This window comes from Streptomyces roseoverticillatus, from assembly GCF_000719265.1.
Classification (GTDB): Bacteria; Actinomycetota; Actinomycetes; order Streptomycetales; family Streptomycetaceae; genus Streptomyces; species Streptomyces roseoverticillatus.
Genome location: NZ_JOFL01000014.1, coordinates 54,882 through 112,552, shown reverse-complemented (window position 1 = coordinate 112,552; position 57,671 = coordinate 54,882). Strand labels below are relative to the sequence as shown.

General features: G+C 71.6%; 46 protein-coding genes (2 of these 46 cut by a window edge). 17 read left to right on the top strand and 29 right to left on the bottom strand.

Going from position 1 to position 57,671, the window contains the following annotated elements:
- Both IF61_RS0118455 and IF61_RS0118450 read left to right on the top strand, forming a co-directional pair.
- A protein-coding gene (locus tag IF61_RS0118455; protein WP_052392800.1) for a SpoIIE family protein phosphatase crosses the window boundary here: on the top strand, nt 1-1,065 show its final stretch. Its footprint begins 1,182 nt before the window's first position; only the last 1,065 of its 2,247 coding nucleotides appear in the window; its start codon lies off the left edge, out of view; its stop codon occupies nt 1,063-1,065.
- 184 nt (nt 1,066-1,249) lie between these two features.
- The gene (locus tag IF61_RS0118450) at nt 1,250-2,713 is read left to right on the top strand and encodes a catalase (protein ID WP_030367528.1); all 1,464 of its coding nucleotides are present in this window, start codon (nt 1,250-1,252) and stop codon (nt 2,711-2,713) included.
- Nucleotides 2,714-2,729: 16 nt separating this feature from the next.
- Here the strand turns inward: IF61_RS0118450 and IF61_RS0118445 are convergent, their stop codons facing one another.
- The 3 genes from IF61_RS0118445 to IF61_RS0118435 all read right to left on the bottom strand — a co-directional run bounded on the left by IF61_RS0118445 (nt 2,730) and on the right by IF61_RS0118435 (nt 10,094).
- Nucleotides 2,730-5,048 (bottom strand): protein kinase domain-containing protein, encoded by a 2,319-nt coding sequence (locus tag IF61_RS0118445; protein WP_030367527.1) that lies wholly within the window; start codon nt 5,046-5,048, stop codon nt 2,730-2,732.
- A gap of 9 nt (nt 5,049-5,057) precedes the next feature.
- Nucleotides 5,058-7,718: a protein kinase domain-containing protein gene (locus tag IF61_RS0118440; RefSeq protein WP_030367526.1), complete on the bottom strand. Its 2,661-nt coding sequence runs from the start codon at nt 7,716-7,718 to the stop codon at nt 5,058-5,060.
- A gap of 102 nt (nt 7,719-7,820) precedes the next feature.
- On the bottom strand, nt 7,821-10,094 hold the full coding sequence (locus tag IF61_RS0118435) for a transglycosylase domain-containing protein (RefSeq protein WP_030367525.1): 2,274 nt from the start codon (nt 10,092-10,094) through the stop codon (nt 7,821-7,823).
- A 238-nt stretch (nt 10,095-10,332) separates the two neighbouring features.
- On the opposite strand from IF61_RS0118435, the gene IF61_RS0118430 reads away from it, so the two are divergent.
- Genes IF61_RS0118430 through IF61_RS0118420 form a run of 3 tightly spaced genes read left to right on the top strand, consistent with a single transcriptional unit; the run spans nt 10,333 to nt 13,981 of the window.
- Nucleotides 10,333-10,857: a PadR family transcriptional regulator gene (locus IF61_RS0118430; RefSeq protein WP_030367524.1), complete on the top strand. Its 525-nt coding sequence runs from the start codon at nt 10,333-10,335 to the stop codon at nt 10,855-10,857.
- Nucleotides 10,854-11,561: an ABC transporter ATP-binding protein gene (locus IF61_RS0118425; protein ID WP_030367523.1), complete on the top strand. Its 708-nt coding sequence runs from the start codon at nt 10,854-10,856 to the stop codon at nt 11,559-11,561. Before IF61_RS0118430 ends, IF61_RS0118425 begins: the two co-directional genes overlap by 4 nt.
- Nucleotides 11,558-13,981: an ABC transporter permease gene (locus IF61_RS0118420; RefSeq protein WP_211264901.1), complete on the top strand. Its 2,424-nt coding sequence runs from the start codon at nt 11,558-11,560 to the stop codon at nt 13,979-13,981. The genes IF61_RS0118425 and IF61_RS0118420 overlap by 4 nt, the downstream gene beginning before the upstream one ends.
- Before the next feature lie 55 nt (nt 13,982-14,036).
- On the opposite strand, the gene IF61_RS0118415 is transcribed toward IF61_RS0118420, so the two are convergent.
- Complete coding sequence (locus IF61_RS0118415) at nt 14,037-15,017, bottom strand: hydrogen peroxide-inducible genes activator (RefSeq protein ID WP_078660315.1); 981 nt, start codon at nt 15,015-15,017, stop codon at nt 14,037-14,039.
- A gap of 135 nt (nt 15,018-15,152) precedes the next feature.
- On the opposite strand from IF61_RS0118415, the gene IF61_RS0118410 reads away from it, so the two are divergent.
- The 6 genes from IF61_RS0118410 to IF61_RS34310 all read left to right on the top strand — a co-directional run bounded on the left by IF61_RS0118410 (nt 15,153) and on the right by IF61_RS34310 (nt 23,265).
- A complete protein-coding gene (locus IF61_RS0118410; protein WP_030367520.1) occupies nt 15,153-15,707 on the top strand; it encodes a peroxiredoxin in 555 nt (184 codons plus the stop codon).
- An 11-nt stretch (nt 15,708-15,718) separates the two neighbouring features.
- Nucleotides 15,719-16,252, top strand: coding sequence for an alkyl hydroperoxide reductase (locus IF61_RS0118405; RefSeq protein WP_030367519.1), 534 nt, complete (start codon nt 15,719-15,721; stop codon nt 16,250-16,252).
- A 625-nt stretch (nt 16,253-16,877) separates the two neighbouring features.
- Nucleotides 16,878-17,063, top strand: a complete 186-nt coding sequence (locus IF61_RS35920; RefSeq protein ID WP_157848626.1) for a hypothetical protein — start codon at nt 16,878-16,880, stop codon at nt 17,061-17,063.
- 612 nt (nt 17,064-17,675) lie between these two features.
- Nucleotides 17,676-21,506 (top strand): GDSL-type esterase/lipase family protein, encoded by a 3,831-nt coding sequence (locus IF61_RS0118400; protein WP_245684552.1) that lies wholly within the window; start codon nt 17,676-17,678, stop codon nt 21,504-21,506.
- A gap of 154 nt (nt 21,507-21,660) precedes the next feature.
- Nucleotides 21,661-22,461 carry a hypothetical protein gene (locus IF61_RS0118395; RefSeq protein WP_030367517.1) on the top strand — a complete coding sequence of 267 codons (801 nt, stop codon included), beginning with the start codon at nt 21,661-21,663 and terminating at the stop codon, nt 22,459-22,461.
- Nucleotides 22,462-22,761: 300 nt separating this feature from the next.
- Nucleotides 22,762-23,265, top strand: coding sequence for a hypothetical protein (locus IF61_RS34310; protein ID WP_245684551.1), 504 nt, complete (start codon nt 22,762-22,764; stop codon nt 23,263-23,265).
- A 382-nt stretch (nt 23,266-23,647) separates the two neighbouring features.
- Here IF61_RS34310 and IF61_RS0118385 read toward each other — a convergent pair whose 3' ends face one another.
- Nucleotides 23,648-25,126 (bottom strand): AI-2E family transporter, encoded by a 1,479-nt coding sequence (locus IF61_RS0118385; RefSeq protein ID WP_030367515.1) that lies wholly within the window; start codon nt 25,124-25,126, stop codon nt 23,648-23,650.
- An 829-nt stretch (nt 25,127-25,955) separates the two neighbouring features.
- Nucleotides 25,956-26,153 carry a helix-turn-helix transcriptional regulator gene (locus tag IF61_RS0118375; protein ID WP_030367514.1) on the bottom strand — a complete coding sequence of 66 codons (198 nt, stop codon included), beginning with the start codon at nt 26,151-26,153 and terminating at the stop codon, nt 25,956-25,958.
- Between the two features lie 85 nt (nt 26,154-26,238).
- Here IF61_RS0118375 and IF61_RS0118370 point away from each other — a divergent pair, with 85 nt between their 5' ends.
- Entirely contained in the window at nt 26,239-28,248 is a 2,010-nt protein-coding gene (locus IF61_RS0118370; RefSeq protein ID WP_030367513.1) for a zinc ribbon domain-containing protein, read from the top strand.
- 15 nt (nt 28,249-28,263) lie between these two features.
- Here IF61_RS0118370 and IF61_RS0118365 read toward each other — a convergent pair whose 3' ends face one another.
- The 3 genes from IF61_RS0118365 to IF61_RS0118355 all read right to left on the bottom strand — a co-directional run bounded on the left by IF61_RS0118365 (nt 28,264) and on the right by IF61_RS0118355 (nt 31,757).
- Nucleotides 28,264-28,986, bottom strand: coding sequence for an aggregation-promoting factor C-terminal-like domain-containing protein (locus tag IF61_RS0118365; RefSeq protein ID WP_030367512.1), 723 nt, complete (start codon nt 28,984-28,986; stop codon nt 28,264-28,266).
- A gap of 387 nt (nt 28,987-29,373) precedes the next feature.
- A complete protein-coding gene (gene phoH2, locus IF61_RS0118360; RefSeq protein WP_030367511.1) occupies nt 29,374-30,696 on the bottom strand; it encodes an RNA 5'-3' helicase PhoH2 in 1,323 nt (440 codons plus the stop codon).
- Nucleotides 30,697-30,995: 299 nt separating this feature from the next.
- Nucleotides 30,996-31,757, bottom strand: a complete 762-nt coding sequence (locus IF61_RS0118355; RefSeq protein ID WP_030367510.1) for an isoprenyl transferase — start codon at nt 31,755-31,757, stop codon at nt 30,996-30,998.
- A gap of 110 nt (nt 31,758-31,867) precedes the next feature.
- Here IF61_RS0118355 and mgrA point away from each other — a divergent pair, with 110 nt between their 5' ends.
- Nucleotides 31,868-32,914, top strand: a complete 1,047-nt coding sequence (gene mgrA, locus IF61_RS0118350) for an L-glyceraldehyde 3-phosphate reductase (RefSeq protein ID WP_030367509.1) — start codon at nt 31,868-31,870, stop codon at nt 32,912-32,914.
- 329 nt (nt 32,915-33,243) lie between these two features.
- On the opposite strand, the gene IF61_RS0118345 is transcribed toward mgrA, so the two are convergent.
- The 3 genes from IF61_RS0118345 to IF61_RS0118335 all read right to left on the bottom strand — a co-directional run bounded on the left by IF61_RS0118345 (nt 33,244) and on the right by IF61_RS0118335 (nt 36,048).
- On the bottom strand, nt 33,244-34,518 hold the full coding sequence (locus IF61_RS0118345) for an MFS transporter (protein WP_030367508.1): 1,275 nt from the start codon (nt 34,516-34,518) through the stop codon (nt 33,244-33,246).
- 139 nt (nt 34,519-34,657) lie between these two features.
- Nucleotides 34,658-35,239 carry a TetR/AcrR family transcriptional regulator gene (locus tag IF61_RS0118340; protein ID WP_030367507.1) on the bottom strand — a complete coding sequence of 194 codons (582 nt, stop codon included), beginning with the start codon at nt 35,237-35,239 and terminating at the stop codon, nt 34,658-34,660.
- 68 nt (nt 35,240-35,307) lie between these two features.
- Nucleotides 35,308-36,048, bottom strand: a complete 741-nt coding sequence (locus IF61_RS0118335; protein ID WP_030367506.1) for a prepilin peptidase — start codon at nt 36,046-36,048, stop codon at nt 35,308-35,310.
- Between the two features lie 60 nt (nt 36,049-36,108).
- Here IF61_RS0118335 and IF61_RS0118330 point away from each other — a divergent pair, with 60 nt between their 5' ends.
- Nucleotides 36,109-36,468 carry a DUF192 domain-containing protein gene (locus IF61_RS0118330; RefSeq protein ID WP_030367505.1) on the top strand — a complete coding sequence of 120 codons (360 nt, stop codon included), beginning with the start codon at nt 36,109-36,111 and terminating at the stop codon, nt 36,466-36,468.
- Nucleotides 36,469-36,677: 209 nt separating this feature from the next.
- Here IF61_RS0118330 and IF61_RS0118325 read toward each other — a convergent pair whose 3' ends face one another.
- The 13 genes from IF61_RS0118325 to IF61_RS0118260 all read right to left on the bottom strand — a co-directional run bounded on the left by IF61_RS0118325 (nt 36,678) and on the right by IF61_RS0118260 (nt 49,777).
- Nucleotides 36,678-37,919 (bottom strand): hypothetical protein, encoded by a 1,242-nt coding sequence (locus IF61_RS0118325; RefSeq protein ID WP_043189676.1) that lies wholly within the window; start codon nt 37,917-37,919, stop codon nt 36,678-36,680.
- Nucleotides 37,920-39,124: 1,205 nt separating this feature from the next.
- Nucleotides 39,125-39,754 (bottom strand): OmpA family protein, encoded by a 630-nt coding sequence (locus tag IF61_RS0118315; RefSeq protein ID WP_030367502.1) that lies wholly within the window; start codon nt 39,752-39,754, stop codon nt 39,125-39,127.
- 7 nt (nt 39,755-39,761) lie between these two features.
- Entirely contained in the window at nt 39,762-40,358 is a 597-nt protein-coding gene (locus tag IF61_RS0118310; protein WP_030367501.1) for a hypothetical protein, read from the bottom strand.
- Nucleotides 40,359-40,416: 58 nt separating this feature from the next.
- Nucleotides 40,417-41,109, bottom strand: coding sequence for a pilus assembly protein TadG-related protein (locus IF61_RS0118305; RefSeq protein ID WP_030367500.1), 693 nt, complete (start codon nt 41,107-41,109; stop codon nt 40,417-40,419).
- A gap of 8 nt (nt 41,110-41,117) precedes the next feature.
- Nucleotides 41,118-41,282 carry a Flp family type IVb pilin gene (locus IF61_RS35330; RefSeq protein WP_030367499.1) on the bottom strand — a complete coding sequence of 55 codons (165 nt, stop codon included), beginning with the start codon at nt 41,280-41,282 and terminating at the stop codon, nt 41,118-41,120.
- Nucleotides 41,283-41,456: 174 nt separating this feature from the next.
- A complete protein-coding gene (locus IF61_RS0118295) occupies nt 41,457-42,353 on the bottom strand; it encodes a DUF5936 domain-containing protein (RefSeq protein ID WP_030367498.1) in 897 nt (298 codons plus the stop codon).
- A 20-nt stretch (nt 42,354-42,373) separates the two neighbouring features.
- Nucleotides 42,374-43,321, bottom strand: a complete 948-nt coding sequence (locus IF61_RS0118290; RefSeq protein ID WP_030367497.1) for a type II secretion system F family protein — start codon at nt 43,319-43,321, stop codon at nt 42,374-42,376.
- A gap of 15 nt (nt 43,322-43,336) precedes the next feature.
- On the bottom strand, nt 43,337-44,680 hold the full coding sequence (locus tag IF61_RS0118285; protein ID WP_030367496.1) for a TadA family conjugal transfer-associated ATPase: 1,344 nt from the start codon (nt 44,678-44,680) through the stop codon (nt 43,337-43,339).
- Nucleotides 44,677-45,015: a pilus assembly protein gene (locus IF61_RS0118280; protein WP_245684550.1), complete on the bottom strand. Its 339-nt coding sequence runs from the start codon at nt 45,013-45,015 to the stop codon at nt 44,677-44,679. The genes IF61_RS0118285 and IF61_RS0118280 overlap by 4 nt, the downstream gene beginning before the upstream one ends.
- A gap of 290 nt (nt 45,016-45,305) precedes the next feature.
- Nucleotides 45,306-46,979: a CpaE/TadZ family protein gene (locus IF61_RS0118275; RefSeq protein ID WP_030367494.1), complete on the bottom strand. Its 1,674-nt coding sequence runs from the start codon at nt 46,977-46,979 to the stop codon at nt 45,306-45,308.
- Between the two features lie 14 nt (nt 46,980-46,993).
- Nucleotides 46,994-47,716 carry a Flp pilus assembly protein CpaB gene (cpaB, locus tag IF61_RS0118270; protein ID WP_030367493.1) on the bottom strand — a complete coding sequence of 241 codons (723 nt, stop codon included), beginning with the start codon at nt 47,714-47,716 and terminating at the stop codon, nt 46,994-46,996.
- Between the two features lie 70 nt (nt 47,717-47,786).
- On the bottom strand, nt 47,787-48,692 hold the full coding sequence (locus IF61_RS0118265; protein WP_245684549.1) for a hypothetical protein: 906 nt from the start codon (nt 48,690-48,692) through the stop codon (nt 47,787-47,789).
- A gap of 230 nt (nt 48,693-48,922) precedes the next feature.
- Nucleotides 48,923-49,777 (bottom strand): trypsin-like serine peptidase, encoded by an 855-nt coding sequence (locus IF61_RS0118260; protein ID WP_030367491.1) that lies wholly within the window; start codon nt 49,775-49,777, stop codon nt 48,923-48,925.
- A 251-nt stretch (nt 49,778-50,028) separates the two neighbouring features.
- Between IF61_RS0118260 and IF61_RS0118255 the strand changes: the two genes are divergently transcribed.
- On the top strand, nt 50,029-51,342 hold the full coding sequence (locus IF61_RS0118255) for a M14 family metallopeptidase (protein WP_030367490.1): 1,314 nt from the start codon (nt 50,029-50,031) through the stop codon (nt 51,340-51,342).
- Between the two features lie 43 nt (nt 51,343-51,385).
- Here the strand turns inward: IF61_RS0118255 and IF61_RS0118250 are convergent, their stop codons facing one another.
- The 4 genes from IF61_RS0118250 to IF61_RS0118235 are packed head-to-tail and all read right to left on the bottom strand — an operon-like array spanning nt 51,386 to nt 55,304.
- Nucleotides 51,386-52,846 (bottom strand): GntP family permease, encoded by a 1,461-nt coding sequence (locus IF61_RS0118250; RefSeq protein WP_030367489.1) that lies wholly within the window; start codon nt 52,844-52,846, stop codon nt 51,386-51,388.
- Between the two features lie 42 nt (nt 52,847-52,888).
- Nucleotides 52,889-53,293, bottom strand: a complete 405-nt coding sequence (locus tag IF61_RS0118245) for a RidA family protein (protein WP_030367488.1) — start codon at nt 53,291-53,293, stop codon at nt 52,889-52,891.
- On the bottom strand, nt 53,290-54,060 hold the full coding sequence (locus IF61_RS0118240) for an IclR family transcriptional regulator (protein WP_030367487.1): 771 nt from the start codon (nt 54,058-54,060) through the stop codon (nt 53,290-53,292). The genes IF61_RS0118245 and IF61_RS0118240 overlap by 4 nt, the downstream gene beginning before the upstream one ends.
- Complete coding sequence (locus IF61_RS0118235; RefSeq protein WP_052392792.1) at nt 54,057-55,304, bottom strand: sugar kinase; 1,248 nt, start codon at nt 55,302-55,304, stop codon at nt 54,057-54,059. Before IF61_RS0118235 ends, IF61_RS0118240 begins: the two co-directional genes overlap by 4 nt.
- Before the next feature lie 255 nt (nt 55,305-55,559).
- Between IF61_RS0118235 and IF61_RS0118230 the strand changes: the two genes are divergently transcribed.
- Both IF61_RS0118230 and IF61_RS0118225 read left to right on the top strand, forming a co-directional pair.
- A complete protein-coding gene (locus tag IF61_RS0118230; protein WP_078660313.1) occupies nt 55,560-56,879 on the top strand; it encodes an alanine racemase in 1,320 nt (439 codons plus the stop codon).
- Between the two features lie 449 nt (nt 56,880-57,328).
- Nucleotides 57,329-57,671: the 5' portion of an N-acyl-D-amino-acid deacylase family protein gene (locus IF61_RS0118225; RefSeq protein WP_030367484.1), read on the top strand. 1,277 nt of this gene lie beyond the right edge of the window; the window shows 343 of its 1,620 coding nt (coding positions 1-343); it begins with the start codon at nt 57,329-57,331; its stop codon lies off the right edge, out of view.

Here is a 57,671-nt window from a genome sequence, read left to right as displayed (position 1 = left end):
CTGCCCCAGCCGACCGGCGTCCGGCTCGCCAGCCGCTACCTGCCGGCCGCCGAGACCGCCCGCGTCGGCGGCGACTGGTACGACGCGATCCCCCTGCCGGGCAACCGGGTCGCCCTCGTCGTCGGCGACGTCATGGGCCACTCCATGACCTCCGCCGCGATCATGGGCCAGCTGCGCACGACCGCGCAGACCCTGGCGGGCCTGGACCTGCCCCCGGCCGAGGTGCTGCACCACCTGGACGAGCAGGCCCAGCGCCTCGGCTCGGACCGCATGGCCACCTGCATGTACGCGGTGTACGACCCGGTCGCGCACCGCATCGTGATCGCCAACGCGGGGCATCCGCCGCCGATACTGCTGCACCGCGGCGGCCGCGCGGAGGTCCTGCGCGTCCCGCCGGGCGCGCCGATCGGCGTGGGCGGGGTCGACTTCGAGGCCGTGGAGCTGGACGCGCCCGCGGGGGCGACGCTGCTGCTCTACACGGACGGCCTGGTGGAGTCGCGGCTGCGGGACGTGTGGACGGGCATCGAGCAGCTGCGCGAGCGGCTGATCGAGACCGCCCGGCTGACCGGCCCGAACCCGCCGCCCCTGGAGCCCCTGTGCGACGAGGTGCTGGGCATGCTCGGCCCGGGCGACCGGGACGACGACATCGCCCTGCTCGCGGCCCGCTTCGAGGGCATCGCGCCCAGCGACGTCGCGTACTGGTTCCTGGACCCGCGCCCGCAGACGGCCCGCCAGGCGCGTCGGCTGGCCCGCCGCGCGCTGACCCGCTGGGGCCTGGAGGAGCTCACGGACGCCGTGGAGCTGCTGGTCAGCGAGGTGATCACGAACGCCGTGCGGTACGCCGAGCGGCCGATCACGCTGCGCCTGCTGCGCACGGACGTGCTGCGCTGCGAGGTCGGCGACGACGTGCCGCAGCTGCCGCGGCTGCGGCAGGCCCGGCCCTCGGACGAGGGCGGCCGCGGGCTGTACCTGGTCAACCGGCTGGCCCGGCGGTGGGGCGCGACCCGGCTGAGCACGGGCAAGGTGGTGTGGTTCGAACTGGCGCTGCCGCCGCACGCCCGGTGATTCCCGGGGGACACCCCCCGGACCTCCGGCCGAAATCCGGCGCACGCCCGTTTCACCCGTACGCGGTGGAATTCTGGACAGTGTCCAGACTGCTGTTGCCGACATCACGTCGGCGGAGTTGACTGGCGAGGTGGAGGGCAGCACTGCCGCGCGCCCTCACCATCCCCGTACCGGGAGGCGTCCCATGACCGATTCGGCGCAGCAGACCCCGTACACCACGAACAACGTCGGCATCCCCGTCGAGAGCGACGAGCACTCGCTCACCATCGGTGACACCGGCCCCATCCTGCTCCAGGATCACTATCTGATCGAGAAGATGGCCCAGTTCAACCGGGAGCGGGTCCCCGAACGGGTGGTCCACGCCAAGGGCGGCGGCGCGTACGGCACCTTCCGTGTGACCAACGACGTCAGCCAGTACACCAAGGCGGACCTCTTCCAGCCGGGCCGCAGCACGGAGATGCTGGCCCGCTTCTCCACGGTCGCGGGCGAGCAGGGCAGCCCCGACACCTGGCGCGACCCGCGCGGCTTCGCCCTGAAGTTCTACACCGAGCACGGCAACTACGACCTGGTCGGCAACAACACCCCGGTCTTCTTCGTCCGCGACCCGCAGAAGTTCCAGGACTTCATCCGCTCGCAGAAGCGCCGCCCCGACAACGGCCTCCGCGACAACGACATGCAGTGGGACTTCTGGACCCTCTCCCCCGAGTCCGCCCACATGGTCACGTGGCTGATGGGCGACCGCGGCGTCCCGCGCACCTGGCGGCACATGAACGGCTACGGCTCGCACACCTATCTGTGGGTCAACGGCGGCGGCGAGAGGTTCTGGATCAAGTACCACGTCAAGACGGACCAGGGCATCGAGTTCTTCACCCAGGCGGAGGCCGACCGGATGGCGGCCGAGGACGCCGACTTCCACCGGCGCGACCTCTTCGACGCGATCAAGGCCGGCAACGCCCCGACGTGGACGATGTACGTCCAGGTGATGCCGTTCGACGACGCCCCGAACTACCGCTTCAACCCCTTCGACCTCACCAAGGTGTGGCCGCACGGCGACTACCCGCTGATCGAGGTCGGCCGGATGACGCTCGACCGCAACCCCGACGATTTCTTCGTCCACATCGAGCAGGCCGCCTTCGAGCCGTCGAACCTGGTGCCGGGCATCGGCCCGTCGCCCGACAAGATGCTGCTGGGCCGGCTCTTCTCCTACCCGGACACGCACCGCTACCGCATCGGCCCGAACTACACCCAGCTCCCGCCGAACCGCGCCCGCTCGTCCGTCCGCTCGTACGCGAAGGACGGCCCGATGCGCTACGAACCGGCGAACGTCGCCCGCCCGTACGCCCCCAACTCCTACGGCGGCCCGGCGGCCGACACCCAGCGCTTCGGCGACGTCGCCGGCTGGTACGCGGCGGGCGAGATGGTCCGCGAGGCGTACAAGCTGCACCGCGAGGACGACGACTGGGGCCAGCCGGGCACGATGGTCCGCAAGGTCCTCGACGACGCCGCGCGCGACCGCCTCGTCTCCAACGTCGCCGGCCATGTCAGCAACGGCGTCAGCAAGCCGGTGCAGGAACGGGCCCTGCAGTACTGGCGCAACATCGACAAGGAGGTCGGCGACCGCATCGCCACCAAGGTCAACGGCGGCTGACCGGGCCGGCCGCGGGTCAGGGGGCGTAGCCGGAGATGACCGTGCCGTCGGGGTAGGCCAGGAAGACCGCCTGCCCCACGGCCAGGGCCTGCGGCACCCGCCGGGCCTTCGACCAGTCGTGGCCGCCGTACCTCTTGCCCTGCCCGAGCTGCGCCCCGCGGTCGAGACCGTACGCGTAGAGCTGGTCGTCCGTGACGATCAGGGCGCGGTCTCCGCCGAGCACCGGCAGACTGTCCTTGAAGGCGTCGGCCCACAGCCGCTCCCCGGAGGCGAAGTCGTAGCCGGCGAGTTCCCGGTCGCCCTGGACGACGAGCACACCGCGGTCCCCGACCACAGGGGGCGCGGCGACGCGGACATCGGGGGCCAGCACCGTACGCGGCTCCAGGGTGCGCGCGTCGAGGACCTTCACCCCGAGGTCGCCGTTGAGGGCGCACAGCAGGGCGTCCTTGTACGCGAGGGACATGGCGCACATGAGGCGCGGGCGGCGGGCGGCTTCCTTCCCGTCGCGGGTGCCGAAGGCGTACGTGGTGGTGGTCGACGACAGGTAGAGCCTGTCGCCGTGCACGAGCAGGCTGCCCCCGAGGTCGGTCTTCTGCTCCGTCTGCCACAGCTGCTGGTGGCCGGCGTCGGCGCGGTGGGCCGTCATGCGGGTGCCGGGCTCGTCGCCGTCGGCGCTCCAGACGGCGTAGAGGACGCCGCCGGACAGCTCCATCATGCTGAGGAAGGTGCCGGCCGGTGCCGCGATCGACCAGCGCGGCCGTCCGCCGGCGGGGTCGACGGCGGTGATGCCGCGGCCCTGAGGAACGTACGCGACGCCGTCGGCGACGGCGGGGGCGGGCACCGCGGCCTTCGCCCCTCCCTCGGCAGGGATGCTCCACAGCCGCTTGCCCGTCGCCGCGTCCAGCCCAGCGGCGCCGCCGGCGGCGGTGCCGCAGACCAGGACGGGACCGCTGAGGGCGCAGGCGGTCGCCCCCACGTCCAGCCGGGTGTTCCACGGCGCCCACCCGGCCGGCCGGGCCGACCGGTCCTGCGCGGCCCGGCCGAACTCGCCGCTGTGCCCGGCGTTGCCGTAGGGAAGGACGACGCGCGCGGCCTTCGCGCCGGACGCGGCCGGGGCGGCCTCTGCCGCCGCCGCGTCCCCGGGAGCGCCCTTACCCCCGGTGAGCTGCGGAAACGCCACGGCCGCCCCGATCGCCGCGGCGGCCAGGAACGCGGCCGCACCCGCCAGCAGGGCCTTGCGGCGTGAGCGCCGCGGGGCGGGCTGCGCGGGCGCGGCGGGGGCGTACCCCAGCTGGGTGGGGGCGTGCGGGACGGCCGGCGGGTGCGCGGGCCGCTGCGGCGCGGAGGCCGCGGCCCCCGCGGACGCGGGGCCGGCCCCGGCTCCTCCGCCGCCGCGGCGATCAGCCGCAACGGCGGCGTCCGGCGGTGCCGAACCCGCCTCGGCCCGTACGGCTGCGGCCGCCGCCTCGTGTCCGGCGATCAGGGCCCGTACGCCGTCCGGCCACGCGCAGGGCTCGCCGGACAGCCGTCCGATCAGCTCCTGCGGAGTGGGGCGGTCGGCGGGGGCGAGGGCGAGGCAGGCGGTGACGGTTTCGCGCAGGCCGCCGGGGAGGGCCGCGAGCACGGCCGGGTCGGCCTCGGCGCGCGAGATGCGGTAGACGACGGCGCCGAGCTCGTCGTCGTCGAACGGGCCGCGGCCCGTCGCGGCGAAGCACAGCACGGCGCCGAGGCAGAAGACGTCGGTCGCGGCGACCACCGCGCGGCTGCCTTCGAGGTGTTCGGGTGCCATGAAGCCCGGCGTGCCGACGATGAGCCCCGTGGTGGTCAGGGCCGTGGCGTCGAAGGCCTGGGCGATGCCGAAGTCGATGAGCCGGGGGCCGTCCGCGGCGAGCAGGACGTTGCCCGGCTTGAGGTCGCGGTGCAGGACGCGGGCGGCGTGCACGTCGGCCAGCGCCCGCGCGAGGCCGGCGCCCAGGGCGCGCACGGCGCCGGCGGGCATCGGGCCCGTCCGGGCGACGGCCTCGGCCAGCGAGGGGCCAGCGACGTACTCGGTCGCGAGCCAGGGCAGGGCGGCGTCGGCATCGCCGTCCACGAGAGCGGCCGCGTAGGGGCTGCGGACGGCCCGTGCGGCCTCGATCTCCCGGCGGAAGCGGGTCCGGAACTCCGCCGTCAGATCGAGGTCCTGACGGACCGTCTTGACGGCGACGAGCGAGGAGGCGGCGGCGCCGTCCGTGCGGCGCGCGAGGTACACCTCGCCCATACCGCCCGCGCCCAGCATGCCCAGCAGGCGGTACGGGCCCGCCGTGCGCGGCGGCCCGGTGAGTGGTTCCAGCACGGTGCTCCCCTAGTGCGGCAGCTCGACCGAGCGGATGGCGCCCTGGTCGTAGACGATGTGGACGACGCCGCCGGCAGGCAGGGCGATGGGAGCCCGGACGGACTTGGCGATGTCGATGCCGTTCTTCTTGTCGTAGGCGGGCTCCGTGCGGTCGCCGGGGGCGCCCTCGACCAGCGTCCTGAGCACCTTCCCGCCGGCCAGGGGCATCCGGTGGAGGGCGTCGTTGGAGGCGTACAGCACCTGGTCGCCCACGATCAGCGGCGTGGACACCAGCAGGTTGGGGGAGAGCCCCGGCGATACCGGGACCGGGCGGAACGCCGTCGGGGCGGTGCCCGTGCGGTCGATGACGACCACTGCCGGGCCCTTGCTGTCCGTCCCGACGAACACCTTGTCGTTCACCGCCGTGATGTGCGGGGCGTTCACGCTCCTGACACCCGTCAGGGGCATGTCCGTGCCCGGGGCGAGGGTGCGGGCGTCGAACCGGTGCATGGTCAGGTGTTCGCCGCCGCGGTCGCCGCTGCGCTCGCCGCACAGCACGGAGCCGCCCTGGACGAGGATCTCGCCGCAGCCGTTCGCGACGGGCTCCGTCTCGCCCCGCTCGGCGCCGGTCGCCGCGTCGTAGGCGCTCACGCCGCGCTCGGAGCGCGCGTAGACGATCCCGTCCTTGGCGGCCACGGGTGCGAAGGCCTGCTGGAAGGCGCGGGCGAGCTGCACGCTGGCGAGGCGCTTGTGCCACAGCTCGCGGCCGTCGGAGAGGTCGTAGGCATGCAGGTCGTAGCCCTGGCCGGCGACGTTGACGCCGACGAAGGCACGGCCGTCCACGACGAGGGGCTCGCCCTTGAAGGACTCGCCGCCCTCGGGCTTCTGCTCCCAGCGCACCTTGCCGCTCGCCACGTCCCGGGCCTGGATCCTGCCCCCGGCGGCGACGACGGCCGTGCCGGAGCGGACCGCGGGCGGCAGGCCGCCGCCGGGAATCATGAACAGGCCGGTGGGGCTGATCATGGCCGTGGCCCCGGTCTCCTCCGGCCTCTCGACGGGGTCGTACCGCCAGAGCTGCTTGCCGTCCTTGACCGCGACGGCCTCGTAGGAGCCGTCCACGAGCTGGCAGACGAGGGCGGTGGCGTCGGCGGCGCAGCCGAGCGGGCCCTTGGACAGCTTGCCGGACCACGCGTGCCAGCCCGCGGGGCGGGCGGCGGCGCCCGGCCCCGGGAGCGTGCCCGCCCTGTCGGGGCCGCCGTTCTCGTCGACGCCGTCCGACCCGGTGGCGGGGGCCTCGCCGGCCGTGGCGGCCTCCGGCTTTTTGCCGGCATCGCCGTCGTCGTGGCGGGTGCCCTGATAGACCCCGAAAACGACCGCGGCACCGACGGCGCAGGCGGCGAGCCCGGCAAGGCCGAGCTTGACCGCGGTACGGGGGCGGCGCGGGGGCGACGCCTGGACCGCACGGGGGTGCGGGGCGCCCATCGTCGGCAGATCGTGCGCGGAGGACGGCAGGGCCGAGCCCCGAGGCGATTCCGGCGCCGCCGGATACCCCGCCAGGGGCTGATCGCCGTCGCGGCGGAAGGAAGGCGCCGGCGCCGGTCCTGCAAGGTCCGCCCCCTCAAGCCCGCCGCCACGGCGCTCAACCCCCGCGGCGGAGCCCGGCGGTGCCGTACCCGCCTCAGGCCCGTCCGGCACCGCCGAAAACGCCGCAGGAGGCTGATCGCCGTCGCGGCGGAAGGAAAGCGCCGGCACAGCCGCGGCCCCCGCAGGGGGATCGCACCGCGCCGCCACAAGCCGTCCCCGCACCGTCGCGAACTCCGCCGCCGCGCGGTCGCTCGCGATGCGGTCCCGGATCGCCGGCGGCCAGCCGAACGCGCCCTCGCGCGGCGTGCCGAAGCGTGCCGTCAGCGCGTCCGTACCGGGGCGTTCGGCGGGGTCGGGGCGGAGGCAGTCCGCGAGGATGCCGCGGAGGGGGTCCGGGACGGACGACAGGTCGGCCTTCGCCTGCGAGACGCGGTGGAGGACGGCGGCGAGGGGCCCGTCGCCGAAGGGGTCCTCGCCGGTCGCGGCGTAGCAGAGCACGGAGGCGAGGCAGAAGACGTCGGAGGCGGCGACGACGTGCCGGCCGCCCCTGAGGTGCTCGGGGGACATGAAGCCGGGCGTGCCGACCATCAGCCCGGTGCCGGTGAGGGTGGTGGCGTCGGGGGCGCGGGCGACGCCGAAGTCGATGAGCCGGGGGCCGTCGGCGGCGAGCAGGACGTTGCCGGGCTTGAGGTCGCGGTGGAGCGCGGGCGCGGCGTGGACGGCGTGGAGGGCCCGTACGAGGTGGGCGCCGAGCGCAAGGACGGTCGCGGCGGGGAGGGGCCCGGCGAGGCGTACGGCTTCGGCGAGCGTGGGCCCGGGCACGTACTCGGTGGCGAGCCACGGCGGGTCGGCGTCGGCGTCGCCGCCGGTCAGCCGGGCGACGTGGGGGCTGTCGACGGAGCGGGCGACGGCAATCTCGCGCCGGAACCGGGCGCGGAAGCCGGGCTCGCCGGCGAGGGCGGCGCGGACGGTCTTGAGGGCGACCGTGCCTTCGGGGCCGCGGGCGAGGTGGACCTCGCCCATGCCGCCGGAGCCGAGCCGTGCGAGAAGCTCGTAGGGTCCGATCCGCGACGGCGTCGTTTCCCGCAGCGGTTCCAGCGCGGCCATGCTCGAGTCCCCCCGGACAACTCAGGTACCGAGGTACCAGAAACCCCGGCCGCTCACCCTACACAGAGGGTGAGCGGCCGGGGCCGGGTGGCTGACAGAACCTCAGTTCCGGATCGGCTCACGGCTCCCGTTGGGCTCCAGTCCGCCGCCGCCGGTCGGCGGGACCGGCGGGCTCGGCGGCTTGCTGCTCGGGGTGACCGGCGGAACCGGCGGCCGCGAGGACGGGGGCGCCGACGACGGGCCGCGGGACGGGGTCCGCGAGGACGAGGCCGACGGCGACTGCGAGGGCCGCGAGGGCGACGGCGACGGGCTGTGCGAGGCGGGCGCGGAGGGGCTGGACGAGGCGGGCGGGCCGGGGATCGCCGGGACCGTCGTGCTCATGTCCGTGTCGAGGTCGAACTCCTCGGCGTCCGAGCCCTGGAGCGCGTCCGCGGTGTAGGCCGCCCAGATCTTCGCCGGGTACGTACCACCGTTGACGCGGCCGTTGCCGCCGGTGCCCTTGAGGGTGACCTGCTTGCCGCCCTCGCCCTCGCCGAACAGGCCGATGGCGGTGACCAGGTCGGGGGTGTAGCCGGTGAACCAGGCGGACTTGTTGTCGTCGGAGGTGCCGGTCTTGCCCGCGACCTGGCGGCCGACGCTCTGCACGACGGAGGCCGTACCGTCGTCGACCACGCCCTTGAGGACGGTGGTGACGCCGTCGGCGGTGTTGCGCGAGATCGCGTCGCCGCCGATCGGGTTGTCGAGCGACAGGTCCTTGCCGTTCTGCGAGGCCGACTTGATGATCGAGGGCGTGACCTTCTTGCCGTGGTGGGCGAGGGTCGCGTAGACGCCGGCCATGTGCAGCGGGCTGTTGCCCATGGAGCCGAGCGACATGGCGGGCTTCTCCACGAAGTCCTTGACCTTGCCGTTCATGCCCATGTCGACGGCGGTCTTCTTGACCTCGGGCAGGCCGACGTCGATGGCCATCTGCGCGAAGACGGAGTTGACCGAGTCGTTCATGGCCTTCTGCACGGGGATCATGCCGTGCGCGTAGCCGTCCTCGTTCTCCGGGGCGAAGTGCTCCTCGGTGCCGGTGACCGGGCGCTCGGAGGTGGAGTCGTAGAGGGTGCCCGCGTTGATGCGCACCTTGTTCTGGGTGGTGGACTTGTTCTCCAGCGCCGACGCGAAGATCAGCGGCTTGAAGGTCGAGGCGACCTGGTAGTCCTCGCGGGTGGCGTTGTTCGTCCAGTGCTGGAGGGCGTCGGTGCCGCCGTAGAGGGCGACGACCTTGCCGGTCTTCGGGTCCACGGAGGCTGCGCCGACCTGGACGTTCTTGTCGACCGCGCGGGCCTTGGGGTCGAGGTCGTCGAGGAGCTTGTCCTTGACGGCCTTCTCCAGGGCCTTCTGCTTCTTGTTGTCGACGCTGAGGGTGATCGTCCAGCCGCCGGCGTCGAGGTCGCTCTCGGGGCGGCCGTCCTTGACGAGCTTCTTGCGCATCTCGGCCTTGGCGGCCTCGACCAGATAGCCGTTCTGGCCGGTGAGGCCCTTCGGGGCCGGCGGCTTGCCGGGCTCCTTGAACTGCATCGTGGCGCGCTTGTCCTTGTCGAGCCACTTCTGCTCGACCATCTTGTCCAGGACGTAGTTCCAGCGGGCCTTGGCGTTCTCCTTGCCCGCCGGGGTGGCCACCGACCAGTCGTACTGGCTGGGGGCCTGGAGCAGCGCCGCGAGGTAGGCGCCCTCCTCCAGGGTGAGCTTGTCGACGTCCTTGTTGTAGTACGCGCGGGAGGCGGCCTGGAGGCCGTAGGCGCCGCGGCCGTAGAAGCTGGTGTTGAGGTAGCCCGCGAGGATCTCGTCCTTGGACTTCTCCTTCTGCACCTTGAGGGAGATGACCAGTTCCTTCACCTTGCGGGTGACGGTCTGGCGCTGATCCAGGTAGTAGTTCTTCACGTACTGCTGGGTGATGGTCGAACCACCCTGCTTGCCACGGCCCATGAGGGTGTTGAGGACGCCTCGGGCGGTGCCGAAGACGTCGACGCCGGGGTCCGTGTAGAAGTTCTTGTTCTCGGCGGCGACGACGGCGTGCTGGACGTCGAGCGGGATCTTGTTGAGGTCCACCTCTTGGCGGTTGACGTCGCCGCTACGGGCAATGATCTTGCCGTCGGCGTCCTTGAAGACGTTGCTCTGCAGCTTGGCCTGACTGTTGCCCTTGGGGACGTCCACGTACATGTAGAGCGCCACGCAGGCCCCCGCCCCGAGAGCGATGAGCGCCACGAAGTAGGCGAGCAGCTTCTTCCACGTGAAGAAGCGGCGTATGCCGCTCTTCCCAGGTTTCTTGGGCTTCTTGCCCTTTGCTGTGCGGGTGCTCTTCTGCGCCCGTCGCGCGTCCGCTCGGCCCATCTCTCCCGTAGCTCCAGTCTTTCCGCCCCCAACCCAGCTCATGAAGCTAACACCGCAACTGTCACCAAACGCCCATTGATCAAGGCTTTGGGGCACGTGACATACAGCACCCCGGCTGGCGGGAACCGGGCGCGGCGCAGTGCGGGAAACCGTACAGGGCGCCGGTTCTATCAAGATCACGCCATCTGTACATCATGGGTATACACGCGATGTATACCCACGGTGTACAGTCCCCGGCATGTCCATCGGTCACACTCTGCTCGCGCTCCTGGAGTCCGGCCCGTGCCACGGCTACGACCTCAAGCGCGCCTTCGACGCCCGCTTCGGCCACGACCGGCCGCTCCACTACGGCCAGGTGTACGCGACCATGTCGCGCCTCCTGAAGAACGGCCTCGTGGAGGTCGACGGGATCGAGCACGGCGACGGTCCCGAACGCAAGCGCTACGCCATCACCGACGCCGGCATCACGGACGTGGGGCGCTGGCTCGCCGAGCCCGAGAAGCCCGAGCCGTACCTGCAGTCCGTCCTCTACACGAAGGTCGTCGTGGCCCTGCTGACCGGGCGTGACGCGGACTCCCTGCTGGACGCCCAGCGCACCGAGCACCTGCGGCTGATGCGCGAGCTCACCCGGCGCAAGGTGAGCGGCGACCTCGCGGACCAGCTGATCTGCGACCACGCCCTCTTCCATCTGGAGGCCGACCTGCGGTGGCTGGAAATCACCGCTGCCCGCCTCGATCAGCTGGCCGAGGCGGTGCGGCCGTGACCCGCTCCCCCGCAGCCCCGTCCGGCTCCTTGCTCGCCGCGGCCGGGCTGCACAAGGCGTACGGCCCCACGACCGCACTGGCCGGCGCGGACTTCTCCGTCCACCCGGGCGAAGTCGTCGCCGTCATGGGCCCGTCGGGCTCCGGCAAGTCGACCCTGCTGCACTGCCTGGCCGGAATCGTCCGCCCCGACGCCGGCACGGTCCGCTACGGCGCGCGCGACCTGTCGGCCCTTCCGGACGCCGAGCGCAGCGCCCTGCGGCGCACCGAGTTCGGCTTCGTCTTCCAGTTCGGCCAGCTCGTGCCGGAGCTGACCTGCCTGGAGAACGTGGCGCTGCCGCTCCGGCTGAACGGCGTCAAGCGCAGGGAGGCCGAGCTGCAGGCCCTGCACCGGCTGGAGCAGCTGGAGGTCGCCGACGCCCGCGGCAAGCGGCCCGGCGAGATATCCGGCGGCCAGAGCCAGCGCGTCGCCGTGGCCCGCGCCCTGGTGACCACCCCGCGCGTGATCTTCGCGGACGAGCCGACCGGCGCCCTGGACTCCCTCAACGGCGAGCGCGTCATGCGGCTGCTGACCGAGGCCGCGCGCGACACCCGCGCCGCGGTCGTCCTGGTCACCCACGAAGCGCGCGTCGCCGCGTACTCGGACCGCGAGGTCGTCGTACGGGACGGGCGGGCGCGCGACATGGCGGGGGTGGGGCTGTCGTGACCGCACGGAACGACGAGCACGGCACTCCGCGCCCCGGCCGCGGGCCCGCCGACCGGCCCACCGGGCCCGCAGGCGCCGCCGCCTGGTTCCGCGACCTGCGCATGGGCGCGCGCTTCACGGTCGCCGGCGGCCGCGAGGGGCTGCTGCGCGCGGTGCTCACCGCGCTGGCCGTCGGCCTCGGCGTGGCCGTCCTGGCGGTCGCGGCGTCCGTGCCGCACCTGCTGGACGAGCGCGACCGGCGCACGGCGGCCCGCCAAGTGGACACACCGCTGGAGTTCGAGCAGCCGGGCCACGAGCCGCGCAAGAGCAGCGGCACCTTGGTGTACCGCGACGCGGGCACCGACTTCCGCGACAAGAAGGTCGGCGGCGCGCTGCTGCGCCCCGAAGGGGCCGACGCCCCGGTGCCGCCCGGCGTGACGGACCTGCCCCGGCCGGGCGAGATGGTCGTCTCCCCCGCCCTCGGCAGGCTCCTGGACACCGACGCCGGGAAGCTGCTGCGCGAGCGGCTCCCCTACCGGACCGTGGGCACCATCGCGCCCGCGGGCCTCGTCGGCCCCAGCGAGCTCTTCTTCTACGCGGGCGACGGCCGGCTAGCACCGGGCGACGGCGCCGTGCGCATCGACCACTTCGGCGACGACGCGCCCGGCCTGCCCACGGACGGCGAGCTGGTCGTCCTGATCGCCCTCGCGTGCGTGATCCTGCTGCTGCCGGTCGGCGTCTTCATCTCGGCCGCCGTCCGGTTCGGCGGCGAGGGCCGCGACCGGCGGCTGGCGGCCCTGCGGCTGGTGGGCGCGGACGGCGCCACGGCCCGGCGAATCGCGGCCGGCGAGGCCCTGTGCGGCGCGCTGCTCGGCCTGCTCGCCGGTGCCGGGATCTTCCTCTTCACCCGCGGATTCGCCACGCACGTCACGGTCCGCGACGTCACCCTCTTCCCCTCGGACGTCACCCCGAGCCCCGCGCTGGCCGCGCTGATCGCCGTCGCCGTGCCCGTACTGACCGTCGTGGTGACCCTGTCCGCGCTGCGCCGCGTCGCCATCGAGCCGCTCGGGGTCGTCCGCGGCGCGCCCACCCGGCGGCGCAGGCTGTGGTGGCGGCTGCTGATCCCCGCCGTGGGCCTGGCACTGCTGGTCCCGAGCACGGTGGCGGTCGCCCGGAGCCCCTTCTACGGGCCGGTGGAGACGGCCATGGTCGCCACGGGCGCGGCGCTGCTGCTGATCGGCGTCGCCGCGGTCCTGCCGTGGCTGGTCGAGGCGTGCGTCGCCCGGTTCCGGGGCGGGCCGCTGCCCTGGCAGCTGGCGACGCGGCGGCTGCAGGCCGGCAGCGGCACGGCCGCGCGGGCGGTCAGCGGCATCACCGTCGCCGTGGCCGGGGCGATCGCCGTCCAGATGGTGCTCTCCGGCATGCAGAGCGGCCACGACAGGCCCGGCGGGAGCGTCGCGAGCTGGTCCCACGTGAAGGCCTCGTACCGACCCGGCACGCCCGAGGAGATCGTCGCGTACACGAAGGCGTTCCGGGCCACGCCCGGCGTGCAGGACGCCGTCGCGTTCGTGGAGCAGTACGCGACCGTCCCGGGCAAGGAACACGACGTCACCACGGTGCACGTCGCCGACTGCTCCGTCCTGCGCACGCTGGCCAGGATCGACTCGTGCCGCGAGGGCGACGTCTTCGTGGCCACGGAGAAGGACGGTGAGGTCAACACCGCCGGCCGCTTCCCGCCGGGCACCGCGCTGGAGATGGACGGCTTCGAGCGGGCGAAGGAGCGGGGAACACCCGCCTACCGGTGGACCGTTCCGGCGTCGGCGCGGGTCGTGGAGACCCTTCCCGGGCCCACCGGCGACCACCAGTACGGCGTGCTGGCCACCCCCTCCGCCATCGACGCCCGGGCGATCCCGGACGCCAGGACGACCGTGCTGGCCCGGGTCGACCCCGGTGACCGCGACGACTCCGTCGAACGGTTCCGCAACACCGCCGCCGCCGTCGACCCGGGCATGCGGGTGTGGCGCCTGGGCGGCGTGGTGAAGGAGAACCACCTCGCGGCCGTCGAGGAGGGGCTGACGATCGGCGCGGTCTGCGTGCTCGCGCTGATCGCGCTGAGCATGCTCGTCGGCACGCTGGAGCAACTGCGCGAGCGCAGGCGCGCGTTGTCCGTCCTGGTTGCCTGCGGCACCAGCCGCGCGACGATCGGCTGGTCGGTGCTGTGGCAGACCGCGGTCCCCGTGGCGCTGGGCATGGCGCTGGCCGTCGGGTCCGGCCTCGGCCTGGGGCGGCTGCTGCTCGCCCTGATCGACGAGCGGGTACGGGACTGGTTCGCGTTCGTCCCCCTGATCTGCGCGGGCGCGGGGATGATCGTCCTGGTCACCGTGGCGTGCCTGCCCGCGCTGTGGCGGCTGACGCGGCCGGAGGGCCTGCGGACGGAATAGCCCCCCGCGCAGCCCCCGGAGCCCGGCCCTCAACCGGGCTCCGGGGGCTGCCCGTTCACTGCGCCGCGACGCGCACCGGCAGCTTCCGCAACTCCTTGCGGAGCGCCTCGGCGAACTGCCCGAACTCCTCCTGCCGCGCGGCGCCCGTCCGCATCGCCAGGGCGATCCTGCGCGAGGGCACCGGATCCGCGAACGAGCCGGTGGCGAGCTGGGCGTTGCGCTCGGTTTCGACGCGCAGGGCCGTGCGCGGCAGCAGGGTAACGCCCATGCCGCCGCCCACCAGTTGGACGAGCGTGGACAGCCCGGCCGCGCTGGTCGTACCCAGCGCGCCGGACGTGCGGCCGACTTCGCGGCAGATGTCGAGGGCCTGGTCGCGCAGGCAGTGGCCCTCGTCGAGGAGGAGCAGGTCGAGCTCGCGCAGCGCCTCGCGCGGGATGTCGCCCCGGCCGGCCAGCCAGTGGTCGCGGGGCATGACGAGCACGAAGTCCTCGTCGAAGAGGGGCAGTTCGGTGACGCCGGGCACGCCGAGCGGCACGGCGAGCAGCAGCAGGTCGAGCCGGCCCTGGGTGAGCCCGTCGAGCAGCGAGGACGTCTGCTCCTCGTGGACCTGCAGGTCGAGGTCCGGGTAGGCGTCGTGGACCAGGCGCAGGACGGCCGGCAGGAGGTACGGCGCGACGGTCGGGATCACCCCGAGGCGCAGGACGCCGGTGAAGGGCGCGCGGGCCGCGTCGGCCTCCTCCATGAGCGAGGCGACGGCGTCGAGAACGGTGCGGGCGCGGACGGCGAGCCGCTCGCCCGCGGGACTGAGCAGCACTTTCCTCGTCGTACGCTCGACGAGCTGGACGTCGAGGACCTCCTCCAAGGCGGAGACGGCCCCGGAGAGCGCGGGCTGGCTCATGCCGAGGGCCGTGGCGGCGTCGCGGAAGTGCAGGTGCTCGGCTACGGCGACGAAGGCCCGGAGCTGGGCGATGCTGGGCTGGCGAGGACGCCCGCTCCCCGGGCTCGTGGCAGCTACGGCTGCCGGTGCGGATGACATTTGATAAGCACCTCCGATCAACATCGCCCAGTCTAGCTATTTCCGTTATCAATGGCTCCTGTGGCAGGGTTGCTCATGTCCAACCCCGAAGGAAACTCCTGTCACGGAGCTTCCTGCTCGCTGCAAGGAGAGCGCGTGCTCACTGTTGGTGACAAGTTCCCCGAGTTCGACCTGACCGCTTGTGTGGACCTCGACGCGGACAAGGCTTTCGCGCAGATCGACAACAAGACCCACGAGGGCAAGTGGAAGGTCGTCTTCTTCTGGCCCAAGGACTTCACCTTCGTCTGCCCGACCGAGATCGCCGCGTTCGGCCAGCTGAACGACGAGTTCGCCGACCGTGACGCCCAGATCCTCGGCGTCTCCGGCGACTCCGAGTTCGTCCACCACGCCTGGCGCAAGGACCACAAGGACCTCCGCGACCTGCCCTTCCCGATGCTGGCCGACGCCAAGCACGAGCTCATGCAGGCCTGCGGCGTCGAGGGCGAGGACGGCTACGCCCAGCGCGCCGTCTTCATCGTGGACCCGAACAACGAGATCCAGTTCGTCATGGTGACCGCCGGCTCCGTCGGCCGTAACCCCAAGGAGGTCCTCCGGGTCCTCGACGCCCTGCAGACGGACGAGCTGTGCCCCTGCAACTGGTCGAAGGGCGAGGAGACCCTCGACGCCGTCAAGCTCCTCGCGGGCGAGTGAGCTGATCTCCCATGGCGCTCGATGAACTGAAGTCCGCCATACCGGACTACGCCAAGGACCTGAAGCTGAACCTCGGCTCGGTCATCGGTAACTCCGACCTGCCGCAGCAGCAGCTGTGGGGCACCGTCCTCTCCTGCGCGATCGCGACCCGCTCGCCGATCGTGCTGCGCGAGCTGGAGCCGGTCGCCAAGGCCAACCTGTCGCCCGAGGCGTACACGGCCGCCAAGGCCGCCGCCGCGATCATGGCGATGAACAACGTCTACTACCGCACCCGGCACCTGCTGTCGGACCCGGAGTACGGCAACCTGCGCGCGGGCCTGCGGATGAACGTCATCGGCAACCCGGGCGTGGACAAGGTCGACTTCGAGCTGTGGTCGCTGGCCGTCTCGGCCATCAACGGCTGCGGCCTGTGCCTCGACTCGCACGAGCAGGTCCTCCGCAAGGCGGGCGTCTCGCGCGAGACGATCCAGGAGGCGTTCAAGATCGCCGCGGTCCTGCAGGCCGCCGGCGCCACCCTGGACGCCGAGCAGGTCCTGGCGCAGTAACTGATCGGCCATTGAGTCGCGTCCCGGGGCCCACCGAGCACCATGCTCGGTGGGCCCCGGTCGTATGTCGATACTGACTTCTCAGTCTTCCTCCTGGCCTCGCATCCTGCCGGGCCGCCTTTGCTGAGCCTGGACTTAGGACATCTGCGGCAATGTGATCGTCATCGCCGACGGCGGCTACTGGGGCTCCGGAGTACTCATGCCTCCACCCTCACCGAGCCGGACAGGAACGTCTCCGGATGAAAGGGAGCGGCATCACCCCCCGGCAGGTCCGGGCCTTGGGCGGGGATGCCTCCGCCCCAACTTGAGAGTGGCGCACCTACGGCGCCTCGGCACCGACCATTCCGGCAGCAGAGCCCCCTCCTGTTCACTAGCCAACCAGAGTGAACACCGAGCCCGCGTCCGGACACTCCTCCTTGGCCAACTCCAGAGACCGCTGTGCGATTCTCCGCAGCACCCCGCACCCGCACCGCTGCTACTTGTCGGCGACGTCCTGGTCGGTTTCGGCTAAAAACTCAGCTGTTGGTGGCCGAAGACGACTCATGCGTCCCACCCACTCTCGGTAAGCTACTCCAGGCACACCGAACACGCGATCAACATCGAACGTGATCTCGCAGGGGGGACGATGAACACCTATCGATGGCGCGCTAAAGCGGTATCTCTGGCAACGATTTCTCCACTGACTGTCGACGCCTTCCTTGCCAATACCGCTTCGGCCGACGCGGCCTATGAGCGGGATCCGCATAAACCCAAAGGCGGAGTACAGCGTCAGTTCGGAAACCAGGATCATTACGGCGAAGCAACCCCCTGAGCAAGATTCACTCCGGGGCTTACTCACTGCCACAGGCCAAGTAACCTTCTCGGGCTCGTCCCAAGCCTGCCTCATTCGAATTCGGCCCGTGCCGCGATTCCTGATCACACTCGGTTTCTATTGGCAGGCTGCGGCACCTGGACCTAGGCTCCGCATTCTCGCAGACCCTTGCGAGAATTCTCAGCAATCCAGCATTGGGTAGCTCACTAAGTCCGCGTAATCCCGGCCATTGGCTACTGGCTACCCCTGCACGAGCAGGCACAACACCTCAGTCCGCTGAGGCGATCCACTTACCGGCCGACACCGCCCCCCGTCACCCTTCTGGCAGCTCAGCCGGGCAGGCTGTGCCGTGCCACTGCCCAACACGCATAAAATCGAAGAGAACACGGAATCCTCTTGAGACCCAAAAGACAAGCATATGCGCCGCTGGCCGCTGCTGCGGCCTGCATCGCCTTATCCGGCGGCCTGTTACAGATAACCCCCGCATCTGCGGAACCCAAACCGCCCACCGGCCGGAGCACCGCTCCTCACGACAGACCAGCCCCACCCGGGCCTGTCAAAAATCCCGACAGAAATCTCGGCGATGGGTGGAAGGCAAGCAAGGACCGGGCCGTGACAGCCGCCGCAGACGCCGACGGGTTGAAGATCCTCGTTGCCGACAGCAGCAACGCGTACGAGTGGAAGACCGTCGCCGCGCTTGCCGAACCGAGCATGTCTGCAGACTCATGGATCGGCAACCAGTGCGTCATGGACCCTGATCACGTCGCAGCTGTTTACGCACCGCGCACATTTACGAATAAACCGGACCTGATGCAGGGCGGCGCATTTGCCGCAATCGTCAACGTCAAGACCTCCACGGTACAGAAGCTGCCCTTCACCGCGTCCCTCGCCTACTTCGACCCGTCTTGCAACACGCAGACTCACACAGCAGCATTCACCGCCTTCCGGGACATGAACGACCTGAGCAAGACGCAAACCCGCGTCCTGACCGTCAACACAGCCGGGACGACACTCAGCAAAACGGACATGAAGGGTGAGATCACCAGCGCTGTGCCGGTTGCGGACGGGGCCTTGGCTGCGAGCGGCCGCAACCTGGTACACGTCGACCACTCAGGCAAGGTGAAGAGTCTCGCTGCCGGGGACAGCGTCCCGTTCGACATCCGACCCGTGCAAGGCGGAAAGGTCGGCTTCGTCGACCGCAAGGATACGCAAACCGCCCAGGCGAAGGTGTGGGATGGGCATGGCAGGCCTGCTGTAGTCGCGTTCGGGAAGCTTGGCGACCTCCACCTGACGCAGGGCGATGAAGGCCAGGCATTCCTCACCGGCAGCCCCAAGGGTTCCCTGAAGGTAGAGGGAACCGGCGTCACCCGGATCAACGCCCCTGCCAATGCCGATATATCCACCCAAGGGCGTCTGGCCGTGGACCCGGTCCTCACTCCCGGCGTCCGCACTGGGCTAGGAGACATCAAGAACGCAGGCAAGGGCTTCACCAAGGCGGAGACCGTCCCACAAAGCCGGGGGACGATGCCCGGGGAAGAGGAGGTGACAGTCACCAGCACGGCGACCACCACTGGGAAGAAGATCACGCAGACAGTTACGGAAACGACAGCGTCGAACGGGAAGGAGCCCTCCCCAGCTCGCCCCATCAACGAGAAGAGGCTCACCCCGTCGGCACGCGCAGCGGACACCGAGACGTCGAAGGATCCGCGTGACACCGACCGCGTCTGCGCCATCTCCCGCAATGACATGGAGGCGCAGGCATTACAGCCGACGCCGAACCAGGTCGAGTGGGCTGTCGACATGGCTGTCCGCGGTCAGTTGCGCGCCCAGTACCTGCGGCAGGGTGGATACCGCGATCAGGCCGGCCTGGGCACGATCGACCCGCAGGGCCTATTCCCACCGCCGACGCTGAAGGGCGGCAAACGCATCCCTGCGAGCGTGATGCTCGGCATCATGGCTCAGGAGTCAAACCTCTGGCAGGCTGAAGCGGGCTCGATACCAGGTCAGATGGGCAACCCACTCGCTGCGACGGACGGCTACTACGGCCGTAAGGCCGCCAAGGATGATCCGGACGCCTACTGGCAGATCCACTGGGACAAGTCCGACTGCGGGTACGGTGTCGGGCAGGTCACCGACGGCATGCGGCTGGCCGGTCACGAGAAGGTGGACGACAACGGGCACAAGGAGACCGCCCTTCCCCCTGCCGTGCAGAAGGCCGTCGCGATCGACTACGCCACGAACATCGCCGCTTCCATGCAGATCCTTGCCGACAAGTGGAACGAGGTCCACACCGAGGGGCAAGAGATAACTGTCAACGACGACGATCCGGCCAAGGTCGAGAATTGGTTCACCGCCGTGTGGAACTACAACCTAGGCTTCAACCGGGCCTCGGATGCAGGTAAGAACGGAGGGCACTGGGGTCTGGGCTGGTACAACAATCCGGCCAACCCGCTCTACCAGAAGAGCTGGGGCCACCCGTTCATGGACACCGACGTGGACGGCCCTTCAGCCATCAAGGACGCCGCGCATCCGCAGGACTGGCCGTATGAGGAGAAGGTAATGGGCTGGGCCGCCTGGTCCATCGACACCGGCTTCTCCTACGGTACCGACGGTCGTCAAGACTGGCCGGGCGAGCACGGATTCTCGTCGGCTGGGTTCAAGCCCGCGTGGTGGACCGACAAGGACTACCGCAAGATGGTCTCTCCGGCGCTGGAGGTGTTCTGCAACGCCAAGAACGGGTGCGATCCGAAGTCTCCGCCGAACTGTCCGGATGCGAACTGTTACAAGCAGTTCTGGTGGAACCAGCCAAACGCGACATGGAAATCCTGCGCCACCATGTGCGGCTACGAGAGCCTCAAGTACGCAACTCTGATTCCCGAGCCGGGGCGCGGCTACCGGCTGAAGGCCGGCACCCCGGTGTGCACAGGAGCCCCATCGGGTGCGAAGGTCGTGTCCTCGGTACCGGACGGGACACAGACATGGTCCGAATGCGGCCGTGTCAGTTCGGCAGGAAGTTTCCACTTTCAGTTCAACGCCGACAAGGACGGACACTACGAGGGTAAGGAGGATCTGCATTCAGTCGGTGGCGGGTATGGCGGACACTTCTGGTATACGCACACCCGCAATGTTCCCCATCTCGGCGGCGACGATGGCCGGCTGACCGCAACAGGCACGTGGACCCTGGGACAGGGCCTCAACTGGGCGCGAGTCTTGGTGCATTTGCCGGATACCGGCGCGCAAACGAGGCAGGCGCACTACCGCGTCCTCAACACTGATAGCGACAGCTACGATCGATACGTCACGCAACGCGCGGGACGCTGGGTCAGCTTGGGCGTCTTCCGCTTTACGGGTCAGCCGACCGTGACTCTGTCGAACACCACCCCAGACGGTACAGCTGACGAGGACATCGCCTGGGGCGCAATCGCCTTCCAGCCTCTGTCAGGCAAGCCGAAGAACATGATCGTCGCTATGGGCGACTCGTATTCCTCCGGAGAAGGCGCGTCGGAAGGCGACCGGGACTACTACCCGGAAACCAACTACCGCGACAAGAATAGTCCGAAGGAGCGCAACGCTTGCCATCGGTCCCGCTACGCATGGTCGCGCCAGGCAGCACTCCCGGGCACGTCGCAGTCCATCGGTGATCTGGATGACATATTGAACCCGGACATGGACTACCACTTGGTTGCATGTTCCGGTGCACGCACATACAACGTGCTACCCAACGGGATAACCCAAGATAATGGCGGCGAGATACCTCAGCTCGACCAGGGTTATCTGGACCAGAATACCAGCCTGGTCACGATCTCCATCGGCGGCAACGATTCCCGTTTCTCTGACATAATCCAGAAATGCCTTCTATCCCTCGGCGGCGGCAACTGCAAGGACAAGACATTCGACAAACCGGATGGACCCCTCGGCGGACGGGACAAGAAGTTTGTCGGGCAAAATCTGGAGGCTGCCGTTCCGGGCATCATCAACGAGATCGTCCGACCGGACATTACGACAACCCTATTGCAGATCAGGGCTAAAGCTCCGCACGCGAAGATCGTCCTCATGGGGTACCCCCCTCTGATCTCCGATAAGGGGTCATGCTTGAGGATAACCAACAGTCTTGGGCTGTCCGAATCGTCGACGGCTTGGCTCAACGAAACAGCCGACACTCTGGCCGCGGCGATGCAGGGCGCAGTCGACGACGCGAAGAGAGAAGGCGCTCAGGCGTGGTTCTCCAACCCGAAGAGCGACTTCGCGGGCAAGGCCGTGTGTGGTGGCCCAGAGCAAGTTCACGGCATCGTCAAAACACTCGTCAGGTCTGACGAGCCGATCAAGGACTGGCCACTCATCAACCAGTACGGTCTGTCTGCTCAGTCCTTCCACCCGAAGATCGGGGGAGCGCGCCTCTACGCGGACTCCCTTGAGCGCACGATGACGGGCATGAGCCTGTAGCGACCAGTCGCGATCACGCCGGGGCAGCCCTCCAAGGGCTGCCCCGGACTCATTAGGGACACTTCCGCATGCCCGACCGGTTTGGCCGGCAGTGGCGGGGAGAGGAGACCCGTGTTCGGACGAACAGTGCGGTCGAGAAAGGGGAGTGGCGGGTATGGAGGAGCATGAGGCGGCGCGTCTCTCGGCAAGGAACGATCGGCGTCAACGGCGCTGCCGTGGCCCGCAGACCAAGTCCGGCGCCTTACTCGCTGCCGCGCTGTTCGCCCTCTCCGCCTGCACGTCGGCCGCCACCAGCCCGAAGGAGCTACGCAGGCTCGCGGACAGTAGCCAGGCAACGCAGGCCCGGGAGAAGACGGAGATGCGTCTCCGGGCAGTGGTGCAGGCATACGCCGACCGCACCCCTCTCACCCTCGGCCTAGTCGTAGTGCGCGACTTATGCCAAGGAGGGTCGGGAAAGCAGTGGTTCTTTCAGGATGGCCATGACACCTACAAGATCAAATGCTCGATGAACATTACCGCCTACTATGGCGCCGACCGCAACCGGATCGGTGACGTTCTCGACAAGGTCCTCACCGCAGGCGACCGCGGCCAGTCTCAGCCGGGGACACCTGGCAGCACCATACCGTTCGCGCATGACAACTACGGCAGCAGGCTCGTTGAATATTATCGAGGGAACGGGCCGAATCCGCATGGCTCTGACGCGCCGGAACCGACGCAACTGTTCACCAGCGGACAGACGTTGACCTGGGATGCGGTACGCGATCGCAAACCCTTTTTCATCGAAGAGCCGCCTAGCGGCATGGACAACGATCCCCCCGTCACACGATTCCTACGTGAGCCCGAATCACGAACGGTTTCCGACATCCGCAGGAAGCACGGCATTGCATTCAAGCTCGAAATCGGCTATGTCGACTACTATAAAGTGTTCAAGCGCGACCAGGACAGTGCAAAATAATCATTGCCCGCGTCAGTAGGGCAACCATTCCGCTCAGCAAGTCATTGGGCCTACCAACGCGGTGTCACTCCATTGACGGCCAGTACGGTTTGGGCTAGAACCTTGCCCAACCCTCGCTGGGACAACCCTTGGGCGATCGCGCCGCCTAGATGCCTCACCAAAGCTTCCAGCGCTACACCATGGTGGCGATCCCGCCAATAACTGTACGTGAACCAGCCATCCACCTGGCTAGAGACTTGGTCTGATTCAGTTCCCGTGATGATATCCGGCGGTCGCATCAACCTATCTGGAAGGCGTCACGTGATCACTGCACGATTGGCAGCAGCAGCAGCCGCAACCATCGCCTTGATCGGACTCACCGCCACCCCGTCGGCTGCTGAGCAACAGAAGAGTTCAAGTGCTATAGCAGCCAGAGCGAGTGACGAGACCAGGAAGATCGCAGCCGCCAGCCCCTCTGCCGTCCAAGCGGGAGCGACTGTTTGCGGCTCGGGCTACAAACTGATTTACGCGGAGCGCCTTCCTGAGCGCGCAATTAGGTGGGGAACCTTGTTCGCCTACTCGAACGGCGGCCTCGGGCCGCGTGACACCATATGCGCAATCTTCGACAACAACACAGATGTTGCGCGGCAAATGAAGCTGAAGATTTGCAACAACTCGACCAATCCGACCTGCCAGGTCGACGAAGGCGTATTTAGCCAGTATGCAGGACCGGTCAGAATGGACGATTGCCCGACGATCACCGCCATCATGCTGACCGCCGACGGCTCGATGGCCATCAATGCACGTCGCTCGTTCTGCAACTAGGCATCCCAGGGTCAGACTCTTGCCACTACCTCAACACGCATGTGGCCAGGGACTTCGGCGTGGGTTGCACGATCGGCTGACCCCTCCGGAGGACGGATGCTCGTTGATTGCGAGTTGCACTGATCATCTCCGTAGTGCACCGAGTGGCGCGGTCGCGGCGGCAAGCTGTGCCTAGTCGTCCCCGGGGCCGGCCATGCCGCGGCAAAGCCGGGCCGGAAGGGTACTCCGTGCCCTGCTTCGGCACAGTTCAGTTTCGAGGCTCTACGGACTTCTGGCGCGAGGCGGCTACGGCAGGTTCGCACCGTCCGCACTGCAAGCGGGCTCCGGCCGTCACGGCCGGAGCCCGCTCCGCATGGGCGGCAGACATAATCCCGCCCCCTGGTCACGGCCCGGGGGGAGGCTCGTCCTGTGGGGTGATCGACGCCACCGCCTTATCCCTGGCGTAGGCGCGGAGGTAGCCGACGACCGTATTGGTGACGGCGACCAGCGGCACGGCGACCACGGCGCCGCCGATGCCCGCGATCAGGGAGCCCGCGACCACGGACAGGACCACCGCGAGCGGGTGGACGCGCACGGCGCGGCCGAGGATGAACGGCTGCAGGACGTGGCCCTCGATCTGCTGCACCGCGAGCACCACGATCAGCACCATCAGGGCCGTGAACACGTCCTTCGTCACCAGCGCCACGACCACCGCGAGCGCGCCGGAGACCACGGCGCCCACGAGCGGGACGAAGGCGAACAGGAAGATGAAGACGGCCAGCGGCACCGCGAGCGGCACGTTCAGGAAGAACAGCCCGATGCCGATGAAGATCGCGTCGATCAGGGCCACTATCACCGTGCCCCGCACGTAGGCCGTCAGCGTCGCCCACGCCCGCGGGCCCGCGCCCGCCACGCCCTCACGCGCCGCCGCCGGGAACAGCTTCAGCAGCCACTCCCAGATGCGCGGCCCGTCGTAGAGCAGGAAGAGCGTGCTGAACATCGCCAGCAGGATGCCGGTCAGCACCTCCAGGATCACCTGGACGCCCTCTATGCCGGCGGAGGTGATGTCCTTGGTGTTGGCGCCGATGGCCGTGCTGAGGTTGTCGGCGATGTTGTTGATCTGCTTCTCGGTGACGTGAAACGGGCTGGTCAGCAGCCAGTGCTTCAGGTCCTTGATGCCCTGCTGCACCTGCCCGGACAGGTCGTCGAGGTTGTCCGTCACCTGCCACACCACGAACCAGCCGACCAGGCCCATGACGACGAAGCCGGAGATGAAGGTCATGACCGTGGCGAGCCCCCGGGGCACGCCGCGTCTCTTCAGCCAGGCGACGGTGGGCTGCAGCAGGGCGGTGATCAGCAGGCCGACGACGAAGGACAGCACCACCAGGCGGACGGCGCTGATCACCCGCATCAGCACCCAGAGGGTGCCGGCCAGGATCAGCAGCCGCCAGGCGACCTCGGCCGCGACCCGCACGCCCCAGGGGACAGCGGCGACGGGGTCGGGCCGCGCCGGGACCGCCGGAGCGTAGCCGGGCGGCGGCGGCACGTGGTCGCCTGCGGCGGGCGGGCCGCTGTGAGCGCGGCCGCCGGCCGCGTCGTCCGCGGGACCGCTGGCGGATGCGGAGTCGCCTGCGGAAGGCGCGGCGGAGGACAGCCCTCCGGCAGCCCCCGGGTCCGGGACGGACGCCGCCCCGGACCAGCCGGAACGATTCGGCGGAGAGGTGCGTACGGGTTCGGCGGCGGCGTCGGGCTCGGGAGCACCGGCACCGGCCGCGCCGGAGGCGCCCGCGCCCGCCGCCTCGGCCGAGCGCTCCTCGAGCCGCCGGGCGAGGCGGGTCAGACCCGCCCCCACACCACCGACCCATCGTGGCAATCTGGACATTTCTCTTCCTCTACCCCCACTCCCCCGTGGCCAGGGTGAACGTTACCCGGGCCGCGTTGCCGGGGAAGACGGCGCGAGCCCCCGGTCTGGTTGAGACCGGGAGCTCGTACGATCGGGGAGCCGGGCGACACGGCCAGCCGGGACACTTAAAGCGGTTCCGTGAATCATGCGTAGTCGATCTTGAGGTTGTGGAACGCGGCGACGGTGCGGGGCAGTGCTGTTGGCCGCCGCGCCCGCGGCGCCGACGGGGAACCTTGAAGACCTTGTGAAGTGATCGGCCATGGTGGCACGGAAGGCGGTGATGTCGTTGCGGTTGCCGGGCCAGGAGCCGCCCACGACAATGACGCGCCGGTCCTTCGCGCGGATGGTGACCTGGATGTTCACCGAGCGCCGGTAGTTCTCGGAGCGCGACATCACCTTGTATCCATTCACGGGGATCGAGGTGCCGTCCACCACCCATGAATCAGCCGGCTTCCTTCGGGCGGTGTGAAGGGTCGGGCGATCGCGGATTTGAGACGGTCGATGATGCGGTGGACGGTGGCGACGCCGACCGCGAACAGGTCGGCAAGCTACCGGTGGGTCAAGTTCGTGCGCCAGTCAATGGCGGCCGACAGGGCGCGGTTGTCCGGCAGAAGTGTCCACGGAGGTCCGCATCCCGGCTTCGGCAGGTGGGCGGCGATACGGGCAACCAGCACGAGGAATGCTTTAACTGCCAGTCCGGTCCAGTACAGCCGGGAGCGGGGGCCGCAGGCCGATAGTACTGATCTTCGACACAAACGACCGCAGCAGTGCATGAGGTCAGTTACTTCCCGAATCCGGGACAGGTGACTTATCGCTTCCCCGGCTTGGGGTGGGCAGCCCGCCAGGCGTCCAGCCGGTCAACCGGCCACAGAGGGGTGCGGCCGACGTATACAGGGGCCGGGAAGTCGGCCCGGTTGCTGTTGAGGTTGTAGATGTGCTGAACGGTCACCTCGAGCCGCGCCGCCGCCTGCTTCGCATCCTCGTATCCAGGAATCTTGATCGTCATAGAGGCTACTCTATCTCGACTGTCATAGCTGAACTAATTGTGTAGAGTGTCGTAGGCCAACTAATCCAGAAGGGGGGTGACGGACATGCAGCATGCCCAGCCGCCAAGGAAGTTCCGGGGGAAGAACAAGGCCCCGAAGTGGGCCAAGCCCGACGGCGGGTTCGTGTCGGTGATGGTGCTGCCGCTGGCCGTCACCGACCCCGCCGACGTGGCGCGGCTGGAGAAGCTGTTCGGTGCGATGTGGTCAATCAAGCAGGCCGTCCAGCGGGACACTCGCGCCAAGGCCGATGCCTACTGGCGCGCCAAACATGAGCGCGATACCCATGGGGCGAAGGCAGTACGGCAGCGCCTCGGCCTGAACCGTGAGGCCCTGGAACGGTGCGCATACCGGCACCTGGAGGGCGCCGGGCACCTCAAGCACCACGCTTCGAAGGCCCTGGCGATGCACATCGCTGACGAGGTGTGGAACGGGGTGCAGCGCCACCTGTTCCCGGACGTCACCGGCAAGCGCCACGGGCGCCCCAGGGTCGGGCGCTGGCACGACTTCACCCGCATCCCCGGACGCGCCCGCTCCCATACCACCGAGAACAAGTGGGAGACCTTCCGCCTCGTCGGCACCCTCCACGGCCACGCCATGGCCTACACCAGCGGCGGCCGGCATGAGCTGATGCAGCCCCGCCGCATGCCGAAGCCGACCGTGCCGGAGGGCAAGGTGCCCACGGGCAAGCTCACCGCGTCCGGGAAGCCGGGCATGCGCAAGGCGTCCTGGTGGGACCATACTGGCCCGCTGGCCGTGGTGTTCGCGGGCGGCCCCGACAGCAAGCGCGGTGACCTCGTACTGCCCGTCCACGTCCCCCAAGGGCCGGGCCAGTGGGCGCGGGTTGAGCATTTCCTTGCCCATCCCGGCCACTGGCACAAGGTGGACCTCGTGCGCCGCCGCAAGGTGTCCGCGCCCGGCGGCTGGGCGTATGAGGCGCACCTGATGGTGCTGGGACCCGGCTACGCCTCCCCGGCGGTCCGCCGGATGCGGCGGCAGGCTGCTGGGCTGGATCGGATCGGCGGGGTGGACGGCAATGTCTCCAACCTCTCCGTCGTCTCCTTCCCTGCATCCCTGGACCCCGCCGACAGTGGCCCGGCATCCTCCGAGATCACGCTGACCGATCAGGAACGGGCGCGGCTGGAGAAGGGTACCCGCAAGCGGCGGGGCCGCGCACGCGCCCTGGAACGCTCCCGCCGGGCCACCAACACCGGCCAGTACGGGTTGTCCAAGCGGCAGACCGCGCGTGCCCAGCGCCGGGCCGCCAAGGGCCTCAAGCCCAAGGACGTTGCGGTGCCGGGCGGTGCCCGTGACTCCCGCTCGGACGGGGTGCCCAAACAGGCGTTCCATCGCGACCGGCTCTCAGGTGGCTACCGTCGGCTGCGCGCCCGCCAGGCCGAAGCCGCCGCGTCCGCCGCCGAGTACCGGCGCCACCGCGCCCGTACCGTGGCCCGCGACATCATCGCCGCCCACGGCTCGAACCTCACGGTGGAAGACTGCGACATCCGCACCTGGTACCGACTGTGGGGCAAGCGCCTCTCCCAGACCACACCCGGCATGCTCATCGCCGCCCTGGAGATCGAGTGCAAGGCAGCCGGGGGCCGCCTCGTACGCGCCTCCACCTGGTCCACCGCCCTGTCGCAGCACTGCCTGTGTGGGGAACGCGTCACCAAGACGCTACGGGACCGGGAGCACAAGTGCACCGCGTGCGGCCTGGTCGGCAAGCGCGACCTCGTATCCGCCGCACTGGCCGCCTTCGTCGACCTGACCGACCCGCACGGCCCCAAGACCGCGACCCTGAACACCGCCCGGTCGCGGCACGCACAAATCATCTTCGAGCAAGGGCTGGAAGAAGCCCTGAGTGAGTCAACCACACCGTGCCAGAACACCCCTCGGGGCGCTGGCCGCGTGGCAGTCCCCCGCCAGCGGGTGACCTCTGCTCACCGAACCGCCGGACGGCGAGACCGAGCGACCCCGGATGAGCCACGCCCCGTGCGCGACCACGCCGGAAAGCCCGGACCCCGCCCCGCGTGCAGTCCACAGCTCACCCTCTGGTGAATTGCGGATCAAGTCTTAGTACCACTGGTTGGCCTGCCAGAATCTCCAGGCACCACAGGGGCTGCCGTAGCTCTCGTTCATATAGCCGAGGCCCCACTTGATCTGGGTGGCGGGGTTGGTCCGCCAGTCGGCGCCGGCCGAGGCCATCTTGGTGCCGGGCAGCGCCTGGACGAGACCGTAGGCGCCGGAGGAGGCGTTGGTCGCGGTGTAGTCCCAGGTGCTTTCGTTGTTCACGATGTTGCTGAAGCACTGGAACTGGTCGCCGGGGACCATGGAGCGGGCCATCGCCTGGACTTCGGCGGTGGAGTAGGAGCTCTTGGCGGGGAAGGACGAGGCGTCGCGGGTGGCGGAGCGGGAGCTGATCTGCTCCTTCTCCTCCTTCTCGCGCTCCTTGGCCTTCTCGTCGGCCTCCTTCTTCTTGGCGGCCTCGTCCGCGGCTTCCTTCTTCGCCGTGGCGTCCTCGGCGGCCTGCTTGCGCGCGGTCTCCTCGGCGTCCTTCTTGGCGGCGGTCTCGGCGGCCTCGGACTGCGTGTCCGCCTGCTGGGTCAGGGAAGCGGCCTGTGCCCGGACGTTCTGTCCTGCGGGGATGTCCGCGAGGAGCGTCGTGTCCGCTGCGGTCGCCTCGACCCGGTCGGTCGTGCCCTGGTCATGGCCTGCAGCGACACCTACGACGGCGCCGACGGTGGTGACCGCGGTGGCGGATGCCACGGCGAATCCCCGGACCGAAATCCGGCTCACACGTTTTCCTTCCAGCATCGCCCGCACGGGTGACCTACACGAGCGCGATCGTGCCCCTGGCGCTGGCCTCCGTAACGGTCACGGGAGGCACGGGCCCGTGGGGCCTCCCGCGAGGGAGGTCCGCGTGACGCTCGGGCGGCATACGGCGGCGCTGTTCAGTTCTTCGAGCTGGTCATGCACTAGCCCACGAGGGGCCGAAGTGCCGTATGCGGGGCCTGACAGGAAGCAGACTCTGCCCGAACGGGATGCCCCGAGGCAATTCCGGGTTACGTGGGAAAGGTCACACCTCGTTTATGGCCGGGCATTTACGGAAAGCCCGGCGGGCAACAGCGGCGCGCGGCTAGGCTCCTTGGCTTTGCCGCGCGCCACTACGAGGGAACGGAAGCGTCAGATCCTGCCCTCCTCCAGCATTTCGGTCACCAGCGCGGCGATCGGCGAACGCTCCGAACGCGTGAGCGTGACGTGCGAGAAGAGCGGATGTCCCTTCAGCTTCTCGACGACGGCGACCACGCCGTCGTACCGCCCCACGCGGAGGTTGTCGCGCTGGGCCACGTCATGGGTGAGCACCACCCGGGAGTTGGCGCCGATCCGGGACAGAACGGTCAGCAGCACGTTCCGTTCGAGCGACTGCGCCTCGTCGACGATCACGAAGGCGTCGTGGAGGGATCGGCCGCGGATGTGGGTGAGCGGCAGCACCTCCAGCATGCCGCGCTCGACGACCTCGTCGATGACCTCGGAGCTCGTCACCGCCGAGAGGGTGTCGAAGACGGCCTGGGCCCACGGGCTCATCTTCTCCGCCTCGCTGCCCGGCAGATAGCCCAACTCCTGCCCGCCGACCGCGTACAGCGGCCGGAAGACCATCACCTTGCGGTGCTGCCGGCGCTCCAGGACGGCCTCCAGGCCCGCGCACAGCGCCAGCGCCGACTTGCCCGTGCCGGCCCGGCCGCCCATCGACACGATCCCGATCTCGGGGTCGAGCAGCAGGTCGAGCGCCACCCGCTGCTCGGCGCTGCGGCCGTGGATGCCGAACGCCTCGCGGTCGCCGCGCACCAGGCGCACCGAGCCGTCGGCGGCGACCCGGCCGAGGGCCTTGCCGCGCTCGGACTGCAGCACCAGGCCGGTGTGCACGGGCAGTTCCGCCGCCTCCGCGACGTGGATGACCTCGGCGGCGTAGAGCTCGTCGACCTGCTCGGCGGTGACGGTGAACTCCGCCATGCCGGTCCACCCGGAGTCGGTGATGGCGAGCTCCGCGCGGTACTCCTCCGCGAGCAGGCCGACCGCCGACGCCTTGATCCGCAGCGGCAGGTCCTTGGAGACGACCGTGACGTCGTACCCCTCGGCCTGGAGGTTGCGGGCGACCGCAAGGATGCGCGAGTCGTTGTCGCCGAGGCGGAAGCCGGCGGGCAGTATGCCCGTATCCGAGTGGTTGAGCTCGACCCTGAGCGTCCCGCCCAGATCACCGATCGGAATCGGGGAATCCAGTCGGCCGAATTGCACCCGGTACGTGTCCAGCAGACGCAGCGCCTGCCGCGCGAAGTAACCGAGCTCCGGATGGTGCCTCTTGGCCTCCAACTCCGTGACCACCACCACGGGCAGCACGACCTCGTGCTCCTCGAAGCGGGACATGGCGCCTGGATCGGCCAGCAGGACGCTGGTGTCGAGAACATAGGTGCGCCGGTCGTTCTCACGGCGCTTCTTGCTGGTCACCACGGGTGGACGAACCCCCTCAGGGAGGTCGGGGCGCGACGGCGTCGCCGGGGAATGGGCCGGGAACGGAGCCCTTCGAGGGCCCGGCTGCGGCCCTCCGCGGGCGGCCGCGCGGCCTGACAGGGCCGCTCGGTCCGCACGGTCGTCGTCCGTGTGCAAAGGGCCTCCCGGGCGGGCGGCCCCATGCCGCCCGCTGGCAGAGCGACGGTCTTAGGACAGACCGTCGGCCTGGAGGGGATATTCCCGCTGGACCGCTTGACCATGCAACGGCATATGCGGCGGCGTGGTGAACCGCCGGTCCGTCAGGAGCCGTACCTGCGGTGCCGCGCCGCGTAGTCCCGCAATGCGCGCAGGAAGTCGACCTTCCGGAAAGCGGGCCAGAAGACCTCGCAGAAGTAATACTCCGAGTGCGCGCTCTGCCAGAGCATGAACCCCGAGAGCCGCTGTTCACCGCTGGTGCGGATGATCAGGTCAGGGTCGGGCTGGCCGCGCGTGTACAGGTGCTTGGTGATGTGCTCGACATCGACCGTTTCGGCCAGTTCCTCGAACGACGTCCCGTTCTCCGCCGCTTCGAGCACCAGCGACCGCACCGCGTCCGCGATCTCCTGCCGGCCGCCGTAGCCGACAGCCACGTTGACCAGTATTCCGCGGGTGCCGATCGTGTCCTGCTCGGCCTCCTTCAGCACCTGCTGCGTACGGGCCGGCAGCAGGTCCATCGTGCCCACGTGGTGGACGCGCCAGCGGCCGTCCGCGGCCAGGCCGCGCACCGTGTTCTCGATGATGCCGAGCAGCGGGTTGAGCTCCACGGCCGGGCGGTCGAGGTTGTCGGTGGAGAGCATCCAGAGGGTGACGACCTCGACGTCGGTCTCGGCGCACCAGCCGAGCAGCTCCGAGATCTTGTCGGCGCCCGCCTGGTGGCCCTGCTCGGTCGTGCGGCCGTCGGCCCGCGCCCAGCGGCGGTTGCCGTCGAGGATGACGCCGATGTGCTTGGGCACCTGCGCATGGTCGAGGCGGCCTTCCACCCGGCGTGCGTAGAGCCTGTACACCAGGTCGCGCAACTTCACGTTTCCAGCCCCTCCAAGCCACGGCGGTCGCCCCGAGGGCGCCACATTACTGCCCGCGTGTCACGGGAACCCAACTCGGTCTGTCACAAGACCGTGATAGTCAGATGCGCATGACCGATTCCACACATTCCGCTCACTATCGTGCGGCCGATTCCCGCTACGACGCCATGGAGTACCGGCGAACGGGCCGCAGCGGCCTGAAGCTGCCGGCCATCTCCCTGGGACTGTGGCACAACTTCGGTGACGACCGCAGCCTGGAGTCGCAGCGCGCCATTCTGCGCCGCGCCTTCGACCTCGGGATCACACACTTCGACCTGGCCAACAACTACGGCCCGCCGCCCGGCTCCGCCGAGCTGAACTTCGGCAAGATCTTCGCACAGGACTTCCGGCCGTACCGCGACGAGATCCTGCTCTCGACGAAGGCCGGCTATCTGATGCACCCAGGCCCGTACGGCGAGTGGGGCTCCCGGAAATACCTGCTGTCCTCGCTGGACGCGTCGCTGCGCCGGATGGGTGTCGACTACGTCGACATCTTCTATTCGCACCGGTTCGACCCGGAGACCCCGCTGGAGGAGACGATGGGCGCGCTCGCGTCCGCCGTCCAGCAGGGCAAGGCGCTCTACGCGGGCGTGTCGTCCTACAGCGCCGAGCAGACCGCCGAGGCGGCCCGGCTGCTGCGCGGCATGGGCGTGCCGGCCCTCATCCACCAGCCCTCCTACTCGATGATCAACCGCTGGACCGAGGACGACGCGCTCCTGGACACCCTGGAGGCGGAGGGCATGGGCTGCATCGCCTTCGCCCCGCTCGCGCAGGGCCTGCTGACCGACAAGTACCTGCACGGCGTCCCGGAGGGCTCGCGCGCCTCGCAGGGCAAGTCCCTGGACCCGGCGCTGCTGACCGGGGACGTGGTGGGCCGGCTGCGGGGCCTGAACGAGATCGCCGGGCGGCGCGGGCAGTCGCTCGCCCAGCTGGCCCTGAGCTGGGTGCTGCGCGACCCGCGGATGACCTCGGCGCTGATCGGCGCGTCGAGCGTGGCCCAGCTGGAGGCGAACGTGGCCGCGCTGGGGGCGCCGAAGCTGACCGACGGGGAGCTGGCCGAGATCGATGCCCTCGCGGTGAGCACCGAGGGCGTCAACATCTGGGCCCGCCGCGGCTGACCCCCGGGCCGGAGGGCCCGGGTCGCACGGATCGTCACCCAGGGTGATGACGGGGAAAGAAAACGGGCCGGTCCGTGGGGGGGATACGGACCGGCCCGAGGGGGGGTTTCCACCTTAACCGGTCTGAGGCCGTGCTCGTTGCACCGACGGGGGTGACGACCCTCGGGATGCTGACACTCGGTGACTTTTTGATCATGAGTGGGCGGGCCCGGCCCGGCGCGGCCGGAGGCCCCGGGGGCCCGCCAGTACTGGGCCTACGGCGTAGAACCAGCCATTCCGCGGACAGTCCCCGCGACCTCTTGGGCACACTTCGATAACGTCCGGAAAAATCACGGCCGACTTGACGCGGCGATGGGCCCGGGCGCGTCGGAGAGCCGTTCGGGGGATGCGGACGGGGACTCCGGGGCGGAGGCGGCGGAGGCGGAGGCGGGTGCGCCCGTGGGAGCCGCGGCGGCCGCGGCAGGCTTCCGGCGGGCGCGGGTGAGGTCGGGGACGAGGGTGAGGAGCCCCACGACGGCCAGGGCGGCGCCGAGCCACAGCGGGGCGCGCAGGCCGGAGGCGTCGACGGCCAGGCCGCCGGCCGACGAGCCGATGACGATCCCGAGGGTGATGCACGAGGAGTGGATGGTGTTGACCAGCGGGCGGGCGTTGCCTGCGCGCTGGACGCGGGTGACCATCGCCGGGTTCATGGTGACGCCGACCAGGCCCATGCCCACCGTGAACGCCACCGCCGGGACGGGCAGGTGCGCGGTCAGGGCGAAGCCGGCCAGGAAGAGGGCGTTGAGCGCCAGGCCGCACAGCAGGACGGGGACGGCGTGGCGGTCGGCGAGGCGGCCCACGACCCAGTTGCCGGCGACGGTGGCGGCCCCGTAGGCGATGAGCAGCAGGGGGACGGCGCCCGTGGAGAAGCCGGTGAGACCGGTGAGGACCGGGTTGAGGTAGCTGAACGCGGAGAACGTCGCCCCGATGACGAACGTGCTGGTCGAGAGCGTGAGCCAGAGCTTGCGGCGCTTGAAGACGGCCAGCTCCTGGCGGAGGCCCCCGCCCTCGGTGGAGCGCTCCACGGCGGGGATGCCGGCGGCGGTGCACAGCGCGGCGAGGGCGGCGAGGGCGGAGATGGCCCAGAAGGCGGCGCGCCAGCCGAAGTGCTCGCCGACGAGCGTGGACAGCGGGAGGCCCAGCAGCGTGCCGAGCATCAGGCCGTTCAGGGCGACGGCGGCGGCCCGGCCGCGCAGCTCGGGGCGGGTGAGCTGGGCGCACAGGGACAGGGCGACGCCGAAGAAGGCCTGCGAGGCGACGCCCGTGACGATCCGCGCCGCCAGCATCGCGCCGTAGGTGGTCGCGGTCGCGGCCAGCACGTTGCCGGTGAGGAAGACGGCGAACAGCACCAGCAGTGCGGTCTTCGGCCGCAGCCGCATCACGGCCACGGTCAGGATGGGGCCGCCGAAGGCCATGGCGAGCGCGAAGGCGGTGATGAGGTAGCCGATCTCCGGAATGCCGGCGCCGAGCCCTTCGGCCATCTGCGGCATCAGTCCGGCGACGACGAATTCGCTGGTCACCATGGCGAAGATGCCGAGGGCCAGGAGATGGACGGCGCGGGGCATGGTGGGGTGCTCCTTAGGGAGGTTGGACCGCTTAGTTTTGGATTGATCAGTACAAAATTTGGGCGCGCGAAGACGGGGTCGGACGGGGGTCGCCCGGAAGGAGAGACCGGAAGGAGAGAAAGGAGAGAGGGGAAAGCCGTCAGACGGCGTCGAGCGTCGTGCGCACGATGCCCTCCAGCGCCTCCCGCCCCACGCCGAGACGCGCCGAGACGCGCATGCCGCCGATGGCCGCGATGACGAAGTGCGCGAGCGCGCCGGCGTCCTTGGCGCGGTCGATGTCGCCGTCCCGCTGCCCGGACTCGATCGCGGCCTTCAGGGCCTCGAACCGCCGCCGGTAGTCGCGCTCCAGCACCCGGGCCACTTCGGCGTCCCTGGCCGCGAGCTCGATACAGGAGTTGACGACCAGGCAGCCGCGGCCGTCCTCCGCGTAGAGCCCCTCCTCCTCGACGATGACGTCGAGGAGCGCCCGGAGCTTCTCCCGGGCGGGCAGCCCGCCCTCCAGGACGGCGTCGATGTTCCCGTTCTTGCGCTCCATATAACGGAGCAGGGCGCGCCGGAAGAGGTCGTGCTTGCTCTTGAAGGTGTTGTAGATGCTGCTCCGGCCCAGCCCCGTGGCCTCGCAGAGGTCCTGGGTCGAGGTCGCCTCATACCCGGCGGTCCAGAACGCCTCGAGCGCGGCGTCGACCGCCCGTTCCTCGTCGAACTTCCTCGGTCGGGCCATGATCCGACCGTAGCAGTTTTGGATCGACCGATCCAATAGTTCGCCCGGGGCCGCTCCTCACCTCCCCCTCAGCCGGCCACCGCCCCTCCGGCCAGCACCCCCAGCCACGCACCCGCGATCATGAAGGGGCCGAAGGCCAGCGCCGTCCCGCGCCCCGCCCGCCGGGCCGCCAGCAGCGCCACGCCGTACAGGGACCCCAGCAGCAGCCCCGCGAAGGCGCCCAGGAACAGCACCTGCCAGCCGTACCAGCCCAGCGCGCAGCCGAGCCCCACCGCAAGCTTCACGTCACCGAACCCCATCCCGGCCGGGTGGACCAGGAACAGCGTGAAGTACCCGCCGCCCAGGGCCGCCCCGCCGAGCAGCGCTTCCGGCCACGACCCGGCCGCCCCGGGTATGAGGGCGGCCGCGCCGAGCAGGACCGCCGTCCCCGCGGCCAGCGACAGCGTCAGGACGTCCGGCAGCCGCCGCACCGAGCGGTCGACCGCGGCCAGCAGCACGGCCACCGGCGCGGCCAGCAGCCACACCGCGAGCTCGGGCCGGGCCCCGACCACCGCCGCGAGCACCCCGCACACCAGGGCCGTCACCACCACGGGCAGCAACGCCCCCGGGCCGTACCCCTCCCCGCACACCCCGCACCGCGCCCGGCCCAGCCACCCCGCGACCGCGTGCCCGCACGGACCCGCCGACCGCCACGGCTCCTCGGGCTCGACGCTCAGCCGATACCCGGCCCGGGGCACCAACTGCCCGGCCACGGCCCCGTAGACGACCGCGGCCGCGGTCAACAGCGCTTCTCCGCCCCCGAGATCCATGACCCCGAGATTACGGACATCCGCACATCCCCGCCCGGGCCTGTGGATAAAGTCCGGAGCATGCCCCGCAGACAGGACGGCACGGCCCGGCTGCACGTTCCGGGAGGCCCGCCGGTCCCCCTGGAGATCGCCGCGTCCTACCGGGCCCGCACCCGGGGGCTCCTGGGCCGCGACGCCGTCGACGGCGCCCTGCTCCTCACACCGGCCGCGAGCGTGCACACCTTCCGGATGCGCTTCGCCATCGACGTGGCCTATCTGGACCGCCACTTGACGGTCCTCGCGGTCCGCACCATGCGGCCGGGCCGGCTCGGCCTGCCGCGCCCCCGGGCCCGCCACGTGCTGGAGTCCGCGGCGGGCGCCATGGAGGGCTGGGGCCTGCGCCCCGGCGCGAGGGTTCGCTTCGAGGACGCGCCGGCCTGAGGCGGGTCCGGCACCGCCGGGCTGCACCGTCGTGGCTGATCACCGCTGCGGCGGGTTCAAGGATGCGGGGCATCCTTGACCTGAACGCGCACTGATGAAGGGGTTCGTCCCCTTCTTTTTCTTTCCGCCGCAGCGGTGAGCAACTACAGCAGCGGTGAGCAACTACAACGGTGCAGCCCGGCGGTGCCCGGCCCGCATCAGCCCGTACGTCACGCCCCAACTCCCCGCGACCGCCGTCGCGCCGCCCACGTCCAGCCCGCGAGGCCGGCCAGGAGGGCCGAGCCCGTGCCCACGCCCGTGTAGCCGATGACGCGCAGCCGCCCGCCCCGCTCCTTGTCCCTGGCGGGGATGATGCCGGAGACCGGCTTCGGGGCCGGGGCGGCCGGCCGGGCCTCGGCCACGTCGACGTCGAGCGTCACGGGCACGGCCGCCGCCGCGGACGCCCCCGTTCCCGCGCCGGCCCTGGGGCTCAGGCTGGCCTGGAGGTAGTACCACCCGGCGAACCGCATGCCCCGCACGGCGTCCCCCACCGCCACGCCGCCGCCGTACGCGGCCGGGGGCGTGGCCAGGGAGACCACCGCGTCCTTGCCCTGGTACCCGGTGGTCCGGTTCATCACGTAGCCCCGCGCGGTGTTGTTGAGCCCCAGGCGGACCCCGCCGGCCACGTACGGGGAGGCGCCGCCGGCCGGGGCCGCGCCGAACCGGGCGCGGGCGAAGAGCTGGCGGCCCGCCGTGACGGCCACGCGGTAGAAGCGGGTCTCGCCGGGGCGGAGCTCGTCCTTCCAGGAGCCGGCGCCCACCTCCGCCGCGTCGTTGAAGCCGGACCCGCCGCTGACGGCCCTGCCCGGCCCGTCCGGCATCCGCGGCGCCTGCGAGGCCCAGGCGCCGCCCGGGGAGGACGGGCCGCCCTGGCCGCCCGGGCCCTCCTCCCCCGCAGGCGCCGTGACGTACTGCAGCTCCACCGGCACCGGCGCGCCGTCGCCGCCCGCCGCGTCGCCCCGCTCCAGCACGAACCGGTACGTGCCCGCGGCCGCGCAGGCGCTGCCCGCCCGGGGCACGCGCTCCGCGTAGTCGGCGACGGGATAGGCGCCCCCGGCCGACAGGAACGTGCGGTGCCTGCCCGCGCCGCACGGCGTCCCGTCCGGTGTCTCCAGGGCCACGTCGATGCCGTCCCTGGGCCCCATGGCGCTGCCGGGCTTCGGAGCGGCCACGGCGGAGACGTACGCGTTCGACGTGCCGTCCAGCTCGACCGTGTAGTGCTTGCGCTCACCGGGCCGGACGGAGTCCTTGTACGTGTGCGGGCCCGGTCTCAGCGGCGGCCCGCCGTCCCTGGCGAGCGCGCCTTCGATCACCTGGGCGCCCGGGGCCATCGCGTACCCGGTGAGAGCTCCGGCCTCGCCGGCCGCCCCCGCCCTTCCCGTCACCGCCATCAGCAGCCCCAGCACCGTCACCCCGACGACCCCGCCCCTCGCCTTCCCGCGGCCCCTCATCCCACGCCTCCCTCACCACTCCCCCGGCATCCGCGCCGCCCCATCCTGCCGTGCCCGCCCCGGAGTTCGCGACCTTCCGGTCCGGCCCGCGCAGGTCGTCGAGCGCCCGGCGGACGGTGCGGACCATGAGCCGGGGGCGGTGGAAGACGTCATCCCTGGTGAAGCGGAGGATGCGGCGGATCCCGGCGCAGCCCGCGAGGTCGTTGAAGCGCATCGTGTCGTTCTGGTGGGCGGCCCTCGTGCCGTGCCAGGTGAAGCCCTCGATCTCGATGCCGAGGCCCTCCGCCCGGAAGAGGAAGTCCAGCCGCGCCGTACGCCCGCGGGCCGTCGTCACTTCCGCCTGGGACTCCGGGTGCAGGCCCGCCGCGGCCATCTCCAGGCGGGCCTTGGTCTCCGCCGGGGAGCCGCTGGCCGGGTCGGCGAGGGCGAGCGCCCGCCGTGCCGCCCGGGTGCCCGGCCGGCGCGGCGCCTCCTCCAGCGCCCGCGCGACCTCCTCCCGGCGCACCAGGCCGTGGGAGAGCGCGGAGTCGGCGGCGATGACGGCCTCGTCCCCGGGCAGGGCCCGCAGCAGGTCGCACAGCGTCCGCACGGCCGTGGTGACGCGGACGCCCGAGACCACGGCGACCTCGCTGTCCGCGAGCGGAATCCGGTGGACGACGGCCCCGGCCCCGCGCTTGCGCCCCCGGACGGAGGTGAACTCGGGCCTGCACGGCCGTATCAGCACGATCCCGTGCGCGGCGGCGGCCGCGCTGTGGCTCGCGACCAGCTCGGGGCAGTGCAGCTGCGCGGCCCGCAGCCGCAGCCGCAGACCGGCCTCCCGGCCCGGCTCCGCCCACGCGCCGGCGTGCAGCCGGGACCAGCCCGCACGGCGCAGCGAGCGGGCGGCCGCGCCACGGGAGAGGCCGGCGGCCACGGCCTGGGACGTCAGCACGATTCCGCCCTGCACGGCGGCCAGTTCACGCAGGCGCGCGTGAGGACCGTGCGGGCGCGGCTGATCAGCCTTCATGCACGGGTGGTCGGACTTCACGCATCGGTGATCGGCCTTCATGCATCAAGGACAGCCGATCCCCGCCCGTACGGCGACCCCTGTGGATAACCCGGAAGCCGAGGAATCCCCGCGCCTCCAGCCTCTCCAGCCCCTCCAGCCCCTCTAACTCCTCCTGCCCCTACCTCCGCCGCGGGAAGCTGACCTCCACCCTCCGGTTCTTCGTGCGCCCTTCCTCCGTGGAGTTGTCCGCGATCGGGAACTGCTCGCCGTACCCGCGGATCTGGTACGCGACCGAGGACGAGCCGATCTCCTCGGCGAGTTGCCGCTGCACCGCGTCGGCCCGCTCCTTCGACAGCGTGAGGCCGTGTTCGGCGGAGCCGAGGTTGTCGGTGAAGCCGAAGACGCGCAGGGTGCCCGCCTTCTGCTTCTTCGCCTCCGCCGCGATCGCGCTGATGCGCTTGCCGGCCTCGCGGCCGAGCCGCGCGCTGTCCTTGTCGAAGAGGACCTCGGCCTGGAGGGCGAAGGTGACGTCCACGTTGGTGTCCTCGCGCCGCTCGTCGCCGCCCTCCGTCTCGACCACGGACTTGATGTCGAGGACCCGCCCGGCCGCGAGCTTCGCGCCGGAGCGCAGCTTCAGGTCCGGATCGGCGCCGTCGATCTTCACGGGCGGGGTCGTGTTCGCCGGGCCGCCGGGGCCGGAGCGCCCCTGGGCGGCCGCGGGCGGGGCGGCGGGCAGGGCGGCCACCGCGAGGAGCGTGGTCAGCGCGGCGGCCAGAAGGGGGCCGCAGCGGGCCCGGAGCGTCGGCACGGCGCACTCACCCCGAGATCTTGACGTGGACGGACGGCATCGTGGGCAGCTGGAAGTCCACCTCGTTGACGTCGGCCGGGGGCGCGGGGAACTGTGCGAAGACCGGCCGGCTCTCGCTGGGCTTGATGTTGGTCAGGCCCGTGCTGCACAGGCACTCGCCGTCGGTGTCGCGGAGCACCAGGTAGCGCTTCTTGCCCGAGGCGTCGACGAGCGAGGCTCCCGAGACGGAGGAGCGGGACTTCATCTCCGTCTCCTTCGACAGCCAGTGGATCGCGTTGAACGGCCGGGAACCGCGGTTGGTGAGCGTGCCGTTGACCGTCACGAAACCGCCCTCGTCCCGGACGACGGAGGTGATGGCCAGGGCTATCCCGTCCGGTCCCTTCATCTCCCCGATCGCGCCGGACGGCGGCTGGTCCTGGGGGCGGTTCTTGGCCTCGCCGCGCTGCGCCGAGGCCTTCCCGGAGGCGCGGGCGCCCGCGCCGTCCGCCTTCCCGTCCCCTCCTCCGCCGCCGTCCCCGCAGCCCGCCGCGGTCAGGGCCATGACGGCCGCGAGCACGGCCGCCGCGGCGCCCCTGCGGGCCTTCGTCGTGTGCCGCATCCTCATGGTCGTGATCCTTCGTTCGTCGGGCGGGCCCGGACCGGACCGGTTCCGGTCGCCGGGTTCACGCGCCGTCCGCCAGCCGTACGGTGAAGAGCGTCGCCGCCCTCACCGGAGCCCCGGGCCGGTCCGGCTCGATCCGTACGGTCTCGCCGTCGCAGACGATCTCGACGGCGGGCTTGCCCTGCGCCGGCGCGCCGGTGCCCGGGCTCGCGGACGGCCCCGGGCTGCCGGAGGGCGACGGGGCGGGCGGGGCGGGCGGCGGCCCCCAGCAGCGCGGTTCGACGACGGCCCGCGCCGTAGCAGTCGCGTGCCGGTCCTCCGTCCCGGGGATGACGGACTTCCCGACCGCGGCGTCGGACTCGACCGTGACCGTGAACGCGACCGGAAGCGGGCCCCCGGAGGCGACGCAACGCCCTTGGACGTGCGCACCGTTGGCCTGGGCATAGGGTTCGGCCCCGCCGCAGGCCGCCTCCGGATCGCCCAGGCGGCCGGCCAGCCAGTCGGCCCACGGGCCGCCCGTGCCGACGGCCGTCAGCAGGCCCGTACGGAGCTGGTCCCGGTACGTCTGCGCGGCGGCGAGGGCCGCGGCGTCGGCGGCGGTCCCGGCGCCGTTCTTCGTGGCGCCCGCCCGGCCGACGGCGAAGAACGCCAGGGCGAGGAAGAGGAGCGCGGCCACGGCCGTGAGGTAGATCGGGAACGCCTGTCCCCGGTCGCGCCCGACGCCGGTCCAGCGCCCCGCCGGCCCCCCGGTCAACCGCCCGGTCAGCCTCCCGTCACCTCGGTGATCTTGTCGGAGATGGCGCTCGCGATCGCGCTCCCGAAGTCCGTCCGGGTCAGCACCAGGACGATCGCCACCACCACGGCGATGATGCCGAGGTACTCGATCGCGGTCTGCCCCCGGTCGTTTCCCAAGAAGCGCTTTCCCATCACGTTTCCCTCCGTCGGCGGCCGGCCCCGTCCGGGCAGGCGGGCGAGCACAAGAAAAGTACGCCGGAACAGGCGTAGCGGAACAGACCATCCGCCACCATTCACCCTCTGTTAAAGGGAGTTGGGACCCCGGCAAAGGGAGTTGAAACCCCAGCAGTCCCACCCGCACCGCGGTCACCTCCCCACCAGGTCGCCGAGGTCTGTGCCCGACCCCAGGAAGAACCCCGCCACCAGCAGGATCATCGTGGCCGGGACCATGAACGTCGTGATCACCACGGTCGCCTTCGGCACCGCGCGCGCCGCCCGCCGGCGGGCCAGCTGGGCGTCGACGCGGCGCATGTCGCCGGCGATGGCGATCAGGGTGTCGACGATGGGGGCGCCCAGCTCCTCGCCCTGCTGCAGCGCCGTGACGAACTGCGCCACCTGCTCCGAATCATTGCGCCGGCGCAGCTCCTCGAACGCCTGCCGGCGGCTCACGCCCATGTCCATCTGGCGCAGCGTGATGCGCAGTTCGTCCGCCCACGGCCCCTCGTAGCGCTCGGCGACGCGCTCCAGGGCCTGCCGGAAACCGAGGCCCGCGCTGACCACGACCGCGAGGACGTCGAGGAAGTCCGGCAGCGTCCGTTCGATCGCGGCCTTGCGCTCGCGGACGGCCGCCCGGATGCCGACCTCGTTCCAGAAGAGCCCGAAGGCCACGAGCAGGAGGGCGAGGAGGAACTGCCCGTCGGCGGCCATCACCAGCGCGCCGCCGAAGCCGAGGGCGCCGTAGACGGCGCGGCGGGCCGCGTACCGGTCGACGGTGAGGCCGCCGGGGTTGCCCGCGCGGTCGATCCGGCTGCGGACCCTCGCCACCCGCTTGCCGCCCATCATCCGCAGCACCAGCGGCGCGTAGCGCATCCCGAGCCGGTCCACGGCCGAGCCGACGACCGTCGTCCGCGTGGAGCCGACCTCCAGGGCCAGCGCCAGGTCGTCCGGCAGCCTGGCCTCGCTGCGGCAGAGGACGACACCCGCGACGACACCCGCCACGGACAGCGCGGCCAGCAGGCCCAGCAGGATTCCCAGCAGTCCCATGTCCGTTGCGCCCCCGCCCCTCAGACGTCGATCCTGGACAGGCGCCGGATGACGAAGAACCCGAGCCCGTAGAGCACGAAGGCGGTGACCACGGCCGCCTGGCCCGGGAACGACGAGGTCATCCGGTCGATCGAGCCGGGCGCGATGCGGTCCGTGAGCAGCAGCGTGCCGAGGCCCATCAGCGGTACGACGTACGCCGTGACGGTCACCTGGGACAGCTGGGTGCGGACCTCGCGCCGGGTCTCCTTGCGCTCCTCCAGCGTCCGCGTGAGGTTGCGCAGCGAGCTGACGACCGTGCCGCCGGCCCGGTTGGACAGCACCAGGGTGGTCACGAGGACGACCAGCTCGCGGGAGGGCAGCCGGTCGGCCAGCTCGCCCAGCGCGTCGTCGACCGAGTGCCCGACGGCGAGCCGGTCGGCGACCTTGCCGAGCTCCTCGCCGGCCGGCGCGTCCATCTCCTCGGCGGCCATGCCGAGGGCGGTGCGCAGCGCGAGCCCGGCCTGGGTGGCGTTGGCGAGGATGCGCGAGAGCTCGGGGAGCTGGTTGATGAACTTCTCGATGCGTTTGCGGCGCTGGCGGGCGAGGAAGCCGGACGCGGTCCAGACGGTGACCGCGGCGGCCAGGGGCCCGAAGAACGGCGCGAGGGCGCCGGCCGCTACCAGCCACAGCCCGGCCGCCGCGCCCAGCGTGCCCGCGGTGAACTCGGCGGGGGTGACGTCCAGGCCGGTCGCGGCGAGCCGGCGCTCCAGCCTGCGCCCCGCCCGCGTGGCGCGCAGCCGCCGGTCGAGGCGCGCGAAGCGGCGGGGGCTCCCGGCCGGCGGCAGGGCGGGCGCGTCGGCGAGCCGCTCGGCCAGGGCGCGGCGCTGCGCCTTCCCCGACGCGTAGAACTGCAGGCCCGCGATGCCCAGGACACCGGCCAGCAGGGTGGCCCCGACGGTCAGCGCGACCAGCTGTCCGAGATCGTCCATGATCCCCTCTCCCCCCTACCTCTGTCCCGCTTCGCGGACCGTCAGCTCGGCGGGGAACGCGGCGACGCCGAAGGCCGGGGGCACGGACTCCCCGGCGAGCCGCAGCCGGTCCGCGACCCGCTCCGGCACCGGGAAGCAGCGGAAGCCGCCGCGCACGATCCGGTCGGCGTCCACCGGCAAGGCCTCGAAGCGGCTGACGGTGGCCAGGCGGTAGTCCTCGTGGCCGTGGGAGTCGAGCAGGGCGACCTCCGCGACGCGGCGGGATCCGTCGGCCTGCCGGGTGAGCTGGATGACGCAGTCCACGGCGCTGTTGATCTGGTCGCGCAGCGCCTCGTAGGGGACCTTGACCTCCGACATCGAGGCGAGCGTCTGCAGCCGCATCAGCGCGTCCTCCGCGCTGTTGGCGTGCACGGTGGCCAGCGAGCCGTCGTGGCCGGTGGACATCGCCTGGAGCATGTCGAGGGTCTCGCCGCCGCGCACCTCGCCGACGATGATGCGGTCGGGGCGCATGCGCAGGGAGTTGCGCACGAGGTCGCGGATGGTGATCCGGCCCTTGCCCTCGACGTTGGGCGGCCGCGATTCGAGGCGGATGACGTGCGCCTGCTGCAGCTGCAGTTCGGCGGCGTCCTCGACGGTGATGATGCGCTCCCCCTCCGGGATCAGCCCCGAGAGGGCGTTGAGCAGCGTCGTCTTGCCGGAGCCGGTCGGGCCCGACACCACCACGTTGAACTTCGCCCGGACGAGCGCGGAGAGCAGCATCAGCATCCGCTCGTCGAGCGTGCCCATGCCGATGAGCTCGGTCAGGGTGTACGCGCGCGGGAAGCGGCGGATGGTCAGCGTCGCGCCGTTGAGGGCCAGCGGCGGGATGATGACGTTGACGCGCTCGCCGCTCGGCAGCCGGGCGTCGACCATCGGGTTCGACTCGTCCACGCGGCGGTTGACGGTGGAGACGATGCGCTCGATGGTCTGCATGAGCTGCTCGTTCGACGCGAAGCGCACGGGTACGGGCTCGACGCGGCCCGCGCGCTCGATGAAGATCTGGTCGGGCCCGTTGACCATGATCTCGGTGATGGAGGGGTCCTCCAGGAGCGGTTCGAGGACGCCCAGGCCGAGCGCCTCGTCCACGACGCGGCGGATGAGCCGGTCCCGCTCCGCGGTGGACAGGACCGGCCCCTCGCGGCTGATGATGTGGCCCAGGACGCGCTCCAGGCGCGTGCGGCGCTCGGAGGCGGCGAGGGCCGACATCTCGGCCAGGTCGATCTCTTCGAGCAGCTTGGCCCGGTAGACGGGGACGAGGTGGTCCGACTCCCGGCCGCCGGCGGCCGGTTCGGGGGCGGTGATACGGGCCCGCAGGCTCACGGCGCGCTCCTCAGTGGCGGGTAGGGGTCCGCCGGGCAGGGCATCGTGGCCCGGCGCGTCACGGACCTCTCGCCGAGCAGCGGCAGCACGGCCGGGATCACGACCGTGACTTCGGCGGTGGTCTGCGGGGCGCCGGCCGCGCACGGCGCCGCGGCCGGCGCTCCGGCCATCCGCAGCCACCCGCTCATGGCCGCCCGCCCGGCCGCGGCGGGCGACATGCGCGGGTCGTCGAGCGACGCGGTCCGCGCCGCCGCCCGGGCCGCGCTGCCGGCCTGCTGCGCGGCGTACGCGGCGAGCCCCAGCTGGATCGCGGCGAGCCCGACGAGCAGGAGCACCGGCAGGAACCCGATGAGCTCGATGGACAGAGACCCGCGGTCACGGCGGCGGACGGATCGTCCGGGACGAGCATCCGATCCCGGCTGGTGGGGCCCCTCAACCCGGCCGGCGGCCACCCGGCCGGGTGCGGGCCGGGGGTCTCCCGGCCGGACGGACTCCTTCGCGCGGACGGCCGTCTCCGGGCGGACGGCCCCTCGCGGCACAACCCGCCCGGCCGCCGGAGGCCCTGCCGCAGCCCGCCCGGCCGCGATCCGGCCGCTCACATCGCGTCCCGCACGCCGCCGCGGGCTCACCGCTCCTCCTCCGCCGCGCCCGCTGAACCCGTCACCGTCCACGGCCAGTTCACCAGGCCCGGGAACAGCGCGGGCACCTGCAGGGAGACCTCCGCGCGGACGACGCCCGTGCCGCGCCCGCCGCACTCCGGGCCGCCGCGCCACGCCCCCGGCAGGTCCGCCCGCGCGGCCGCCGCGCAGTCGCCCCCGACGGCGGCCGCCCGCGCGCCCTTGTCCGCCGCGTTCCCGGCGAGCGCGTACGTGTAGCCGACCAGCACGCACTGCCACACCACCACCAGCACCGCGAGGATCAGCGGCAGGATGCCCAGGAACTCCACGGCGACCTGCCCCCGGTCGCCGCCCCCGCGCCGCCGGAAACGGCCCATCGGCACGGGAGAGAGCTGATCGGCCCCGGTGCCGCCGCCGCTCCCTATGGCCCGCCTGCGCCGTGCGCCGCCGGTGAGCGACCGGCCCGCATGGGCGGCGGCGCCGCGTAAGGGCCCGGCACCCGCGCCCGGGGCGGTGATCAGGCCGAGCTCCCCCGCGAGGGCCCACAGGGCCTGCCGCACCCCCGAGCGGGCGTCGAGGTCCTGCATCCGCCCCGAGTCGACGGCGGGCTGCAGCTCCTTGTAGCCCGCCGGGACCGTCGTCCGGGCGGTCCGCGTGCCCGTGGTCCGCTCCACCAGGGCGGGCTGGATCTCGCTGTGCCGGGTGTGCCGGTTGAGGACGGTCACGGTGTCGGCGGCCTTGCGGACCTGCAGCCGGTCCCACAGCCGCACCATGCGCTTCGCGGCCCGTACGGACACCACGTCCGGCGTCGTCACCAGCAGCGCCACGTCGGCCGTCTCCACGACGGCGGCGCCCGCGGCCGTCATCTGCGTGCCGCAGTCGGCGATGACCAGTTCGTACCGGCTTCGCAGCGCGGCCGCGATCTGCCGGGCCGCGAGGTCGCCGACCTCCTCGCCGCGCTCCCCGTCGGCGGGCGCCAGCAGCAGCCCGAGGCCCGTCGGGTGCGGGAAGACGGCGTCCTGCAGGACCCGCGGCGAGATGTCGCTGATGCCCGCCAGGTCGGCGATCGACCGGCGGAACTGCACGTCCAGGTACGAGGCGATGTCGCCCGACTGCAGGTCCAGGTCGACGAGTACGACGCTCCGTCCGGCGGCGCACGCGGCGAGGGCGAGCTGGACGGCGGTGACGGTCGTCCCGACGCCGCCCTTGGCGCCGGCCACCGCGAGGAGCGTCCCGCCCGGCCCGCCGCCGGACCCCTCGCCGGCGCTGCCCAGGTGGCGGCGGACGCCGGTCGCCCAGTGGGCGGCGGCCTGGACGCGGGCGCCGACCTCGTCGTACACCAGCGGCAGGCCGGCGAGGCCGCGCGCGCCCGCGTCCATGGCGGCGGCGTAGAGGGCGGGCCCCTGGTCGGCGGTCACGAGCACGACGCCGGTCGCCGGGAAGCGCAGGGCCACTTCGCGGATGACCTCCAGCGCGGGCAGGGGGCCGAGCCGCTCGTGGACGAGCACGACCTCGGGGAGCTCGTCCACGGAGGCCGCCGCCAGCACGGCGAGCGTGTCGAGCAGGCGGGCCGAGTCCCCGACGGCCTGCAGCGGTTCGACGCCGGGCAGCTGGCCGAGCAGGCCGCCGATGGCGCGGGCGGCGTCCGGGTCGCCGACGGCCGGGAGGATCCTGATGGTCACCGTTCTCCCCTGCTCTACTTGTCGCCGTCGAGCGTGTAGGTGCGGTCGCTGCCGCTGACCGCGTCGTCGCCGCCGGGGGCGACCAGCGCGAGCCGGACGTGGGAGGCGAAGGACTCCGCGTAGGCCACCCGCTGGGCGTCCTTGGTGTCCAGCGCGAAGGTGATCGGCACGGCCTCCCCGCCGCGCCGCACCCCGGCCGTGCCGCTGCCGCTGTCGCGGTCGAAGGGCGTCAGCTTGCCGACCTGGATGACCTGGGCGTTGGTGACGATCACCTTGGACACCGGCTTGCCGCCCTGGTCTTTGCCGTCGAAGGTGGCGTAGACGTTGACCTTCGCCCCGGCGTAGATCTTGCCCGCGACGCCCGTCGCCGCGTCGATCATGATGGCGATCTCCTGCTGGCCGGGCCGCAGCGCCGGCCGGGCGACGGCCATGTCCTGCTGGAGCAGCGATCCCCTGCGGAGGGGAGTGACGGAAATCTTGCCGTCGAGGTAGCGCAGGTCGGTGACGGCCGTGGACGGCAGCCAGCGGCGGGGCATCGAGACCTTCTCGAAGCGGTCCTTGGCGTCCTCCAGGTGCTGGTAGGCCGGGATGTCGGCCTTCAGCCGGTACGCCGTGGCCTCGGGGCCGAGCTTGGACTCGGCGTCGTGGACGACCGCGAAGACTCCGGCGAACGCGGCGAGGGCGCAGAGCACCGACAGGAGCAGGAGGATGATCCCGCGGCGCTGACGTGAATTCATGGGGCGGCGAACCTCGTTCGGGGACGTGACCGGGCGGACGCGGCGGACCGGGGGGCGCCGAGGACAGTGCTCAGCGGCGGGCCGGGACGGCGGAGGCCGCCGGCCGGACGCGGCGTGGCGGCGGCGGGCCCTGTCCCCGGCCGCCGCCGTCGGCGCGCGGCAGGGGCCCGGTGCAGAACGCGCATCGGTCGCCGATGAGTTCGAGACCGCACCAGTGGCACTCCTCCCGCCGGACGGACGCCACGAGCTGGTAGAGCACGGACGGATCCGGGATGGCCGCCGCGAACTCGACGGCCCGCCGGGTGCCCCACCAGCGCCGGGACTCCTCGGGCAGCACGGTCTCCTGGGCGCCCCGGACCTGCCAGCGGGGGGCGAGGGTCCCCAGCACCCAGTCGTCGCCGCGGACGGGCTTGCCGCGGGCGACGGTCATCCACGTGGCGAAGCCGGGGCCGGCCGGGACCTCGCCCCCGCCGACGCGGACCAGCCGCGGGCCGGGGTTGAGGAGGACGGCGAACCGCGCGCCGGGCAGCGCGGACGCGACGTGCGCGCCGAGCCCGACCTCGACGCGGTCGAGCCGGGTGACGCTGGAGAGGAGGGCGCCCGCGTGGATGTAGTGGGCGAGCAGCCGGGCGGCGGAGGCGAGCACGCCGGGGCTCAGGTCGGAGACCGACAACTGCCGTAACTGCCGGGCCAGTACGCCCACGGCGAGCGGCGGCAGCGCGACGGGCAGCAGCGCGATCCGCTCGCTCTCCAGCACTGCCCGCACGGCGTGCAGGCGCCGCACGTACGGGCCGGGGAGCGAGTCGGGGTAGAGGACGACGACGTGCCCGCACCGGTCGAGCAGGACGGACGCCCGGGCGACGGCGGTCTCCAGCGGCTCTTCGGCGGGCGGCCGGAGGACGGCGGCGTCGGGAACCGGCCCGTCGGTCGGTGAGATCACCAGGTCGGGGCTGGTGACTGCTATCGCAAGGGGCACGTCGGCTTCCCGTTCCCTCCGGTGCCGCGGGGCTGCGGCGGATGCAGCACGACACTGGCTGCCCTGTGCCGGCGCCTCCGCACTTTATCCATGAACGGAGCGGCTGAGAACCGGTCCTCGGAGAACCCTTGCCCGAAACCCCGCGATCCACCGGAGGCCCGCTCACCCGGACGCCTGCCGCCGGACCGGCCCGGAGGCCCGTCCGGCAGCGGGTCAGGGACGGAGGAACGTCACGGCTTGGGCAGTTCGCAGCCCGGGAGGCCCAGGTCCAGCTTGTTGCCGGTGGTGAAGCACTTGGCTATGCCGTACGTCTCCTGGGCGTAGTTGATGCCCTGCCGCACGGTCACCTGGCCGTTCTCGTCCTCCTCGCACGGGTTGTTCATCGTGCAGCGCTCGCCGCTCTCGTTGCCGGTGTTGTTGATCGCGACGACCTTGCCGGTGTTCGCGTCGAGGACCGGGGAGCCGGACGTGCCGCCTATCGTGTTGCACGACGAGGTGTAGCGGAGCGAGTCCTTCCAGGTCCAGTCGGCCTCGCGGAGGCGGTAGACGAACCCGTCGGCGTTGCAGCTGTAGATCTTCTTCCAGAAGCCGGAGACGACCTTGATGGACGTGCCGGCCACGGGGTGGTCCGAGGAGAGGCTCAGAGCGTCGATCTTGTAGCGCTGCTTGATCTGCGCGTACGTCGTGTTCAGCTCGTAGAGGGTGACATCCGTGTCCGTCATCGTGGCGTATGAGACTTTTGTGGCGCGCAGTGTGGCAACCTTGCCCGCACTGGAGTTCAGCAGGCTGAAGGTCCGCGTGGACGGCCGGTCGGTGATGACCTCGCCGGGCCCCGGCATGCCGGTCTCCAGGCAGTGACCGTTGGTCATGACGAGGCCGGGGTCGTTGTCCGACGAGCCCGGTAGGCGGACCAGGGAGCCTGAACAGTTGCTGAGCGCCACGGTGCCCGCGAAGCCGACCGCCTTGGGCCTGTCCTTGGCGCCCGCGGCGCCGTCCGGGGAAGCCGCGGTGGCGGTGCCCGCACCGGCCACGGTCGCTCCCGTGAGGAGCAGCGTGGCGAGCGCACCGACGAGAGGTCTTCTCATGGGGGGTGGTTCCTCTCTGAGCCGAGCCGAAGCCCTGTTCGGTTTTGACATGCGCATTGTTGGTGTCGGTGGGGGTGGGCGCAATCAGCCGGACCGAAGTCACCGGAGTGAAGGGCAACTTGGCCGGAATCCCTCGCCTCTCTTACGTTGACCTGTTCATGACAGCGCTCGACACTGACCACGCAACCCCCTTATCACCCCCCCGCGACACCCCCCACCCGTCGCACGACTGGAACCCCCCAGGAGACCGCATGCGACCCCGTTCGCGCGGCAGATGGGCGACCGCCCTCGCCGCAGTGCTCACCCTGGCCCTGGCCGTCCCCGCCGCCTCGCGCGGTGCCGAGGAGGCCCGCGGGACCACTCACGAGTACGAGGTCACCGGCCCTCGTACCGCCGCCCAGCGCACCGCCGTCGCCGCGACCGGCGTCTCCGTCGACGCCGTGCGCGGCACCTCGATCGTCGTCACGGCCGACGCCGCCCAGGCCGAGCGCATCCGCCGGATGGGCTACGGGGTCAGCCGGTTGCCGGGGCCGCCGGACCGCTCGGGCGGCCGGGCCACCGAGCCGTACGACTTCCCGCCGGAGGACTCGAAGTACCACAACTACAAGGAGGCCATGGCGGAGGTCGACGCGGACGTCGCCGCCCACCCGGCCATCATGAGCAAGAAGGTCATCGGCAAGTCCTTCGAGGGACGCGACATCGTCGCCGTCAAGATCAGCGACAACGTCGCCACGGACGAGGACGAGCCCGAGGTCCTCTTCACCGCGCACCAGCACGCGCGCGAGCACCTCACCGTCGAGATGGCCCTCTACCTGCTCAAGGAGTTCGGCTCCAAGTACGGCAGCGACCCGCGCGTCACCAAGATGGTCGACTCCCGCGAGATCTGGGTCGTGCCCGACGTCAACCCCGACGGCGGCGAATACGACATCGCCACCGGCTCGTACCGCAGCTGGCGCAAGAACCGCCAGCCCAACGCGAGCTCCGCCTACCGCGGCACCGACCTCAACCGCAACTGGAACTACAAGTGGGGCTGCTGCGGCGGCTCCTCCGGCAGCCCCGGCTCCGAGACCTACCGCGGCGCGGCGGGCGAGTCCGCGCCCGAGGTGAAGGTCGTCGCCGACTTCGTCCGCAGCCGGATCGTCGGCGGCAAGCAGCAGATCAAGTCGGGCATCGACTTCCACACGTACAGCGAGCTGGTCCTGTGGCCCTTCGGCTACACCTACGACGACACCGGCCCCGGGATGAGCCAGGACGAGCACGACGTCTACGCGACGCTCGGAAAGTCCATGGCCGCCAGCAACGGCTACAAGCCGGAGCAGTCGAGCGACCTCTACACCACCGACGGGACCATCGACGACTGGCTCTGGGGCGACCAGCGCATCTTCTCGTACACCTTCGAGATGTATCCGAACGAGAGCGGCGCGGGCGGCGGCTTCTACCCGCCCGACGAGGTGATCGACCGGGAGGTCGCGCGCAACCGCGACGCGGTGCTGCAGCTGCTGGAGGCCTCGGACTGCATGTACCGGGTCATCGGCAAGGAGGCGCAGTACTGCAAGCAGAAGTAGCCCGCCGCACGAGCGGTCCCGGCGGAGAGCCGCCGGGACCGCGTCACGGCACCACCGCGCTCAGGGCCGCCGCCACCGCGAACCCCGTCACCGACAGCACCGACTCCAGGACCGTCCACGACGCCAGCGTCTCCCGCTCCGGGATGCCGAAGTACGTGGAGACCATCCAGAACCCGCCGTCGTTGACGTGCGAGGCGAAGACCGAGCCCGCCGAGACCGCCACGACGACCAGGGCCAGTTGCGACTGCGAGTGGCCGCCGCCGGACAGGAGCGGGGAGACGATGCCCGCCGTCGTCACGATCGCGACCGTCGCCGAGCCCTGCGCCACCCGCAGGGCGACAGCGATCAGCCACGCCAGGACGATGACCGGCAGCCCGGCGCCGGCGAACGCGTCGGCCAGCGCCCGGGCCACCCCGCTGCCCTTGAGGACCGCACCGAAGACGCCGCCCGCACCGACGACGAGCAGGATGTTGCCGACCGGCTTGAGCGAGGCGGTCGAGACGGCCTCCAGCGACGCGCGGGACCAGCCGCGCCGCAGGCCCAGCAGCCAGTACGCCAGGAGCAGGGCGATGGTCAGCGCCACGAAGGGGTGACCGAAGAACTCCACGACCGAGCGGCCCGCGCTCGGCGCGAACGCCACCGAGGAGAACGTCGCGAGGAGGATGAGCAGCAGGGGCGTGCCGATGACGGCGAGCAGCGTGCCGAGCGCGACCGGCTTCCCGGGGGCCGGGCCCCGCTGCGCCGTCGCCGCCCGCTTCGCCTCCTCGGCCGCCGCCGCCATCTCCCCGGGTACGGGGAGGAAGAGGCGGCGGCCGATCCAGGCCGCGTACGCCCACGCGGCCAGAACCGCCGGCAGGCCCGCCGCGGCGCCCATGAGGATCACCCGGCCGAGGTCCACGTGCAGCAGCCCGGCCGCGGCCACGGGGCCCGGGTGCGGCGGCAGGAAGGCGTGGGTCATGGAGAGGCCGGCCAGCAGCGGCAGCGCGTACAGCAGAATCGATTTCCCGCTGCGCCGGGCTGCCGCGTACACGATCGGCGCGAGGACGAAGATGCCGACGTCGAAGAAGACCGGTATCCCGAAGACCACGCCGGTCACGCCCATCGCGAGGGGCTCGCGCCGCGCGCCGAAGAGGGCGAGGAGCCGGCCGCTGAGGGCCTGCGCGCCGCCTGAGACCTCCAGGACCGAGCCGAGCATCGTGCCGAGCCCGACGATCACGGCGATGTGGCCGAGGGTGCCGCCCATGCCGGCCTCGACGAGCGACACGGCGCCGGACTTCTGAACCGTGCCGAAGAGCTCCGTCACGGACAGCCCGGCGCCGAGTCCGACGGCGATGGAGACGGCCAGCAGGGCCACGAAGGGCTGCAGCCTGGCCTTGATGATGAGGAAGAGGAGCAGGGCGATTCCGAGGGCGGCGACGGTCAGCAGACCGCCGGTGCCCGGGACGAGGGCGAGCAGCCCTCCGGTGCGGCGCTCGGCCGCGTACGTGACGGATACGACGGACACGCCGGACACGGCGTCCACCACCCCCCGGCCCCGGGACGGCCGTCAGCCGAGGACGGCGAGTGCGTCGATCTCGACGAGCAGGCCGGCGGGGAGGCCGACGTAGACGGTCGTACGGGCGGCGGGTACGGACTTCAGGCCGGCGAAGTACGCGTCGTAGATCTCGTTGAACTCGGCGAAGTGGGCGGTGTCGGTGAGGTAGATCCGCATCATGATCACGTCCTCCCAGGCGGCGCCGCCCTCCTCCAGGACCGCCGCGACGTTGGCGAGGGTCTGCAGGGTCTGGGCGCGCAGGGAGTCGCCGGCGGGCGTCGGCGGCTGCCCCGCCACCGCCGGCAGGAAGCCGACCTGGCCGGCGACCTGCAGGATGTTGCCCTTCTTCACGCCGTGCGAGAACTTCGCGGGCGGGGTGGTGTGGGTGGGGGGCGTGACGGCGGTCTTCTCGGTCATGGTTTCGCTTTCTGCAGGGGTGGCGGTGTCGTACCGGAGTACTCCGCGCTGATGGCGTCCGCGGTGCGGCGCAGCAGCGGGAGGAGTTCGAGGAGTTCGGCCGTGCCGACGACGACGTTCGGCGCGGAGACCGAGCAGGCGGCGACGGCGCGGCCGTCGGTGCCGCGGACGGGTGCGCCGATGCAGTTGATGGACTCCTCGTGGCCGCCGAAGTCGGTGGCCCAGCCCTGTTCCCGCACGGTCGCGAGCTCGTCGAGGTACGCGGCGGCGTTCGGCGTCGAACGGGCCGTGTAGGCGGGGTAATCGAGCCGCTCGGCGACGGCGCGCCGCTCGGGCTCGGGCAGGTCGGCGAGGAGCAGCTTGGCGACGGCGGCGACGGTGATCGCGACGGGCTTGCCGATGCGCGAGTACATCCGTACGGGGTAGCGGCTCTCGACCTTGTCGATGTAGAGGACCTCGCCGTCCTCGTACACGGCGAGGTGCACGGTGTGCCCGCAGCGCTCGTTGAGCGCGGCGAGGTGGGGGTGGGCGATCTCGCGGACGTCGAGGTTCTCGGCGGCCTGCTGGGCGAGGGCGAACAGGCGGGTGCCGAGGCGGTAGCGCTGGTCCTGCTGCCGGTAGACCATGCCGTGCTCGTGGAGGGTGCGCAGCAGGCGCAGCGCGGTCGACTTGTGGACGCCGAGGCGGGCCGCCACCTGCTCCAGGTTGGCCGGACCCTCGGCGAGGAGCGGCAGGATCCGCAGGGCGCGGTCGACGGTCTGGCTCATGGGGTGCGTTCCTTCGCGCTGGCGGGGGCGGCGGGGGTGGGCTCGGTCCAGCCCGGGCCGAGTCGCAGTCTCCCCCAGGCTTCGGGGCCGAGGGCGGCGAGCCGGTCGGCGTGGTCGCGGCGGGGCGGGGCGGCGAGGTCGCCGGGGGCGGTGAGGGCGGCGGCGGCCATGAGGTGGCCGTGGCGCAGGCACTGTCCGGGGGTCAGCCCGCGGAGGGTGCCGTGGAGGAATCCTGCGGCGAAGGCGTCTCCGGCACCGACGGGGGCGACGACGTCGACGGAGGGGGCGGGAGCGGAGACGACGACGTCGACGGAGGGGGCAGGGGCGGAGACGACGGCGTCGGCGAGGGGGGCGGCGTCGGTGCGCGGCGTGCGGGCAGCGGCAGTTCGTGCGTCGCCCGTGCCCGGCCCGCCCCCGGCCGTGAGTACGGCATCCGTGCCCGGCCCGCCCGCGGCGGCGCGCACGTACGCCGTCGCCCCCGCCGCGCCCTGCTTCACGACGAGGACCCGCGGCTCGGGCAGGGCGGAGCGGATCGCGGCGGCGCCGTGGAGGCCCCAGGCGGCCTCGGCCTCGTCCTCGCCGACGAAGACGAGGTCGCTGCGGCGGGCGAGGGAGGCCAGGACGGCGGGACCCTCGGGGGCGTTCCGCCACAGCGCCACGCGGTAGTTGACGTCGAAGGAGACGAGGGGGCGTCCGGGGCGGCGCTCGGTGAGGGCGCGGAGAAGGGCGAGGCAGCCGGCGGAGAGGGCGGCGGTGATGCCGGTGAGGTGCAGGACGTGGCCGGACCAGGCGGTGGCGCGGGGGATCACCTCCGGCGACATGGCGGAGGCGGCGGATCCGGCGCGGTAGTAGAGGACTTCGGAGTGGGGCGGGCCGGAGGCGCCGGGCGGGTCGGGGAGGCCTGCGGACCGCTCCCCGGCCGTACGGAAGTACACGCCCGTCGGCCGGTCGGGGTCGCGCTGGACGGCGGAGACGTCCACGCCGTACGCGGCGATCGCGGCCACCAGGTGGTCGCCGAAGCCGTCCGCGCCGACCCTGCCGACCCATCTCGTACGGTGCCCGGCGGCGGCCAGGGCGCAGGCGACGTTGGACTCGGCGCCGCCGATGCCCCGGGCGAAGGTGGCCGCGCCGGCGAGCGGCGCGCGCTCCGCCGCCGGGCGGAAGGCGACCATCGACTCGCCGAGGCACACGACGTCGGCGGGTCGGTGGTCGCCTTCCGGGGTCCTCCGGGCGGCTGCGGTCACGGTCGGCCCTCGCTCCTGGTCCGGGGTTTGTGCGTGTCCGGGTTTGTGCGCGTCCGGGTCGTACGCGCCCTGGTCGTCCGCGTCCTGGTTGTCCGCGTCCTGGTTTGTACGCGTCCTGTCACGGTCGTGCCCGGCGCGTGAGACGACCGTTGACCCGGTACTTGGCGGGATGTTAGACAGCAGCCAGCGCAATGCGCAACGGTCGTTGCACAGAGTGCAACGACAGCACACACCAGACCCACCCCGGGAGGCTCCATGGCCACCGCCGACGCGACCACCGGCACCGACGGCCCCGACGGAACCGCCGTCGACGCCGTCGCCCGGCTCGCGGACACCCGCGTCGACCACCGCTTCAAGGGCCTGCCCCCGGACGCCGAGGGCCTGACCGTCGGCGCCCTGGCCGCCGAGCGCCGCTCGCTCTTCACGGGCGGCTTCACCACGCCCGTGCTCGCCCTGTCGGCGGAGGCGCTCGACCACAACCTCGCCCTCATGGAACGCTGGTCCGCCGGGCACGGCCTGGCCTTCGCCCCGCACGGCAAGACCACGATGGCGCCGCAGCTGCTGGAGCGGCAGATCGCGCACGGCGCGTGGGGGATCACCGCGGCGACCGTCTCCCAGGTGCGCGTCTACCGCGCCCACGGGATCCGCCGCGTCTTCCTCGCCAACGAGGTCGTGGACGCCGCGGCCCTGCGCTGGCTCGCCGCCGAGCTGGACGCCGACCCGGAGTTCCGGCTCTTCACCTACGTCGACTCCGTACGCGGCGTCGAGCTGATGGACGCCGCCCTCCGCGCCGCCGGGGCCCGCCGCCCCCTCGACGTCGTCGTCGAACTGGGCGCCGCGGGCGGCCGCACCGGCGCCCGCACCGAGGCCGATTGCACGGCCGTGGCCGACGCCGTGGCCGCCGTGAGCACCCTGCGGCTGGCGGGCGTCGGCGGCTACGAGGCGGAGATCCCGGGCGCGGACGGCGAGCTCGTCCGCGCGTGGCTGCGCCGGCTGACCGCACTGGCCGCCGGGTTCGACAAGGCGGGCCGGTTCGCCGGCGTGGAGGAGGTCGTCGTCAGCGCGGGCGGCAGCGCGTGGTTCGACGCGGTCGCCGAGGTCTTCGCGGAGCTGCCGGCGCTGTCGGTGCCGGTGCTGAAGCTGCTGCGGTCGGGTGCGTACATCACCCACGACGACGGGGCGTACCGGAAGAAGACCCCCTTCAACCGCCACCCCGAGGAGGGCGAACTCCGCCCGGCGTTCCGCCTCTGGGCCCAGGTCGTCTCCCGCCCGGAACCCGGCCGCGCCTACCTCAACGCCGGCAAGCGGGACGTGCCCTACGACCTGGACCTGCCGGTCGTACGGGCCGTGCGGTCCGCACGGGACGGCTCCGTGCGGGGCGGCGACGGCATGACCGTGATCGGCCTCGCCGACCAGCACGCCTTCGTGGAACTCGCGGAGGGCACGGAGATCGAGGTCGGCGACTGGGTGGGCCTGGGCCTGTCGCACCCGTGCACGGTGTTCGACAAGTGGCAGCTGATTCCCCTGGCCGCGGAGGACGGCACGGTCACGGATTACATCCGCACGTTCTTCTGACGGCCGGCCGCCCGGCGACGGCGGGTCCCGCACGATGCCGCACCGGCCACCACGACGGCCGTCCAGCACCGCCGGACCGCGCCGTCGTGGCTGATCGCCACCGCGACGGGAGGGGGAGGCCCGGCCTCTCGACGCAGCCCGCCACGGCTGCGGCCCGTCCCCGGCGGACATGAGAGGCGCAGCCTCTCAACACCCCCGCCGCGGCGGAATCCAGAGGCCGGCCCCTCCACACGCCCCCGCCGCCAGGCGTAACCTCCCGCCGCAACAGCGAGCAACCCCCACGGCGGAAACCGGCGGTGCCCGACCCGCCCCAGGCCCGTACAGCACCGCCGGACCGCCCCGCCGTGGCCGATCGCCACCCCGGCGGACATGAGAGGCGCAGCCTCTCGACAGCCCCACCGGACGTGCCCGGCGGTGCCGGACCGTCCTCGACTCCGGGAGCGCAATCAATGGACACCGTGTTCCGCGACGCTCGCGTCATCGACGGCTCCGGCGGGCCCTCCTACCGGGCCGACGTCGCCCTGGCCGGAGACCGGATCGCCGAGATCCGGCGCCCCGGTGCAGGCCCCCGCCCCACCGCCCGCCGCGTCGTGGAGGCGAACGGCCTCGCCCTCTCCCCCGGCTTCATCGACATGCACGCGCACAGCGACCTCGCCCTCCTGCGCGACCCCGCGCACACCGCGAAGGCCGCCCAGGGCGTCACCCTGGAGGTCATCGGCCAGGACGGCCTGTCGTACGCGCCGGTCGACGACCGCACCCTCGCCGCCGTCCGCGCCCAGATCGCGGGCTGGA

Coding starts and splice junctions, on each gene's coding strand:
- IF61_RS0118450 (WP_030367528.1), top strand. CDS start 1,250: ATGACCGATTCGGCGCAGCAGACCCCGTACACCACGAACAACGTCGGC.
- IF61_RS0118440 (WP_030367526.1), bottom strand. CDS start 7,718: ATGGCCGCGCTGGAACCGCTGCGGGAAACGACGCCGTCGCGGATCGGA.
- IF61_RS0118435 (WP_030367525.1), bottom strand. CDS start 10,094: ATGGGCCGAGCGGACGCGCGACGGGCGCAGAAGAGCACCCGCACAGCA.
- IF61_RS0118430 (WP_030367524.1), top strand. CDS start 10,333: ATGTCCATCGGTCACACTCTGCTCGCGCTCCTGGAGTCCGGCCCGTGC.
- IF61_RS0118415 (WP_078660315.1), bottom strand. CDS start 15,017: ATGTCATCCGCACCGGCAGCCGTAGCTGCCACGAGCCCGGGGAGCGGG.
- IF61_RS0118405 (WP_030367519.1), top strand. CDS start 15,719: ATGGCGCTCGATGAACTGAAGTCCGCCATACCGGACTACGCCAAGGAC.
- IF61_RS35920 (WP_157848626.1), top strand. CDS start 16,878: ATGAACACCTATCGATGGCGCGCTAAAGCGGTATCTCTGGCAACGATT.
- IF61_RS0118395 (WP_030367517.1), top strand. CDS start 21,661: ATGGAGGAGCATGAGGCGGCGCGTCTCTCGGCAAGGAACGATCGGCGT.
- IF61_RS0118385 (WP_030367515.1), bottom strand. CDS start 25,126: ATGTCCAGATTGCCACGATGGGTCGGTGGTGTGGGGGCGGGTCTGACC.
- IF61_RS0118375 (WP_030367514.1), bottom strand. CDS start 26,153: ATGACGATCAAGATTCCTGGATACGAGGATGCGAAGCAGGCGGCGGCG.
- IF61_RS0118370 (WP_030367513.1), top strand. CDS start 26,239: ATGCAGCATGCCCAGCCGCCAAGGAAGTTCCGGGGGAAGAACAAGGCC.
- mgrA (WP_030367509.1), top strand. CDS start 31,868: ATGACCGATTCCACACATTCCGCTCACTATCGTGCGGCCGATTCCCGC.
- IF61_RS0118345 (WP_030367508.1), bottom strand. CDS start 34,518: ATGCCCCGCGCCGTCCATCTCCTGGCCCTCGGCATCTTCGCCATGGTG.
- IF61_RS0118340 (WP_030367507.1), bottom strand. CDS start 35,239: ATGGCCCGACCGAGGAAGTTCGACGAGGAACGGGCGGTCGACGCCGCG.
- IF61_RS0118335 (WP_030367506.1), bottom strand. CDS start 36,048: ATGGATCTCGGGGGCGGAGAAGCGCTGTTGACCGCGGCCGCGGTCGTC.
- IF61_RS0118330 (WP_030367505.1), top strand. CDS start 36,109: ATGCCCCGCAGACAGGACGGCACGGCCCGGCTGCACGTTCCGGGAGGC.
- IF61_RS0118310 (WP_030367501.1), bottom strand. CDS start 40,358: ATGAGGATGCGGCACACGACGAAGGCCCGCAGGGGCGCCGCGGCGGCC.
- IF61_RS35330 (WP_030367499.1), bottom strand. CDS start 41,282: ATGGGAAAGCGCTTCTTGGGAAACGACCGGGGGCAGACCGCGATCGAG.
- IF61_RS0118295 (WP_030367498.1), bottom strand. CDS start 42,353: ATGGGACTGCTGGGAATCCTGCTGGGCCTGCTGGCCGCGCTGTCCGTG.
- IF61_RS0118290 (WP_030367497.1), bottom strand. CDS start 43,321: ATGGACGATCTCGGACAGCTGGTCGCGCTGACCGTCGGGGCCACCCTG.
- cpaB (WP_030367493.1), bottom strand. CDS start 47,716: ATGAATTCACGTCAGCGCCGCGGGATCATCCTCCTGCTCCTGTCGGTG.
- IF61_RS0118260 (WP_030367491.1), bottom strand. CDS start 49,777: ATGAGAAGACCTCTCGTCGGTGCGCTCGCCACGCTGCTCCTCACGGGA.
- IF61_RS0118255 (WP_030367490.1), top strand. CDS start 50,029: ATGCGACCCCGTTCGCGCGGCAGATGGGCGACCGCCCTCGCCGCAGTG.
- IF61_RS0118245 (WP_030367488.1), bottom strand. CDS start 53,293: ATGACCGAGAAGACCGCCGTCACGCCCCCCACCCACACCACCCCGCCC.
- IF61_RS0118240 (WP_030367487.1), bottom strand. CDS start 54,060: ATGAGCCAGACCGTCGACCGCGCCCTGCGGATCCTGCCGCTCCTCGCC.
- IF61_RS0118230 (WP_078660313.1), top strand. CDS start 55,560: ATGGCCACCGCCGACGCGACCACCGGCACCGACGGCCCCGACGGAACC.